The 57,671-nt window shown below is 61.9% G+C and carries 40 protein-coding genes, 1 tRNA gene, 3 rRNA genes and 3 pseudogenes (1 of these 47 only partly in view); 16 read left to right on the top strand and 31 right to left on the bottom strand.

Going from position 1 to position 57,671, the window contains the following annotated elements; genetic code table 11:
* Positions 1–145 precede the first annotated feature (145 nt).
* From BMIN_RS00425 to metG, 5 genes and pseudogenes are all read right to left on the bottom strand, one after another.
* Positions 146–2,470 (bottom strand): annotated as a pseudogene (locus BMIN_RS00425) (KUP/HAK/KT family potassium transporter); the annotation flags it as partial.
* Positions 2,471–2,633: 163 nt separating this feature from the next.
* Positions 2,634–3,593, bottom strand: coding sequence for a TatD family hydrolase (locus tag BMIN_RS00420; protein ID WP_026647604.1), 960 nt, complete (start codon positions 3,591–3,593; stop codon positions 2,634–2,636).
* A gap of 211 nt (positions 3,594–3,804) precedes the next feature.
* Positions 3,805–5,685: an ABC transporter ATP-binding protein gene (locus tag BMIN_RS00415; RefSeq protein WP_022861681.1), complete on the bottom strand. Its 1,881-nt coding sequence runs from the start codon at positions 5,683–5,685 to the stop codon at positions 3,805–3,807.
* A gap of 8 nt (positions 5,686–5,693) precedes the next feature.
* Positions 5,694–7,547 carry an ABC transporter ATP-binding protein gene (locus BMIN_RS00410; RefSeq protein ID WP_022861682.1) on the bottom strand — a complete coding sequence of 618 codons (1,854 nt, stop codon included), beginning with the start codon at positions 7,545–7,547 and terminating at the stop codon, positions 5,694–5,696.
* A gap of 537 nt (positions 7,548–8,084) precedes the next feature.
* Positions 8,085–9,953: a methionine--tRNA ligase gene (metG, locus tag BMIN_RS00405; RefSeq protein ID WP_022861683.1), complete on the bottom strand. Its 1,869-nt coding sequence runs from the start codon at positions 9,951–9,953 to the stop codon at positions 8,085–8,087.
* Positions 9,954–10,542: 589 nt separating this feature from the next.
* Here metG and BMIN_RS00400 point away from each other — a divergent pair.
* Both BMIN_RS00400 and BMIN_RS00395 read left to right on the top strand, forming a co-directional pair.
* Complete coding sequence (locus BMIN_RS00400; protein ID WP_152595232.1) at positions 10,543–11,028, top strand: hypothetical protein; 486 nt, start codon at positions 10,543–10,545, stop codon at positions 11,026–11,028.
* A gap of 146 nt (positions 11,029–11,174) precedes the next feature.
* Complete coding sequence (locus BMIN_RS00395) at positions 11,175–11,486, top strand: variant leucine-rich repeat-containing protein (protein ID WP_022861685.1); 312 nt, start codon at positions 11,175–11,177, stop codon at positions 11,484–11,486.
* Between the two features lie 95 nt (positions 11,487–11,581).
* Here BMIN_RS00395 and rsmI read toward each other — a convergent pair whose 3' ends face one another.
* Positions 11,582–12,613: a 16S rRNA (cytidine(1402)-2'-O)-methyltransferase gene (gene rsmI, locus BMIN_RS00390; protein WP_022861686.1), complete on the bottom strand. Its 1,032-nt coding sequence runs from the start codon at positions 12,611–12,613 to the stop codon at positions 11,582–11,584.
* 134 nt (positions 12,614–12,747) lie between these two features.
* Here rsmI and BMIN_RS00385 point away from each other — a divergent pair, with 134 nt between their 5' ends.
* The 4 genes from BMIN_RS00385 (at position 12,748) to BMIN_RS00370 (ending at position 16,834) form a co-directional block, all read left to right on the top strand.
* On the top strand, positions 12,748–14,283 hold the full coding sequence (locus BMIN_RS00385; RefSeq protein WP_033395734.1) for a dolichyl-phosphate-mannose--protein mannosyltransferase: 1,536 nt from the start codon (positions 12,748–12,750) through the stop codon (positions 14,281–14,283).
* 168 nt (positions 14,284–14,451) lie between these two features.
* A complete protein-coding gene (locus BMIN_RS00380) occupies positions 14,452–15,138 on the top strand; it encodes a DedA family protein (protein WP_022861688.1) in 687 nt (228 codons plus the stop codon).
* A gap of 193 nt (positions 15,139–15,331) precedes the next feature.
* Positions 15,332–15,404, top strand: a tRNA-Ala gene (locus BMIN_RS00375).
* Positions 15,405–15,976: 572 nt separating this feature from the next.
* Positions 15,977–16,834: an SDR family oxidoreductase gene (locus tag BMIN_RS00370; protein ID WP_022861689.1), complete on the top strand. Its 858-nt coding sequence runs from the start codon at positions 15,977–15,979 to the stop codon at positions 16,832–16,834.
* A gap of 134 nt (positions 16,835–16,968) precedes the next feature.
* Here the strand turns inward: BMIN_RS00370 and BMIN_RS00365 are convergent, their stop codons facing one another.
* The 13 genes from BMIN_RS00365 to BMIN_RS00300 form a co-directional block, all read right to left on the bottom strand.
* Complete coding sequence (locus BMIN_RS00365; protein ID WP_026647606.1) at positions 16,969–17,673, bottom strand: HAD family hydrolase; 705 nt, start codon at positions 17,671–17,673, stop codon at positions 16,969–16,971.
* Between the two features lie 138 nt (positions 17,674–17,811).
* Positions 17,812–18,501: an MgtC/SapB family protein gene (locus BMIN_RS00360; protein WP_022861691.1), complete on the bottom strand. Its 690-nt coding sequence runs from the start codon at positions 18,499–18,501 to the stop codon at positions 17,812–17,814.
* 519 nt (positions 18,502–19,020) lie between these two features.
* Positions 19,021–19,284, bottom strand: a complete 264-nt coding sequence (locus BMIN_RS00350) for an ATP-binding cassette domain-containing protein (RefSeq protein WP_022861693.1) — start codon at positions 19,282–19,284, stop codon at positions 19,021–19,023.
* Positions 19,281–20,642 (bottom strand): ABC transporter domain-containing protein, encoded by a 1,362-nt coding sequence (locus BMIN_RS00345; RefSeq protein WP_022861694.1) that lies wholly within the window; start codon positions 20,640–20,642, stop codon positions 19,281–19,283. The genes BMIN_RS00350 and BMIN_RS00345 overlap by 4 nt, the downstream gene beginning before the upstream one ends.
* A gap of 16 nt (positions 20,643–20,658) precedes the next feature.
* Entirely contained in the window at positions 20,659–21,399 is a 741-nt protein-coding gene (locus BMIN_RS00340) for a hypothetical protein (protein ID WP_022861695.1), read from the bottom strand.
* Between the two features lie 139 nt (positions 21,400–21,538).
* Positions 21,539–22,108: a heat shock protein transcriptional repressor HspR gene (locus BMIN_RS00335; RefSeq protein ID WP_022861696.1), complete on the bottom strand. Its 570-nt coding sequence runs from the start codon at positions 22,106–22,108 to the stop codon at positions 21,539–21,541.
* A gap of 74 nt (positions 22,109–22,182) precedes the next feature.
* Entirely contained in the window at positions 22,183–23,223 is a 1,041-nt protein-coding gene (locus tag BMIN_RS00330) for a DnaJ C-terminal domain-containing protein (RefSeq protein ID WP_022861697.1), read from the bottom strand.
* Positions 23,224–23,331: 108 nt separating this feature from the next.
* A complete protein-coding gene (gene grpE, locus BMIN_RS00325; protein WP_022861698.1) occupies positions 23,332–24,138 on the bottom strand; it encodes a nucleotide exchange factor GrpE in 807 nt (268 codons plus the stop codon).
* A 2-nt stretch (positions 24,139–24,140) separates the two neighbouring features.
* Positions 24,141–26,030, bottom strand: a complete 1,890-nt coding sequence (gene dnaK / locus BMIN_RS00320) for a molecular chaperone DnaK (protein WP_022861699.1) — start codon at positions 26,028–26,030, stop codon at positions 24,141–24,143.
* 315 nt (positions 26,031–26,345) lie between these two features.
* Positions 26,346–28,448 carry an alkaline phosphatase gene (gene phoA / locus BMIN_RS00315; RefSeq protein WP_051126454.1) on the bottom strand — a complete coding sequence of 701 codons (2,103 nt, stop codon included), beginning with the start codon at positions 28,446–28,448 and terminating at the stop codon, positions 26,346–26,348.
* 176 nt (positions 28,449–28,624) lie between these two features.
* Positions 28,625–29,275 (bottom strand): DUF624 domain-containing protein, encoded by a 651-nt coding sequence (locus tag BMIN_RS00310; RefSeq protein ID WP_022861701.1) that lies wholly within the window; start codon positions 29,273–29,275, stop codon positions 28,625–28,627.
* Between the two features lie 91 nt (positions 29,276–29,366).
* Entirely contained in the window at positions 29,367–30,203 is an 837-nt protein-coding gene (locus BMIN_RS00305) for a carbohydrate ABC transporter permease (RefSeq protein ID WP_022861702.1), read from the bottom strand.
* Positions 30,200–31,054 (bottom strand): carbohydrate ABC transporter permease, encoded by an 855-nt coding sequence (locus BMIN_RS00300; RefSeq protein WP_022861703.1) that lies wholly within the window; start codon positions 31,052–31,054, stop codon positions 30,200–30,202. The genes BMIN_RS00305 and BMIN_RS00300 overlap by 4 nt, the downstream gene beginning before the upstream one ends.
* A gap of 291 nt (positions 31,055–31,345) precedes the next feature.
* On the opposite strand from BMIN_RS00300, the gene BMIN_RS00295 reads away from it, so the two are divergent.
* Entirely contained in the window at positions 31,346–32,371 is a 1,026-nt protein-coding gene (locus tag BMIN_RS00295; RefSeq protein WP_022861704.1) for a LacI family DNA-binding transcriptional regulator, read from the top strand.
* 214 nt (positions 32,372–32,585) lie between these two features.
* Here the strand turns inward: BMIN_RS00295 and BMIN_RS00290 are convergent, their stop codons facing one another.
* On the bottom strand, positions 32,586–33,938 hold the full coding sequence (locus BMIN_RS00290) for an ABC transporter substrate-binding protein (protein ID WP_026647608.1): 1,353 nt from the start codon (positions 33,936–33,938) through the stop codon (positions 32,586–32,588).
* 375 nt (positions 33,939–34,313) lie between these two features.
* Here BMIN_RS00290 and BMIN_RS00285 point away from each other — a divergent pair, with 375 nt between their 5' ends.
* Positions 34,314–35,390: a LacI family DNA-binding transcriptional regulator gene (locus tag BMIN_RS00285; RefSeq protein ID WP_022861706.1), complete on the top strand. Its 1,077-nt coding sequence runs from the start codon at positions 34,314–34,316 to the stop codon at positions 35,388–35,390.
* Here BMIN_RS00285 and BMIN_RS00280 read toward each other — a convergent pair.
* From BMIN_RS00280 to BMIN_RS00270, 3 genes are all read right to left on the bottom strand, one after another.
* Positions 35,345–36,091 carry a TraX family protein gene (locus BMIN_RS00280; RefSeq protein WP_022861707.1) on the bottom strand — a complete coding sequence of 249 codons (747 nt, stop codon included), beginning with the start codon at positions 36,089–36,091 and terminating at the stop codon, positions 35,345–35,347. The two genes, BMIN_RS00285 and BMIN_RS00280, sit on opposite strands and share 46 nt — an antisense overlap.
* Before the next feature lie 62 nt (positions 36,092–36,153).
* Entirely contained in the window at positions 36,154–36,921 is a 768-nt protein-coding gene (locus BMIN_RS00275; protein WP_022861708.1) for an HAD family hydrolase, read from the bottom strand.
* A complete protein-coding gene (locus BMIN_RS00270; RefSeq protein ID WP_022861709.1) occupies positions 36,918–38,516 on the bottom strand; it encodes an alpha-amylase family glycosyl hydrolase in 1,599 nt (532 codons plus the stop codon). The genes BMIN_RS00275 and BMIN_RS00270 overlap by 4 nt, the downstream gene beginning before the upstream one ends.
* Positions 38,517–38,810: 294 nt before the next feature.
* On the opposite strand from BMIN_RS00270, the gene BMIN_RS00265 reads away from it, so the two are divergent.
* The 4 genes from BMIN_RS00265 to pulA all read left to right on the top strand — a co-directional run bounded on the left by BMIN_RS00265 (position 38,811) and on the right by pulA (position 44,709).
* Complete coding sequence (locus BMIN_RS00265; protein ID WP_026647610.1) at positions 38,811–40,052, top strand: extracellular solute-binding protein; 1,242 nt, start codon at positions 38,811–38,813, stop codon at positions 40,050–40,052.
* A 112-nt stretch (positions 40,053–40,164) separates the two neighbouring features.
* Complete coding sequence (locus BMIN_RS00260) at positions 40,165–41,568, top strand: carbohydrate ABC transporter permease (RefSeq protein ID WP_022861711.1); 1,404 nt, start codon at positions 40,165–40,167, stop codon at positions 41,566–41,568.
* A complete protein-coding gene (locus BMIN_RS00255; RefSeq protein ID WP_022861712.1) occupies positions 41,568–42,485 on the top strand; it encodes a sugar ABC transporter permease in 918 nt (305 codons plus the stop codon). The genes BMIN_RS00260 and BMIN_RS00255 overlap by 1 nt, the downstream gene beginning before the upstream one ends.
* 187 nt (positions 42,486–42,672) lie before the next feature.
* On the top strand, positions 42,673–44,709 hold the full coding sequence (pulA, locus tag BMIN_RS00250) for a type I pullulanase (RefSeq protein ID WP_022861713.1): 2,037 nt from the start codon (positions 42,673–42,675) through the stop codon (positions 44,707–44,709).
* 47 nt (positions 44,710–44,756) lie between these two features.
* Here pulA and BMIN_RS00245 read toward each other — a convergent pair whose 3' ends face one another.
* Positions 44,757–45,455, bottom strand: a complete 699-nt coding sequence (locus tag BMIN_RS00245) for a histidine phosphatase family protein (RefSeq protein WP_022861714.1) — start codon at positions 45,453–45,455, stop codon at positions 44,757–44,759.
* A gap of 184 nt (positions 45,456–45,639) precedes the next feature.
* Between BMIN_RS00245 and BMIN_RS00240 the strand changes: the two genes are divergently transcribed.
* Both BMIN_RS00240 and BMIN_RS00235 read left to right on the top strand, forming a co-directional pair.
* Complete coding sequence (locus BMIN_RS00240; protein ID WP_022861715.1) at positions 45,640–46,011, top strand: DUF4235 domain-containing protein; 372 nt, start codon at positions 45,640–45,642, stop codon at positions 46,009–46,011.
* A 167-nt stretch (positions 46,012–46,178) separates the two neighbouring features.
* A pseudogene (locus tag BMIN_RS00235) lies at positions 46,179–46,963 on the top strand (nitroreductase family protein).
* 86 nt (positions 46,964–47,049) lie between these two features.
* On the opposite strand, the gene BMIN_RS08795 reads toward BMIN_RS00235, so the two are convergent.
* Complete coding sequence (locus BMIN_RS08795; protein WP_081648075.1) at positions 47,050–47,310, bottom strand: hypothetical protein; 261 nt, start codon at positions 47,308–47,310, stop codon at positions 47,050–47,052.
* 36 nt (positions 47,311–47,346) lie between these two features.
* The gene (locus BMIN_RS00230) at positions 47,347–48,396 is read right to left on the bottom strand and encodes a LacI family DNA-binding transcriptional regulator (protein ID WP_022861717.1); all 1,050 of its coding nucleotides are present in this window, start codon (positions 48,394–48,396) and stop codon (positions 47,347–47,349) included.
* Between the two features lie 212 nt (positions 48,397–48,608).
* Between BMIN_RS00230 and BMIN_RS00225 the strand changes: the two are divergent.
* Positions 48,609–49,057 (top strand): annotated as a pseudogene (locus BMIN_RS00225) (fuconate dehydratase); the annotation flags it as partial.
* 149 nt (positions 49,058–49,206) lie between these two features.
* Here the strand turns inward: BMIN_RS00225 and rrf are convergent.
* From rrf to BMIN_RS00210, 3 genes are all read right to left on the bottom strand, one after another.
* Positions 49,207–49,323, bottom strand: a 5S ribosomal RNA gene (gene rrf / locus BMIN_RS00220).
* 162 nt (positions 49,324–49,485) lie between these two features.
* A 23S ribosomal RNA gene (locus BMIN_RS00215) occupies positions 49,486–52,547 on the bottom strand.
* Between the two features lie 405 nt (positions 52,548–52,952).
* Positions 52,953–54,476: ribosomal RNA gene (locus tag BMIN_RS00210) — 16S ribosomal RNA — on the bottom strand.
* The 16S, 23S and 5S rRNA genes sit together here, the layout of an rRNA operon.
* Positions 54,477–55,011: 535 nt before the next feature.
* Here BMIN_RS00210 and BMIN_RS00205 point away from each other — a divergent pair.
* Positions 55,012–55,785 carry an SIR2 family NAD-dependent protein deacylase gene (locus BMIN_RS00205; protein ID WP_026647625.1) on the top strand — a complete coding sequence of 258 codons (774 nt, stop codon included), beginning with the start codon at positions 55,012–55,014 and terminating at the stop codon, positions 55,783–55,785.
* A gap of 65 nt (positions 55,786–55,850) precedes the next feature.
* Here BMIN_RS00205 and ilvA read toward each other — a convergent pair whose 3' ends face one another.
* Both ilvA and BMIN_RS09045 read right to left on the bottom strand, forming a co-directional pair.
* On the bottom strand, positions 55,851–57,116 hold the full coding sequence (gene ilvA / locus BMIN_RS00200) for a threonine ammonia-lyase (RefSeq protein ID WP_022861776.1): 1,266 nt from the start codon (positions 57,114–57,116) through the stop codon (positions 55,851–55,853).
* Between the two features lie 140 nt (positions 57,117–57,256).
* Positions 57,257–57,671 carry the 3' portion of a trehalose-phosphatase gene (locus tag BMIN_RS09045; RefSeq protein ID WP_274518308.1) on the bottom strand. The gene runs 44 nt beyond the window's last position, so the window shows 415 of its 459 coding nt (coding positions 45–459); its start codon lies off the right edge, out of view; its stop codon occupies positions 57,257–57,259.

The raw sequence follows: 57,671 nt of genomic DNA, 5'->3' as shown, positions 1-57,671 counted from the left end.
CTCCAATGTCCCTGCGCTCTCCAGCCTCCCTGGGCTCGTCCTCCGCAGGCCGCGACCGTCCTGAGACGGATCGTTCCGGACCGGGGTGCATCTGGGGCCCTCGTCCCATGGCGTGACGCTGGAGTTGTCTGGAATCCACATCCTTGGATTCCACCGACCGCGAATGGATCGGCTCCCTGCGCAGGCGCGGGGGCCGGCGCGTCGAGACGAACAGCGGCTGAACTTCGATCAGCGGATTGTAGGGAGCCAGACCGAACCATTTCACGGGCGATCCCGCCACATGGCGGATGGTGTATTTGATCTGAAGCGACAACGCACCCCGCGCGGAGATGTTGGACTCGGGCATCAACGCCTTGTGGATCAGCACATATCGGATGGTGCCGATGCCCGGATCGGCGTCGACCTTGGGATACACGGACCCCTGGCGCGGCATTTCGCCGGCGTCGGAGAGGTCATGCATGATCTGGTGGATGTAGGCCGGGATGGACTGGGACACCTTGAATCCCAGCCGGATACGCACGCGGAAAAGATAGTTCGTTCCGAAGTTCTCCACCGAATACGCCCGGGTGAACGGCTCATCGGTCGTCTGCACGGACACCGCCCACCAGGCGCGGGCACGCTTGGGGTGATCGGCGAAGATCGAGAAGAAGATGTCGGTATCGAGCCGCGACATCTCCCAATCCGAGGTCAGGTAGACGATGTTGTCGGCGAAATAGGGGATCCGAAAGTCACTGTGTAGCTTGTCAAGGGCGGGAAGGAAGTCCTTGGGCTTCATATGCCTGCGCTGCGAGCGCTCGATCTGGGTGCCGTCGTTCCACGTGACCATGATGATGAGGATCGCCAGGGTCAGCAGCATGGTGAACCAGCCGCCATGGAGGAACTTCGTCATGGAGGCGATGAAGAACATGATCTGGATCGACAGGAACACGAGCGTGAACACGATCGCGCCCACCCGACGCCGGTGGAACCACATGTGCACGGCCAGAAGGATGGTCGTGGTGATCATGGTGATGGTCAGCGCCAGCCCGTACGCCGCGGAGATATGCTCCGAATCCTTGAATATCGCCAGAACCGTCAGGGTGGCGGCGCACAGCACCCCGTTGACCACCGGAATGTACAGCTGACCGCGGGTCCGAGCCGGGTAACGCACCTGGAGGTGGGGCATCCAATTAAGGCCCGTGGCCTCGGAGACCATCGTGAAGGCTCCGGTGATAAGGGCCTGGGATGCGATGATGCCGGCCGTCACGGACAGCGCGACCGCAAGATAGCGCACCTCCGGCCCCATCATCTGGAAGAAGGGGTTGACGCTGTCCGTTTTCGCCAGCGCCGCGTTGTCCCGGTTGCGCAGAATCCACGCGCCCTGACCGAAGTAGTTGAGGACGAGCGCGACCTTGATGAAGGGCCAGGTGAAGTAGATGTTGCCGCGTCCGACATGTCCCATATCGGAATACAGGGCCTCCGCACCCGTCGTGGACAGGAACACGGTTCCCATAAGCGCGATGCCCGCGGCGTTGTGCGGACTGAAGAGGAACCGGACGCCATACAACGGGTTGATGGCCGCGAAAACGGCCCAATCGCCGCGCAGTCCGACCAGTCCGACGATCGCGAGGAAGACGAACCAGACCATCACCACGCTGCCGAAGACCTTGCCGATGCTTTCCGTTCCACGCGACTGCACCGAGAACAGAAGGACGATGATCACCGCGGTGATCATCAGCGACAGGTTGGGGTTCTCGCTGAACAGGGGTTCGAGGACGTTGATCGTCTGCAATCCCTCGACGGCCGAGGAGATGGAGACCGCAGGGGTGAGGACGGAGTCGGCGAGGAACGCCGCTCCACCGAGCATGGCGGGAATCGTGAGCCACGCCCCATAGCGGCGGATCAGGGAATACAACGCGAAGATACCGCCCTCGCCCTTGTTGTCGATGCGCATGGCGATCAGAACATATTTGACGGTCGTGATGAGGGTGATGGACCAGAACACCAGCGACAGCATGCCCAGAACGGCATCGCGGTCGGTGTTCGCCAGACCGCCCTGGCCGGAAAGGAACGTCTGCGCGGTGTACAGCGGGGATGTTCCGATATCGCCGTAGACCACTCCCAGCGCGACGATCGCCATGCCCAGGGAGACGCGGTTGGGCCCCGACTGCACGCGCGTCCACCACCGCCCGAGGGGGCCGCGCGTCGCCGCGTCGGCGAGCTTGATGGCCTCCTCGCGCTCCACGGCCTGCTGCTTCTCAAGCTCCTCGCGCTCCTGCCTCGTCATGGTCCGGCGTGAGACCTTGGGCGCGTTCGTGAAGGTGTCCGCCCTGAGAAGCTGCTCCTTGAGCTGGGCGGGAGCCGGCGTCACGGAGTCCTTCGACCCGTCGGCCTTTGCGGGGGTGTCAGAAGTCTGCCGGATTTTCCGACGACTGTCGCCCTCCTGTGATGAACCACGATGAGACAAACCACGATTGCGTGACTTCGCCATGCAGTATCCTCCAATGACGGAGACCCTCTCCGCGTGCACGTATCGCAAGGAATTCCGGTCTTGACGGTTCCTTTACAATTCATTAAGCGGCAAGTGTATACGCCGTGACGGAATATACCAACTCTCCCATCCACCCGACCGCCGATACCGCGCTGACGGGAGCCTAGAAACCATAGACCTCACGCACGTTCCGACGCGTCGCGCGGGCGACGTCGGCGACGGACATGCCGAACACCTCGGCAAGGGCGGACAGCGTGTACGGGATCATATACGGCGCGTTCGGGCGCCCCCGGTAGGGCATGGGAGCCAGATAGGGGGCGTCGGTCTCCACCATGACGTGGTCGAGGCCGACCATTCTGGCCGACTCCCGGATCCCCTCATTCCCCTTATAGCTCAATGTCCCCGAAAGACTGAGATACCACCCCTGCTCCCTGGCGATTCTTCCCATCTCCGCATCCCCGGAATAGCTGTGGAAGACGGTGCGATCAGGACTTCCATCCGACAGAAGAGTGTCGATCACCTGAGCATGGGCGTCCCGGTCATGGATCTGCATCGGCAGATCCAGCTCCTTCGCCAGTGCGATGTGCTCACGGAACGCCTCCCGCTGGATCTCCTCGGCGGCGGCCCCGGTACGGAAAAGATCCATGCCGGTCTCCCCTATGGCCACCACGACGCCGGGATTGCCGACGCACAGGCGGCGGACCTCGTCGAAGGCCTCCTCGAACCCGAGATCATGCCACGGCTTGTAGGACACGGGAAGACCGTCAGGGCCGGGAACGCCACGGTGGCCGTGGAGGACGGCTTCGTTGGGGTGGATGGCGAGAGCCGCCCGGACGACTCCGGGATGATCGATGGCCATATCCACGGCGGTGCGCAGATGCGGGTACTCGCACCCCACGTCGATGATTCCCTCGACTCCGACGGACTGCGCCAACGCAAGCTGCTCGTCGACGGAGTAGACCGTGACGGGGGGCTGATCCCGCTCCACGGCCTCACGGCTCATCTCCCGCGAGAAGGGAACGACGGAGGCGACATGGGTGTGGTCGTCGACGACGCGCACACCCGGAGGAAGGGCCGGGGGCACAGGAGCCCAGCTACGGTCACGATGATGATGTCGACTCATGGGCATCAGTCTACGTGCGGGTGGTTACCCGATTCCCTCGGCCCGAGTCCGCCCGGGTGATGCCATCGGACGTGGCGCGTTCCACGTAGCCGCCTCCATTCCAGACTGTGTCGGCCTGCTCCGCGTTGCCGACCCGTTCCGTATTGATTGCCGACCTGTTCCGTATCGCCGGTCCGCTCCGTACCGCCGCGACCCGTCCTGCGCGGCCGACTTACTCCGCCGTACCGGCCTGTTCAGCCGTGTCGGCCCGTTCCGCGCCACCGGCCCGTTCCGTACCGCCGACCTGTTCCTTACCGTCGACCTGTTCAGCCCGGATCGCCGCGTACTGGGATTCGTAAAGGCGGTAGTAGGCCCCGCGATGACGCAGAAGCTCCTCGTGCGTGCCGCGCTCCATGATCTGCCCGTGGTCGATGAAGCAGATCTGATCCGCGTGCTCGATCGTCGAAAGGCGATGCGCGATGACGAAGGACGTCCTCCCCGTGAGAAGATGCGCGATTCCCGCCTGCAGAGCCTCCTCCGTCCGGGTGTCGATGCTGCTCGTCGCCTCGTCGAGGATGAGAATGCGCGGATCCGCCAGCAGAACCCTCGCGAACGAGATGAGCTGGCGCTGGCCCGCCGACAGCGTCGATCCACGCTCCTCGACGACGGTGTCGTACCCGTCGGGCAGCTCCATGATGAAGTCATGCGCATGGACCGCCTTGGCCGCCTCCACGATGTCGTCGTCGCTGGCGTCGAGCCGTCCATAGCGGATGTTCTCCTTGACGTTCCCCGAGAAGATGAACGTGTCCTGCAGCATCACGCCCATCTGCCGTCGCAGGGACGCGAGCGTGACGTCGCGCACGTCATAGCCGTCGACAAGCACCGACCCCTCGGCGACGTCATAGAACCTCGAGAGCAGGGCGACGATCGTCGTCTTCCCCGCCCCCGTGGGACCGACGAGCGCCACCGTCTGCCCCGGCTCCACATGGAGGTCTACGAGGTTGAGGATGTTGCGGCCCTGCGGCTCGTAGCGGAACACCACGTCGTTGAAGTCGACTCTGCCGCGGATCGCGGGAAGGTCGGGGGCATCCGGGGCGTCGACTATCTCGGGCCGGACGTCGAGCGTCTCGAAGATCCGCTCAAGATAGGCGGAGCACGTTATGAGCTGGTTATAGAAGTTGCCCATGTCGATGACGGGGTTCCAGAAGTTGTTCGCGTAGCCCACGAAGGCGATGAGGACGCCCGTGCTGACGGACACCCCGCCCACGCCCATCACGCCGACGTAGTACAGAAGAGCGATGGTCATGGTGGAGATGATCTGCACGCCGGGCCACATGAGGGACTGGATGTGGACGGCCCGCATCCACGCGGAGCGGACCTCGCCCTGCTGCTCCTGGAAGGTCTTGAACTGCGCCCGCTCCTGGGCGAAGGTCTGGGTGGTCTTGACGCCGGCGATCGACTCATGGATGTAGGCGTTGAGATTGCTCTGCTTATTCGACAGACGCTGGTACGCCTTGCGCTGGAAGGTCTGCAGCACCCTCACCCACACGATCAGCACCGGGAAGAGCAGCAGGCTCCATAGCGTCATGCGCCAGTCGAGCACGAACATCACCACCAGCGTGATGACGAAGGTGAACACGTCGGATATCACGTTGATCAGACCGGAGGAGAGGGTGTCCGACAGGGTGTTCACGTAGTTGACCACCCTGATGAGGATCTTTCCATGAGGTCGCGAGTCGAAATAGCTGAACGGCAGCGTCTGGATATGCGTGAACAGGTCCCGGCGCATGTCCTTGAGCATCATCTGCCCCACCCGGGTGATCTCGACGGTCCGGTAGCGCAGGCCCAGCTCGTAGACGACGATGAGCGCGGCCAGAACCACGCACAGGATCGACAGCTGGCGCATGTCCTTGTGGGGTATGGCGCTGTCGATCATGATCTTCGTGACGTAGGGGACGGCCACCAGAATGCAGCTCATGAGAACGACCACGACGAGGATCTTGGCCACACGGACCTTGTAGGGTCCCAGATAGGGGGCGACCCGCCTGAGATCCTTCGCGTTGATCCGCTCCTCAAGCTCCTCGTCCTCGCGATATGTGTTGCGTTGCGCCATGTGATCCCCTAACGTCCGAATCCCTGGGGCTGCCCGGACTCCAGTCCGAGCTGCTTGCGATAGATCTGCCAGTACCGTCCGTGCGCGGACACCAGCTGCGTGTGCGTGCCGCGCTCCACTATCCGCCCATGCTCGATGACAAGGATCAGATCCGCATCCTTGACCGAGGAGATGCGGTGGGCGATGGTGATGATCGTCTTGGATCCCTCCATCTCGCGAAGATGCCGCTGTATCTCGGCCTCCGTCTCCATGTCCACCGCCGACGTCGTATCGTCCATGACCAGGATGGCCGGGTCGTCGGCGAGCGCGCGCGCCAGGCTCAGGCGCTGCTTCTGCCCGCCGGACAGCCCCACCCCGCGCTCACCCACGACGGTGTCGTACCCTTCGGGAAGGGACTGGATGAACCCGTCCGCACCCGCAATGCGCGCCATGCGACGAATGTAGCGGTCGTCGTGGCCGTGGCTCGCGCCGAAGCCGATGTTGCCGCCGATGGTGTCGGAGAACAGGAAGGTGTCCTGCGCGACGATGCACACCTGGCTGCGCAATGTGGTCAGAGGCCAGTCGCGCACGTCGATGCCGTCGATGAGGACATGTCCGACGGTCGGATCGTAGAAACGGGATATCAGGCTCACCAGCGTGGACTTCCCCGATCCCGTCTCCCCGAGGATGCCCAGCTTCGATCCCGCCGGCACGAAGAAGTCGACGTCCTTGAGGACGGGGACGTTGGGCTCGTCGGGGAACGCGAAGCTGACATGGTCGAAGCGGATCTCCCCGCTCATATGGTCGGCGACCCGCACGCGACGCTCGTCACCGGTGACCTTGGCCTGGATGACGGCCGCGTGATGGACCTCCTTGTCGGCGTCGGGACGCTCGACGATGCGGGAGCGGGAGGTGAGCAGACGACGGATCTTCACGCAGCTGGCGTTGAACCGCTGCCAGTCGTTGATGAGCCAGCCGAACTGCCGCACCGGGCCGTCGAGCATCCATAGGAAGCTGCTGAAGCTCACGAGGTTGCCCAGCGTCATCATGCCGTGGATGACCAGAAATCCGCCGAATCCCAAGGTGATGAGCTGCAGCGAGAAGCCGAGGCCATCCAGCCAGGGCATATACCGTCTGCTGTTGTAGGCCAGAGCCATGTTACGGTCCATGTAGTCGTCGTTGAAGCCGTCGAACTTCTCGGTCTCGTACGGTTCACGGACGAAGGCCTTGACCACGCGGTTGCCTTCGATGTTCTCCTCGACCATGGAATTGAGCCCGGCGAGGGAGTTGCGGACGGCCAGGAACAGGGGGCGCGCATGACGCGCGAGCTGTCGGGTGAGCAGGAACAGCGGAGGGATCACGCAGGCGAGCGCGAGCGCGAGCCGCCAATCGATCCACGACATGACGCACAACGCCCCGATGACCATGACGATGGCGTCGGCCATCTGATAGGTGACCCAGCTGAGGAAGTGACGTATGGCGTCGGTGTCCGACGTCATACGGCTCATGATGTCGCCCGTGCGCGTGTGGTTGAAATAGGTGAAGTCGAGTTCGTGGAGCTTCTCGTACTCGTCGCTGACCAGACGGTAGATCGAGTTCTGTCCGAAACGCTCCATCCACATCTGATAGCCGTATCGGGACAGCACCCTCACCAGCGTGAGAACCACCATCAGCACGCACAGGCGGACGAGGCGGTCGGTGTGCCCCTGCGTGATGACCTGGTCGACGATCATTCCCGCGAGCAGAGGTATGGTCAGCGCCATGGCGTCGTTCACCAGGAACAGGACGAAGGCCCCGCCTATTTTGGGCAGGTCGGGCCGGCAGTAGGGCAGCACCCAGGTCAGGTTCCCGGATTTGACGTTTCTCGTGGGGTCGACGTACATCGGTCGCGTCCTCGCATTCCATCATTGGACTCTGGCATGGCCGTCGTCGTGCACGGCCAATCCTCCCCGCACGATGGCAGGGCGCCACCGCCGCAGACCAACTACCTTGGCAGGCGGGGACGACGGGAATGGACGAAATCGCCCCTCGGCGAGTCGTCCTCGATGCCGGTCCGTGGAAAGACGTGGAAAGACACCGATGAGGTCGCGGACGGGGGGCCGGGATGGGGAGTCGCGGACGGGGGCCGCGACCGCGACCTCAACCACCTCAGGACGGGACCGCTCCGATCCGACACACAACGATCCGACACGCAACGCCCTGCCACGCAACGTGCCGGGACGTCGCACGCCGGAGCAAAAGGAAAACCCGGCGGGGGAAACCGCCGGGTTGGAGAAGAGAGAAGAAGGGTTCAGTTATGGGGTCCGGTCGGGGAACCTCGTCAGTGGCTTTCGCTGCTGACATCTCCGATATAACCAGCCGATCCTTGGAGAAAAGCTATGACATCCTGAAAGTATCCTGTAAATTTCGCGGATTGTCATTCATTCGGCCGAATGCAGCCGCGCTTTGGCCTCCTCGAAACGCCTTCTCTCGTCCTCCTTGCGTTTGGACAGCTCCTCTTCGAACCGGGCAAGCTCCTCCTCGACGGCCTCGGGAGGTATCTTCGCGAAGATCGGGGACGGCTTTGGAACCGGAGCGCCCGTCTCAAGCGGTTCGCTCGCCCATGGATGAAGGGTGCGTCCCAGCTCGTAGTCCCCGGTGATGATCGGATAGCGGAAGCCCGGCTTGTCGAGATCCTCGACCTCCTCAAGTCGTGGCAGCGGCGAGAAGACGCCGACCCCTCCCAGGGCCTCCCAGACCTTCTGCGCGGAATGGGGGAGGAAGGGCGCCAGAAGATGGTTCGCGTCGGACACCGCCTGCGCCGCGACATGGAGCACGGTCCCCAGACGAACCTGATCGTCCTTGATCTTCCATGGTTCGACCGCCGAGATATATTTGTTGATGTCCCCGACAACCCTCATCGCCTCGACGAGCGCGGCCTTCTGATGGTGGCGCTCGATCAGCCCTCCCACGACGTCGAAGGCCGCTGCGGTCTGCTCGAGCAGCGCACGATCCTCGGTCGTCATGGAATCCTCGTCAAGGACGGGGATCTCCCCGAAGTTGCGGTTGATGAGATTGGCGACCCGGTTGACCAGATTGCCCCAGCTGGCCGCCAGCTCCTCGTTGTTGTGACGCACGAATTCGGACCATGTGAAGTCGGAGTCCGAGCTCTCCGGCCCGGCGATGGAGATGTAATAGCGCACGGCGTCCACCGGATAGCGCGCGAGGATGTCCTTGACGTAGATGACGATGCCGCGTGACGAGCTGAACTTCTTGCCCTCCATCGTCATGAACTCGGAGGCCACGACCTGCTCGGGAAGGTTCAGCGGTCCGAGCTTGCCCGTGGACCCGCCTTTGGACCCCCGCCCGTTGTAGGCGATGATCTCGGATGGCCAGATCTGCGAATGGAAGGTGATGTTGTCCTTGCCCATGAAGTAGTAGCCCGGGGTCTGCGGATCATTCCACCATTCGCGCCATGCCTCGGGATTCCCGCTACGTCGGGCCCATTCTATGGACGCCGACAGGTATCCGATGACGGCATCGAACCATACGTACAACTTCTTGTTGGGGTTGTCGATCCACCCCTCGACCGGCACGGGGATGCCCCAGTCGATGTCGCGGGTGATGGCGCGCGGACGGACCTCGCGGAACAGGCCGAGCGAGAAGTTGATGACGTTGGTGCGCCAGTCCTCACGCGTTTTCAACCATGCCAGATTGGCGTCGGCGAGCGCCGGAAGATCAAGGAAGAAATGCTCGGTCTCCTCGAATCGCGGGGTCTCTCCATTGATCTTGCTGACCGGATTGATCAGCTCGTCGGGATCGAGTTCATTACCGCAGTTGTCGCACTGGTCGCCACGGGCCCCCTCGGCGCCGCAGATCGGACAGGTCCCCTCGATGTACCTGTCGGGGAGGGTGCGCCCGGTCGAGGGGGAGATCGCGACCTTCTGCGTGCCCTTATAGATGTATCCGTTGCTCAGACATCGGGTGAACAGCTCCTGGACGACCTTCTCATGATTGCCGGTGGTGGTGCGCGTGAAAAGGTCATAGCTCAGACCCAGATCGCACAGGTCCTTGGCGATCACGCGATTGTAGCGGTCGGCGAGCTGCTGCGCGCTCATACCCTCCTTCTCGGCCTCCACGAGGATGGGCGTTCCATGCTCGTCCGTTCCGGAGACCATGAGGACCTTGTTGCCCTTCATACGTTCGTAGCGGGCGTACACGTCCGATGGCACTCCGAAGCCGGCGACGTGTCCGATATGGCGGGGTCCATTGGCATAAGGCCATGCGACGTTCACGAGAATATGACTCATAACCCTTGATTATTAGCCCCGTTCGGGACAGCGCCGTCGGCGCGGCGACCGGACGGGGGTCTCGACTAGGGCTGGGCGGATGCCCGCGCCGGTCCGACGTCCCGTGAAGGGTGCCCGTTGCGGAAGGAGCACCAAGGACTCTCCATGGCATTCATCCACAAATCCCCATCGCGTCAACCGGGCATGACGCCGGACTCCTCGATGTCCTAGCCTCACCTCCATGACCACTTCCGACCTCCCGTGCCACCCTTCGCAATCGCACGCAATCGGCCATCCCGAGAACCGCCCGCCCAACCGAGTCACGGATCATGCCGCCAACCGGCACCATCCCCACAGTCATGAGACGAATCGGACGGGCCCGCGGCCATCGCGCCCGGACGGGGTGAGGATTCTGGGGCACGCCGCGTCCCGTCAGGCCACGGCTGGTCAAACCATGGCCCGTCCAACCACGGCCGGACAAGCTGCGGCCGGACGAACCGCGTCCAGACAAACTGCGGCATCGCGCGAACACAGGGGTGTTCCCCTTCTGCTGCCCGTCACGAATCTTCCCGGACCTTTGAGCATGCGTCATCTATCCTCCCGCGGAATCATGAGATCTCTGGATGCGGCGACCGTCTACCACCTCGATCAGGTCCGGACCGTCGCAGGCAGGGGAATGCTCGCGTCCATCATGATTCCGCTCGGCACAAGCGCCTGCATGACCCTGGCGGCATGGATCTGGATGGGAGGCGATCTTCCCCAGACCATCGACCTGCTGACCGACGCGCATTTCCGCGCTCCCATACATGGCCGGCGGGTGAGGGCGTTCAACCGCAACGCGCCCGAGGGACACCGGACCACGGTGTCCGGCCGGACCGTCACCACCCCCACACGGACGGCATGCGACATCGCTCTTCTTCCGGACGATGAGTTCGAGGACATCGGGGGTCTCCCGCAGGTCGGAAGGCTTATCGAGGATTATGACGTTCCCATAGAGGACTGCCTGCGCATACTCGACGACAACCGCTACTGGCCGAATACGCGGACGGCGCGCCGACGACTGGAAGGCCTCCGCGCGAGCGCATCATCCTCATGACCGCCCGGCAGCGGCGGACCGCTCGGCGACGGCACGGATTGCATGGTCCATGGCCGCTTCGCCGCCCAGGACCCCTTACGGCACCAGCCCCCGGAAGGCGGCACGCAGAGTCCTCCACGACGTCTCCGTCACGGCGTCTGGAGAGAATGCCCGAAACCACCACGATGCCGGGGAGAGGCATGCCCGTGCTCGATCCCCCCAGGCCTCCCCTCGTCGCCACACCTGCGATGGCATGCTCAGACGGCACGGACACGGAGATTCTATGGTCCATCGCAAGGGATCATCCCGACCTACGCCGATGGATCGTCGCCAATCCCCGGGCGGACGCCCACCTTCTGGAATTCATCGCACAGGCGGGAGGCCCCGGCGTCACGCGCGCCATCACCGCGCTGCTCGACTCCCTTGAAAGCGACGTGCCGCTCGACCACGGACAAACCCCACGCAGCCACGGGCGATAGGTCATGCCCACGCGATGCCGGCGCCGTCCCGCGCAACAGGTCGTCACCATCCGTGCAGAACCATCACCGGGCAGAACCGTCACCGGGCAGAACCGTCACCCACGCTGAGCCATCACGGCGGCATACACCTGCCGGCGACTCGCCAAAGAGCCGTCAGGCAGGGGATGCTCAGCCACCACCCGGGCGATCGCGTCCTTGACCCGGATCCCCTCATCGGATGACATCGCGATGGCCAGACGCGCCATGTCATCGACGCCCAGAATCGACTCGGACGCCTCCATCATCTCCTCCTGAGAGGCGCCTGCCACCACCAGAACCATCTCCCCCCGCGGTGGATCGTCATGGACGGATCGAACGATACGGCTCACACTTCCCCGTCGAATCTCCTCGTAATCCTTCGTCAGCTCCCGGCACAGGGCCATCGGACGGTCAGGACCGAACGCCTGCGCGATGTCGTCCATGGACTCCCCGATCCGATGGGGCGTCTCATAGAACACCATCGTGCGTACCTCGGCGCGCAGCGAGCGCAAACGCCGGACCCGTTCCCCATGCCTGCGCGGCAGGAATCCCTCATAGCAGAAACGGTCCGTCGGGAGCCCCGACAACGCCAGGGCATCGAGAACGGCACTGGGACCGGGAGCGCATGTCAGGGGAAGCCCGCGGTCGATGGCGCCATGCGCTATGGCCGTCCCGGGATCGTTGATCAACGGCATGCCCGCATCAGACACGACCAGAACGGTCGCGCCGCGCTCGACCTCATCGAGCAGCCCGGAACTCAAGGATTTTTCGTTGTGGTCATGGTAGGCCACGACCCTGCCCGAAACATGGACGCCCAGCCGGCGGGCGAGATCATACAGCCGTCGGGTGTCCTCCGCCGCCACGATGTCGGCATGTCCGAGCAGATCCACCAATCGCGCCGAAGCGTCCGCCACATTGCCGATGGGCGTCGCAGCGAGGACCACGCGGCCGACGTCATCCCCACCTCCCGATCCGGGTCCCGCCTCTGACCGCGGAGCCGCCTCTGACTGCGGAGCCGCCTCTGACCAAGGTTCATCCTTCGACTGAACGGCGGAGGGGGCGGAATCAACTTGAGGGCTTTGCGAAGCAACACGAGACGAGGATGTCATACCTATCAGTATCCCCTACTGTTGGTGTTGTGCCAGCGCTAACCAGCAACTCCCCCGGGAAGGGACGCCCCTCCACAAAGAGCACGACCTCGACGCGACGAAGGTCCCTGCTCTCATGGACGCTCACTCTTCTGATGGCCGTCCTCGGCGGAGCCCTGCGCTTTCTCAGGCTGGGACAGCCGCAGGCCGTCGTCTTCGACGAGACCTACTACGTCAAGGACGCCTGGACCATGCTGATGACGGGCGAGGCACGCGACTGGCCCGAGAACGTGATCGTGAACGGAACCAGCACCCCCGTCAACACCGCGTTCGCCTCGGGAGACACCGACCACTGGCTGGCCAGCGCCGAATACGTGGTCCATCCTCCTCTCGGCAAATGGCTGATCGCGGTGGGGCTCAAGCTTTTCGGCGGTGCCGGGAACACATTCGCGTGGAGGGCAAGCGTCGCGATTGCCGGAACCATCGCCATCATCCTCATGATCCGGGTGGCCCTGCGACTGTTCCACAATCTTCCCATCGCGCTTGCGGCGGGCTTCCTCATGTCGATCGACGGCGTGGGAATCGTCATGAGTCGCACCGGCCTTCTCGACAACTTCATCATGGCGTTCGCGCTGGGAGCGTTCCTTCTGCTCCTCATCCACCGCGATTGGGCGCGACGGCGGATCGCGGAACGGTTCGCCATCGATTCGACTCTCAGATCCGCGCGATGGATCGTCAGGACGCGGCACGGATCCACGCGACTGATGCTCGACGCCCATGGCCCGATGGTCGCGTTCTCGTGGTGGAGAGCGGGGGCGGCCATCCTTCTGGGAATGGCCACGGGAGTGAAATGGTCCGGAGCCTACTTCTTCGCGGCCTTCTGCGTCATCAGCGTGCTGTGGGACGCCTGGGAGCGCCGGCAGGCGGGCTACCGCTTCTGGCTCGCCTCGGGAATCATCCGCGACGGCATCCCGGCCGCGCTGTACATGGTCCCCCTTTATGGCTTGACCTACCTCGCCGACTGGGCGAACTGGTTCATTCACCCCGATTCGTATATGCATGACTGGGCCGCGAACCATCCGGGCGAGGGCGTGTCCTGGCTGCCCCAAGGGCTGAGGTCCTTCGTCGAATACCACGTCGAGATGTGGCATTTCCATACGACGCTGGACGTGCCGCACGCCTACCGCGCCAATCCCCTGACCTGGCCGCTGCAGGTGCGTCCCACCAGCTTCTACTGGGAATGGCTCGACGGACATCCGGGATTGTGCTCGCTGGACACCTCCCAGCGCTGCGTCGCGGCGGTCACGTCGCTCGGCAATCCGCTGATCTGGTGGCTGGGATCGGCCTGCGTCATCGCGGGCGTCGTCATCGCCATCCTTCGGCGGGGCGATTGGCGAATCTGGGCCGTCCTCATCGGATTCATCGCAGGCTGGCTCCCATGGGCGCAGTATCTCAACAGAACGACTTTCACCTTCTACTGCATCGTCATTCTGCCGTGGATCATCCTCGCGATCTGCTACGTCGCCGACGCCATACGGTCACGGGCGAGCACCCTGGCGTGGCGGTTGACGTTCATCTCCACCCTGGCCGTCATCACGCTGGTATCCGCGTTCTTCTATCCGATCTGGACCGCCATGCCCGTGCCGTACGACTTCTGGCTCAGCCACATGTGGTTCGATTCGTGGATCTAGGATCGTCAGCCACGCTCACGACGCCCGCGTCAGTGTCCATCCTCCGTCGATGATGCCGGAGAAAGCTCGGACCTCTCTCCGGCGTATGGTCGAGTATGGTTGAGCTGATGCTCCCCATCCGCAGCATCCACAACTCGTCACGTACCACGTACCACGGCAGGGAAGGTCATGCGCATCATCGATTTCCTCATCGGACTCCTGAAGGATCCACGGACGGCCATCGCCACATGGATCACCATGGGGGTGGCCCCCACTCTGGGCTTCATCTTCCTCATCGTCTTCGTCGAGACGGGAGTCGTGTTCTTCCCGTTCCTGCCCGGCGACTCGCTGCTGTTCGCCGCGGGGTTCTTCGCCGCGCCCGACGCGACGACGGGCGTCTCCGCGCTGCCCCTGACCGCACTGCTGCCGGTGGTATGGATCGCGCCGATCGTGGGGGATCAGTGCAACTACGTTATCGGACGCTTCTTCGGCAGACGAATCATCGATTCGGGCAGGGTAAAGGCCATGACACCCGAACGCATCGCGAAGACGGAGGCGATGATCGACAGGTGGGGTCCCCTGGCGGTTTTCCTCGGCAGATTCTTCCCCTTCATCCGCACCTTCATGCCTTTCATCTCGGGTATCTCCGGGATGCGGTGGCGTCGTTTCACGCCGTTCTCAGTCCTCGGCGGGCTGACATGGTCGACGCTGTTCACGCTGCTGGGATATTTCTTCGGAGGGATCCCCGCCGTGCAGAACAATTTCGAACTCGTCATCCTCGCCATCCTGCTGATCTCGCTGACGCCGACCTTCATCGGGCTGTGGAAGGCGCGCTCATCGTCAAAACCCTCGCACACGGAATCCGCCTCGGAATAGAGGGCGCGCAGGGGGTCTCGGGCACGGAGACGTCAATACCGACGTAAAAGACGACAATCGGGGAATCCGGGCACGGACACCGGCTGACGTAAGCGTCGTTGCCCTCCGTGCGCCCGACGCCATTCCTGCCACACGGAGATTGCGCTTGGCGACGGGTTGTATTACAGTATCGAGAGTTGCCCGCATGGGCAATGGGGCTGTAGCTCAGTTGGTAGAGCGCTTCGTTCGCATCGAAGAGGTCGTGGTTTCGATTACCATCAGCTCCACGCGTGATCTTCGGGAGGGTTTCCCGGAGGCCTCTTTTCATGCCGGAACCCGAGTTTTCCACGCCCTCACCGGTCTATTCCCGCCATTGCGTCACACGGACGGTTCCATCGGGAACCACCGGTTTAACACCCATACTTGCCATGTCTTTTGACCTGTCGCGTGAAATGGGGGCCCTGTTCGCACGCGGCCACGGACATGCAAGCGCAGCGAGGACAGTCCATGCCAGTGCAGCTCCGTTTTCCTTAACTTCTTGGGTACACGCATATCACTTGGGTACACGCATATCACAATTGGCCCGAGTCCCGCGACCGGCATACGTAACGGACATACGTTCGAGCACGTCGATGGTCGCCGTTCATCGACGATTTACCGACGATCCGATGGTTTTCACGGGTTTCACGTGAAACAGTGGTCCTCGCCACGATTCCCATCCTTCTCGCGCGTTCCATCGCATACGGTCTCGTCATACCCGATAAAAGTCCACACCCGATGAAAGCCACAAGCTGCCTTCCCACAAGGTCTCCGCAAACCCTCTAAGATGTGGATGCAGGCTTCATGGAAGGAGCATGATATGACGGTTCTCGTCACCGGAGCAACCGGCGGGTTCGGCGGATATGCCATCGACGCGCTGGAGTCACTCATTCCCTCGGATGAGATCATCGGTCTGGCACGCAGCAAGGAGAAGGCGGAACGTCTCACGGCGCGAGGAGTCGCCATCCGCATCGGGGACTATTCGGATTCCGATTCCCTGGAAGCGGCCTTCGATGGCATCGACCGTCTCCTCTTCGTCTCGGGCGCGCCCGGAGCCCCCGGCGAGCGCGAACGCCAGCACGAGAACGTCGTCAAAGCGGCGAAGAAGGCGGGCGTGACCTTCATCGCCTACACCAGCTTCGCTCAGGCGACAGCCGTGGACAACATGCTGTCGGCCGACCACGTCGCCACGGAGAGGCGCATCGAGGAGTCCGGGATCAGCCACACCTTCCTACGGAACAACTGGTATCTCGAAAACGAACTGACACTCATCGACGTGGCCAAGCGCACCGGAACCCTGCCATACGCCGCAGGAGACGCGACGATCGGGTGGGCGCTGAAAAGCGAGTATGCCCGTGCCGCCGCCATCGTCGTCAGTGGTACGGTTCGCACACCAAAGATCCTCGAACTGTCAGGAGCCGCACGATCATACGCAGATCTCGCCGCTGCTCTGGGACGCATTCTGGGTGCGCCCATCAAACCCCTGCCGCTCACAACGGAGGATTTCATCCGTACGCTCGAGGCCACGGGACTCCCCCAGAGCGCAGCCTCCGGACTCGCCGGCGTGCAAAAGCTCATCGCCCACGGCGACCTCGAAGTTCTCTCCAACGATTTCGAGAAGACGCTGGGTCATCCATTGACGCCACTCGACGAAGCGTTGCGCGCCATCCTCAAATAAGTGAGTCCATATAGAACATATACATATAAATTCCCTCTAGAATCCGCATAGAATCCGCGTAAAAGTCCATATACATATGGGAGTCCGCATGACGAACATCGGCCGTGAACGTCGGACCACACCCATCAGCGACGTCATCGGCGGCACAGTCGATGACGGATCAGCGCCTCGCAGGATTCCGCGGTCACACCGTCATACCCATCCCATGAGGCGAATTGCGGCCCATGGGAAGTGTCGATCTGCGTGTACTTCGTCTGCGCCACGGTGGTGGCGCCCGATGCGACCGCCGACGCCAGCCCCGTCGGAGAATCCTCCACGGCAAGGAGTCTGGCCATAGCGTCCGCATCGGCGCTTCCATCAACCCCCACGATCCGGGCGGCGGCAAGATACGGAGCAGGATCGGGCTTCTTCGCCACTTCATCATCGCCGCACACGTACCCCGCGAAGCTGCCCGCCGGCGCATGGGCTATGAGATTCACGGCCATATCCCTCGGAGAGGTCGTGACGAGGACCGAGGGGATTCCCGCGGCCGACAACGATTCAAGAACGGCGAGGACGCCATCGATCCAGGGGACCCGCTCGAACTCGCGTCGGGCCACATGAGCGATCATCCTCCGGCCTATCTCGTCCGCGTCCAAACGCGTTCCACGCTCGATCATCTTCCGGGCGACCTCGGGAACCGGTGTGCCCGAGCACTGCCACGCCATCTCCTTGTCCCAGTCACCTCCGGCATCCCTGGCGATGATCAGTTCGGACTCATGCCAGTAGGGCTCGGAATCAATCAGCGTGCCGTCCATATCCCACAACACCGCGGTCAAAGCACAAAAGCGATCGGTCATGTCCATCCTTCAGCCGGATTCTCCGTGATGCCACCCCAGATTAGCCCAAAGCACGGAGCTCGGCATCCTGCGGTCTCCGCAAACCCGCGGCGTCGGAATCATACATCGCGATGATCACTTACGACGCCCCTTCTACCGTCAGTCATCACGATCGAGCAGGTCGATGCCGCGTACGCCGTCCGTCTCGGCCACGGCGGTGATGAAGGCTTGCAGATCACCCTTCCCACTGACGCGGACGTCCACGCCGGCACCGTCCCAATCGTTCCGATGGATGTCGCGTGTAGAGACGATGCGCGCGTCGAAGCCCTGGCTGTCGGCAAGAAGCAGCGTCTGGCGCAGAGCGCCCTTGCCGTCCTCATACGTCAGACGCAGAAGATGATCCTGATCGCGCCGCAGGATCAGCGATGTCAGAGGAGCCACGGCGAAGACGGCGAGGAAGTACAACGCCACGACAAGCGCCGCCGCGCCGATCATCCCCGCTCCGCAGGCCACGCCCACGGCCGCGACCATCCAGATGGCGCTGGCGGTCGTCAGACCGCGCACGGTGTCGTTATTGAAGAAGATCACGCCGGCGCCGAGGAAGCCGATGCCGACGACCACCTGAGAGGCGATGCGCGAGGCGTCCCACGTCACGCCGGACCCCATCAGCGCAGGTATGCCCCGGATGGAGATCAGCGTGAACAAACAGCTGGCAAGGCCCACGAGGATATGTGTGCGAATCCCCGCATCCTTGCGTCGCGCCTCACGTTCGAATCCGACCAGCCCGGTAAGCACCAAAGCCGCGGTGATATCGACCAGTTCGGCCGGCGTCACCATCCATGCCGTCATGAGCACCCCCTCGCTCTCCTGCCTTAAGAATAAGGCGCCTTAGACGTCTTAGGAATTAGGCGGGCAAAAGGCGGACGTCCGTGCGCCGGCGTCCCATCAGCCCAGCGCGGCCCAGCACGGCACAGCACGGCACAGCACGGCACAGCGCAGCCCGGCACGACGAAGCGTCGACGCATTATCTCATCTAGAACCTTGGCGTCAGCTCTCCCGTAGCCGTCCAACTAAGCGAACTGCAGTCCATCGGAGATGTCGGTGCACATGAGGCGGGTCGGAGGCGAGCGTCGTGGCGCCCGAAGCGGCCGACGGTGGAGGCGAAATTCCAGGCCGGTGGAGGCGAAGTCCGAGATCTGCGTGTTCCCGATATCGAGGACGTCGGACGGACGAAGACATGGGGTGAATTCGAGGTCGACAGCGTCGTCGTGATCTTGGTGGTGCAGCCGAATGTTAACCACGGATTAGGTCATCCCCGGGGACAGGCCGGCACACAAACGGCCGGTGATGCGATGCCGGGATCCCTCTCTACAGCGCCAGCTCCGCGTCGCCCGGGCTTCTCAGCCCGACCGAGTCCGGATCGTGCAGGGCGATGACGACGAAGGGGGCGGCCTTGCGCAGCAGGTCCATGACGATGCCCGCACGACGCGCATCGAGCCCGGCGGTGGGCTCGTCGACGAGCAGCACGTCGGGACGGGAAAGGATTCCGCGGGCGATGCGCAGACGCGTCTCCTCACCTCCGGACAGCGGGCGTCCCCCGACCCCCACGGACGTCTCGGGCGTGGCCATCATGTTCGGACTGCGCCATCCGCCGTCCCACCGACCCCCACGGACGTCTCGGGCGTGGCGTCGGACAGCTCGAGTCGACGCAGCAGATCCTCCATCGCGACGTCCTCGAGCGTCGGGTCGGCGATGCGCAGATTGTCGGCCACCGTCCCCGCGAACACATGGTCGTCGACGGCGACGCGGCGCACGACCAGGCCGGTTCCGACGGCGATTCCGCGCTCCAGAGCGCGCAGCATGGTCGTCTTCCCCGCACCGGAACGACCGGTGACGAACAGCACGGATCCGCGGTCGAGGAGGATCCTCTCCCGTCGCGCCAAGCGCAGGGCGGCGGATGGAACATCCACCGTCAGGGCGAGCGCCTCCGCCGGATGGCCGGGGGTGTCCGCGGAGACCGGGGAGACGTCAACGGGAATGGACAGGGACGGATCCGCATCCGCGAGCGCAGAGCCGGTACCCCCGGCTCCTCGGGCATCCGTACCGTCAGGCGACTCCAGACGACGACGCGCCCGGATCAGACGCCGCTCATGTCTGACGGCCGGCGCGACGGCCGTCCAACTTCCCGAGAGCCCTGCGAGCATAAGCAGCACGAGGCACAGACTGGAGGAATCGGCCGCATCGGCCGCCGAAGACGCCACACCGGCGGCAGCCAGGGCCACCGCCCAGATACAGGCGATGACGGGAGTCATCATATCCGCGGCGTCACGCCGTTCGCGCACGCCGAGCCGATCGATGGACTTCCCGACTTCCCGGGACACCGTCCGCGTCGCACCCACGGACGCCATGTCGTCCCGCGACCCGGCGACGGCCGCGACCAGACGGCGGACGGCCGCACGATCGACGTCCAGCTCGGCGGCGCCGGAGCCGGACAAAGCCCCGACGTCGGAGCTGGCAAGGGACCCGCCCAGCACGATCCCGGCCGCCAGAGACGACACCGTCCACGACATGGCGACGGCCGCCGCGCTGAGCACCACGGCGGAGAGAATCGGAGCCGTGACGCGGATATGCCGCATGGACCGTTCGTCCACGTCGCTGACGGCACGGTCGAGGAACGCTCCGGAAGCCATCCGTGCATGGGTCATGCGCTCGAGCAGACGGGAACGACTCTCCCCCTGCTTGAGGAGAGCGCCTTTGTGCTGAAGCACGCGACTGATGTAGTCGGCGGCGATGCGCCCGACCGCGAAGGCACGCACGGCCCCGCTGGCAGAAAGATACGAGAAGGTGCTGCCGGCGGTGATTCCGGCCACCGCACAGGCGGCGATGAACCAGCCGGAAACGGTGAGCAGCCCCACCGAGCAGAAGGCCGCGAGCACCGCGCAGACGATGCCGGACAACGTCAGTAGGACGAGTCTGGTCCTGTCGCTCATGACGGATCGACCTCCTTCACGGATGACGGTGCCGTCGAATGCGATGGCGCGTTCGACGATCTCTGCGACGACTCCGAATCCGTGCCGATCTCCGCTCTGCGCAGCACATGGTCGGGGCCGATGGCGAACACCTGATCAGCGCAGGATCGGGCCGCACACCGCAAAGCGCGGCAAGCGTTCCGAGTTCGTCCTCGGTCAGAAGAAGATCCGAATCCTCGATGACGCAGGTCCGGACCCCGGCCTCGGAGGACTGACGCTGCAGATCCGTGGCGTCCATCAGGGAGCACACGATGTTCACCCCGCAGCGTGCGGCCAGGACCAGAAGCCTGTCTAGGCCCGCGGTGGCGTGCCAATCATAGGCGACGAGCAGAATGGTGTCCCCCGCGGCGCCGCGCATGAGATCGGGAAGGACGCGGGCGAGGCCGGCGGAATCCACCGTTCCCCGGCTGAGGGATTCGACGATGGCATGGGTTCTGTCGTCCAGGCTCGCATCCAGGCGAAGACCGTCCAGCACCAGCGCCAGAACCTGTCTCTCGCTTAACCTGCGACTGGGAAGAACGATGCGATGGACCTTCCGCGAACGATGCACACGGTCATACCATTGCTCGGAAAGCTCTCTTTTCCCCAGCCAGAACAGTCCGCACAGGACGGTGATGGGGGCGACGCCGATCCGCGCCATAAGTCGTTCGCGTATGGGAGGACCGTAGATTCCGCGACTATGCCTGGCGACCAGTCTCTCGTTCCCGCCGTCGGCCATTTCTCTCCATCCGCCTCATGAGAATTTCCCTCGAACAAGAAAAAGTCATGGATGCCACTCGGCATCGTTACCGTTATACCTCAGACCTTGAACGGAATTCGCGATTCCGGCCGAAGGAAGCCCGGAGACCCCGAAGACGTCAGGGGCATGCCTTCCATACCACCAGAGCGGCGGACCCGGCCGTGGAGCATTCCTGCCCCACGATCATCAACGACCGTTCCGCATAGCTTTCCGTTCTCTCGCGGATCTCACGTCTGAGACCGATGCTCGTCTCCCCATGCACCTCGACGATCTCGCCCTCGGGGGTGGATGCGAACACGGTGGACTGCGGCCCCTGACGCATGCGCCGTATCTGTCTGCGCAGCTGCCGGTTCTCCTCCGCCAGATCAAGGATTCGCAGGATCCCGGCGAGATTGACGGAATCCTCCTGACTGAGACGCTGGGCGTCGCACAGACGGCTGACGTCGCGAAGCGAGTAGCGCCGGGCGCCGCCCTGGGTGCGTCTCGGAACGACGATTCCCAGACGATCGTACTGACGCAGGGTCTGAGGATGGACACCCGCTATGGCCGCGACCTGTCCGACGGCGAACACGGGAAGGCTGATGTCGAATCCGGCGTCATCCAGCTGATCGAGGTCCCCGTCCCCCCGAATGAGCGATACGGCACCCTCAAGATAGGCGTGCCTGATCCGGCCATCGACATGCATCATGGTTCCGCCTTCCGTCTCTTCCGTCTCTTCCGACTATTCCGATCACCGTCATCGTGACGGGGATCACGCGCACCTCATTCCCGCCCCGGAGTACGTTCCGCCTCGACCTCGGAGGCGAAGTCCCCGCTGGCCGCATCAAACTCCCTGACGGCCTTCTTCTGGGCGCCATCCAGTTTGCCGGGCAGCACGATGCGGATGCGACCGATCAGATCGCCGTCCCCCTCGCGCGAGCGCACCCCATGCCCTTTCGCCCGGACCTCATCGCCGCTGGAGGAACCCGCGGGAACCTTCATGACGACGTCGGAGCCATCGATGTCGCTGACGGCGACCTTTGCCCCCAACGCCGCCTGCGCGACCGTCACGGGAAGATCAACGACCAGGTCCCTGCCCTCCAGCGTGAACCGCTTGCTGGGCCTGACACGGATGGACAGATAGAGATCTCCCCGGGGTCCTCCATCGCGTCCCTCCTGTCCCTTGCCGGCGATGCGGATTCTCTGCCCGTCGCGGACTCCGGCGGGAACATGCGTTTTGAACGAGCTTCCCCCCACGCTCAACGACACCGTCGCCCCCTTCACGGCCTGACGGAACGTCAGCGTGATCGAGGACCGACGGTCCTCGCCCTTCCGGGGACGCGCGGACTCGCCCATGGGGCCCGAATGCCCGCCGAATCCCGAGCCGCCAGGAGCCCCGCTGCCGAACATGGAGAATATGTCGCTCATGCTGGGCTGCCCCGCGCCATTGGTCGAGAAGCGTATGCGGCTTCCTCCCGGCCCGCCCTGGGCCGTGGCGCCGGAGCCACCGAACATGGATCCGAAGATGTCCTGAAAACCGGACGCATCGAATCCCCCCTGCCCGGACCCTCCGGAGAAACGCGCCCCTCCCATGCCGAACTGCCTGATCGCATCGTACTTGCGACGCTGCTCGGCGTTGTTGAGGACGTCATACGCTTCGGAGATGTCCTTGAATTTCTCCTCGGCCTCCTTGGTCTTGTTGAGGTCGGGATGATATCGGCGAGCAAGTTTGCGGTACGCCTTGGTGATGTCCGCGGCGCTGGCGTCCTTGGAGACGCCAAGGACCTTGTAGAAGTCCTTGCTCAGCCATTCGTTCTCAGCCATGCTGTCTCCTTACGAACAAAGTGGTGATAACGGGAACGGCCCGCGGGGCGCAAGCCGGGCGGACCGTTCATACGACGTCCTGATGACGCCCGAATCAGCGGTCGGCTCTCACGATTTCGGCGAGGCCACGACCACGCGCGCAGCACGGATGACGCGATCGCCGATGCGGTACCCCGCCTCCACGACGGCGTCGACCGTCTCCTTGGTCGCAGTGTCGTCGGGCCGATGGAGCACGGCCTCGTGACGGGTGGGATCGAACTCCTCGCCCTTCTCGCCGAACTTCTCGACCCCGAACCGCTCGAAGGCCTTGTCGATCTTCGCGCTGACGGCCTTGAAGGAATCATCCATCTCGCTGTGCTCACGAATGCGATCGATGTCGTCCAGCGCGGGCAGAAGTGCGGTCAGCACGTCGATGATGCCATGCTGACGGAATCTCTCCTGCTCCTTGGCGGAACGATTGCGGAAGTTGACGAACTCCGCGCGCTCCCGCTGAAGAGCCTCAAGATAGTCGGCAGCCTCCTTTTTGGCCTGTCCCAGAGGCGTCAGTGAGGAATCGTCCGCGGAATCGGAATCCTCCGCGGAACCCGCGTCGTCGCTCCCGTCCTTCGACGGGGTCGGAGCCGCTCCGGACCCCGCAGAGGGTTCGGAACCGGATGCGCCCTTCGCCGCATCCACACCGTCCTTCACATCCTTCACGCCCGAATCCGGCCGCGCCGAGGCGGAGTCCGGCTGCGCGGAAGAAGAGCCCTCCGCATCCCGATCGTCGCCGGCATGAACCTCCGACCCGGAGGTGCCATCGGCCCGACCGGAACCATCGGCCGAAGCCGATGGTTCGGACGCGGGGGAGGAATCCGGACCGAGGGAGTCGAAGTCCGGGATGTCCTTGAGATAGTCATCCTTGTCGAACTGGGACATGATCACTCGTTGCTCTTGCTGTTGTCGTCATCGTCCACGACTTCGGCGTCCACGACGTCATCATCGGCTTTGCCCTGGGCTCCGGCGTCCCCGGTTCCCGCGGCGCCGGTGGCGGCTCCCGCGGCGGCCGCATCGCCCTGCTGGGCATACAGCGCCTGTCCGATCTTCTGGGCCGAGGTCATGAGCTCGTTCTGGGCGTCCTTGATCTTCTCGATATCCTCGCCCTTGAGCGCCTCCTTCAGCGCCTCGACCTTCTCGGTGACCTCCTTGGACACGTCCTCGGAGACCTTGTCCTTGTTGTCGTTGACGAGCTTCTCGGTCTGATAGGCGAACGCCTCGGCCTGATTGCGGGTCTCGGCGTCCTCACGGCGCTTCTTGTCCTCGCCTTCGTGAGCCTCGGCCTCCTTGACCATGCGATCGATCTCGTCCTTGGGCAGACCCGAGCCACCGGTGATGGTCATCGACTGCTCCTTGCCCGTTCCCTTGTCCTTGGCGGACACGTGCACGATGCCGTTGGCGTCGATGTCGAAGGTCACCTCGATCTGCGGAACCCCACGGGGCGCCGGCGCGATTCCGGTGAGTTCGAATGTCCCCAGGGGCTTGTTGTCACGGGCGAACTCACGCTCGCCTTGATAGACCTGGATCAGCACGGAGGGCTGATTGTCCTCGGCGGTGGAGAAGACCTCGGAGCGCTTGGTCGGAATGGCCGTGTTGCGGTCGATGAGCTTGGTCATGATGCCGCCCTTGGTCTCGATTCCCAGAGACAACGGGGTCACGTCGATGAGGAGGACGTCCTTGCGGTCGCCCTTGATGACGCCGGACTGGACCGCGGCGCCGACGGCGACCACCTCGTCCGGGTTGACGGACTGGTTGGCCTCCTTGCCGCCCGTCAGCTCCTTGACGAGCTCCTTGACGGCGGGCATGCGGGTCGATCCGCCCACGAGGACGACGTGGTCGATGTCGGACACGCTGATTCCGGCGTCCGACAGCACGTTGTTGAACGGCGTGCGGCAGCGTCCCAGCAGGTCGGAGGTCATCTCCTCGAAATGGGCGCGCGTAAGGGTCTCATCGAGATGGACCGGGGTCCCGTCGGGGGTCATGGCCAGATACTGCATCGAAATCGACGTGGACGTCGAACTCGACAGCTCCTTCTTGGCCTGCTCCGCGGCCTCCTTCAGACGCTGCAGAGCGATCTTGTCCTTCGCCAGATCGACGCCGTACTTGTTCTTGACCTCACCGACAAGCCAGTCGATGACCTTCTGATCCCAGTCGTCGCCGCCCAGACGGTTGTCGCCGTTGGTGGCCTGGACCTGGATCGTTGAGAAGCCGTCGTCATCCTTGCCGATCTCCAGCAGGGACACATCGAATGTGCCGCCGCCAAGATCGAAGACGAGGATGCGCTCGTCCTCCTTGCCCTTCTCCAGCCCATAGGCCAGAGCCGCGGCGGTGGGCTCATTGATGATGCGCAGGACGTTGAGTCCGGCTATCTTGCCCGCATCCTTGGTGGCCTGGCGCTGAGCGTCGTTGAAGTACGCCGGGCAGGTGATGACGGCGTCGGTGACCGGCTCTCCCAGATACGCCTCGGCGTCCCTCTTGAGCTTCATGAGGATCTGCGCGGAGATCTCCTGGGGGGTCCACTTCTTGCCGTCGATGTCAACGGTCCAATCGGTGCCCATGTGGCGCTTGACCGAGCTGATGGTGCGGTCGACGTTGGTCACCGCCTGACGCTTGGCCACTTCGCCGACGAGGATCTCGCCGGATTTGCTGAACGCGACCACCGATGGCGTGGTGCGCGCGCCCTCGGCGTTGACGATAACCGTCGGCTGCCCGCCCTCCAGCGTGGCGATGCAGGAATTCGTGGTGCCCAGATCGATGCCTACTGCACGTCCCATAAGGTGTTCTCCTTTGTTGTCATTCGTTTGTCTTCCGGTGTGCGCTCTCGGATTCGGTCGAAGCCGCCGTCTTCACGGTTCTTCGTCCTCGTCGAGCACTCGCCCGCCGTGGTCCCGAAACTTGAGCCTACATCACTCAACTTTGAATGGCCACTTCTTATTCCCACATCGACGAAAAAAGCCACAACGTCTTCACGACTCCGCAGACGACAGGCGAGCACCGCAGACGACAGGGCCGGTCGATGGATGAAACCCATCGACCGGCCCCGGAGCGGCCCCTATCCGCGAAATCCGCGAATCACCGGCGAAACGGACTCAGCGACGGAACATTCCCCGCCTGGCCGCGAAGACCACGCCCGCGACAATGGCCAGCATGGCGACGCCCGTCACCAGTGCCATCACTGCCGACCCGGTGCTGCCCAGCAGACCGGCGGCATTCTTCTGATCGGCGACCGACGCCACGGCGACCTCACGGTTCCCGGACTGATCCTCCCCGGACTTGTCGGCCCCGGGTTTGACCTGACCATCCTGCGAGGAGGCGTCGAATGCCGCCGACTCCGTCCGTCCGGACTGCTTCCCCGACACGGTCAGCGTGTACGATGTCCCCGTGTCGACGGAGCCGAGGTCGATCGGTGTGGTCTGGCCGGTGCGCACCCGCACGCCACTGACGCCGTCGATGGACGCCGCACGGCTGGTCGTCTCCGACGAGGCCACGACCTTTCCTGCACCGTCCTTCAGCGAGTAGGACAGGACGGCGTCCCCGTCAAATCCCGTGACGCTGGCCGTGGCCTTGTCGCTATCGTCAATCGTCACCGAAACCTTGCTCGAATCCGACAGCGCCTTCTGCTCCGACGTATCGGCGGCCAGCCCCAACGCTTTGGCTATGGTGTAGAAATTATCCGTCTGGTCGGTCAGACCCGTCACCCTTCTCGCGCCGGGTCCGGAGGCCGCGATCCGCAGCTGGGTTCCCGTGTGCTCCATGCCTCCCGCCGTGTATCCGACGCTGGAATCATCGGCGCCCGCATCGGTTGACGTCGCGGTTCCGTAGGACACCACGATCGTCGAGCCATCGACCGGGGACTTGAGAATGGTGCTCAGCGCGTAGGCCGGGGCATCGGACACGATCTGGCTGGTGTGGGCGTGGTCCGCCGTGACGATAATCAGCGTGTCGTCCAACTGCCCCGAGGCCTTAAGCGATGCCACGGTGGCGGAGATGGCCTTGTCGAGATCGTCGGTCTCGCCGATCTGACCACACGCATTGGCCGCATGGTCCTGCTTGTCGATGGACGCGCCCTCGATCTGAAGGAAGAATCCGGAGGTATTCGAGGACTTGTCGCTCACCTGGGCGGAGAGCAGATCTACGGCTTTGGTCGCCATGTCAGCGAGCGACGCCGAGTTACCCGACGAGTTCTTGTTCCCCAGCCATGCGGAGTTCGTCGAGCAGGTGACGGCTCCGCGGGCCTCAGTGGCCTTCTGGCTCAACGCGGGAGTCATGTTGTACTGGGTGGGCATGTTGCCGTCCGACAGCAGCGCCAGAACCGGCTTGCCCTTCTTGTAGCTCAGATTCGAGAAGGCGTCGACGTCGTTCGACGCGGTCTGGAAGCCGCGCGCCGCGGCCTGCTCCCATAGCGTCTTCCCGGCATACTCCCCCGCCTGCGCGGTCTGCTTGAAGTACTTGGATCCTCCTCCGATGGTGACATCAGCGCGAGTGTCCAGCAGCTGCTCGGAGATGGAGCCGATGCCCCCGTTCTCCTTGAGCTGGGCTGCGTCGCAGTTTTTGGCGGCGTTGTTCATCGTTCCGTCGGTCTTGCCTTGAGGGCCATAGCAGGACCGCTGGGTCGAATGCGATTCGAGGACCGCGGGCGTGGCGTCCTGTATCTCCGCGGTGGTGACGTTGCCCGTCGCCAGACCGTTGGCCTTGGCCAGTTCGATGAGGTTCATCTGCGGATTCTGGGAGACGTCCACGGACACGGCGTTGTTGTAGGTCTTCGTTCCCGTGGCCCAACCGGAACCAGAGGCGGCGGAGTCGGTGACGGGCGTCACGACTCCACGGTTTGAGCTGTTGCTGCCCAGTGAATACGTGGTGTACTGGCCGGTTCCGGTCTCACCGTCCGCACTGAGGGCATCGGGCTGCCCTATAGCATCGAGTCCGTCGAAGGAGCCGGACGCCCCCTTGAGATAGTCGCGGGCCACGGTGATCTCGGAATCCCCCATGCCGTCGCCGATGAACAGGATGACGTTCTTCGCCTTCGACGACACTCCCGTCTGCGCGATGCGCTGAGCCGCGCCATGGGAGGACAGATCGTCGGCGGTCTTCCCCTCCTGCGCGAAGGCCATGCCGGGGAACGTCGCGATCATGCCCATGGCGAGCGCCGATGCGCCCCACATGGTTAACCTCTGATGTCTTCTCACTGTCATTGTCCTTTCCGGTCACGGACACGTGCACCCTCTGACGTGGCGCATCACCCATCAAGGGCTTTCATCCGGCCGACTCCCACGCTAGGGAGGGACGATAACGCGCGTATCGACGCGAAGCGACGACGACGGTAATTCTCAGTGAACAGTCAGGACGCCGGAACTCAAGGCGCCGGAACTCAGGGCATCGGAGCCCGATCCGATCCGTCATCGTCGCCCGATTCCTCGGACGCGGCGACAAGCGGGCGGAACACTCGCTCGATGATGGGGGTATGGAGCATGATCAGCATCCCATAACCCAAAAGCCCCAGAAGGAAAAGCCCCTCGGGCATGTATATCCATGATCCGACGACGATGGCCGCATAGACCGCATCGATGGCTATCAGAAGAAGCGTCGCGCCTATATGGGAGACCCCCACGACGTAGGCGTTCGCCATGGTGCGCCCCACGGAGTTCTCAAAGCGCGCCTGAAAGGCCCACACCCATTCGAAGCCGATCAGCCACACGATGGCGAGCGCGAACTTCGGAACCAGCATCATCGTCTGCGGCATGAAGAACACAGCATAGACCTCGACCAGCAGCGCCGCCGCGAAAATGCCCCATAACGCCGTCGCCTTGCCTAGATTCTCCCGGAAAGCGCGCCAGTAGTTCTTCCCAAGATGCCCCTGTCCTATCAGCGATTTTCTGATGGCGTCATGCCCGGCGGTCGCGGCCGCGCCGATCGTGACAAGGGGTATGCTGCTCACGGCCATGAGGACGCTCACCACGATCGCGTCGACGATGCTGCCGAGGCTGCGCATGAAGGCGGAATCAGGAGACAGAAAGGACACGTGCTCTCCTCATCTCATCGATAATCGGATGCGCGCGGGTCATGCGAGACGACCCGCGCGCATCCACTATGGCCGGCGTGCATCCGGCGGCTCAGCCCTTGACCGCGCCCGCCATGACCCCCTTGATGATGTACTTCTGGCATACAAGGTAGAAGATCACGATCGGAATGATGGCCAGAACCAGACAGCCCATCATCGCACCGATGTCAACTGATCCGTAACCGCCCTTGAGATACTGCACGGCAATCGATATCGTCTTGTACTTGCCCAGATCAAGAGTCAGATAGGGAAGAAGGTAGTCGTTCCAAATCCACATTGTCTCAAGAATCGCCACGGAGATCACGGATGGCCGCATGATCGGCATCACTATCTGGAAGAAGATCCTCGGCACGCTTGCGCCGTCGATCATGGCGGATTCCTCGAGCTCCTGGGGAATCCCCTTGATGACGCCGGTGAAGATGAACACGGCGAGCCCCGCACCGAATCCCAGATAGATGATCCATAGTCCCCACGGCGTGTTCAGACTCAGCATGTCGGACAGTTTCGACAGAGTGAACATCACCATCTGGAAGGGCACGATCATGTTGAAAAGGAACAGCAGATAGAGGATCCTGGCCGGCCAGTTGTTGACACGGACGATCCACCACGCGCACATGGATGTGCACAGAAGAATCAAGGCCACCGAGCCGACGGTGATAACGACCGTCCAGACGAAGCTGGACAGGAATCCCGTCAGCTCGATGCCACGGGTGTAGTTCTCCAGTCCGACCCAGGACTCCTTGTTGGGCAGGGAGAAGGGATTCGCCGATATATAGACCTTCTGCTTGAAGGAATTGATAAGGACCAGCACGATGGGGAAGACCCACGCCAGTGAGATAACCGTGAACAGCAGCGTCCACAATCCGGGATGCTTGACTTTCTCGCTCATGCCAACACCTCCTTGCTGGTGGTGAGTTTGTTCTGGATCAGCGAGATGGTGGCCACGATGATGAAGAAGACCACGGCCTTCGCCTGCCCGACCCCTTCAAACCCAATGCGGCCGTAGAACGTGCGGAATATATTCATGGCAAGCAGCTCCGACTTGTAGGAGGGCGCACCGCCCGTGAGCGCAAGGTTCTGATCGAAGAGTTTGAACCCGTTGGTGACCGTGAGGAAAGTGCACACGGTGATCGACGGCATCATCAGAGGGATGGTGACACGGAAAAGCGTCTGACCTCCACTCGCACCGTCCACTGCGGCCGCCTCCAGCACATCGGTCGGGAGGCTCTGCAGTCCAGCTATGTAGATGATCATCATGTATCCTATCTGCTGCCAGGACACGAGAAGAACCATTCCCCAGAATCCATAGACCCCGGAGAACGTGATGGACCTGCCCCAGTGCGCCAGGAACCCATTGAGCAGCAGCATCCACACATAGCCCAGAATGATCCCTCCGATGAGATTGGGCATGAAGAACACCGACCGGAAAACCGTGGCGCCGCGAATGGCTTTTGTCAGCATGTAGGCTATCGCGAAGCCGATGACATTGATGATCAGGGTTGTGATGATGGTGAAGGCCACGGTGTACCACAATGCATGAACGAAAGTGGAATCCGCGAACACATACTTGTAATTGCGCAATCCCACGAATTTGGCGTCCGTCACGGTGCTGAACTTGCAGAAGCTCAGATACACACCCATCACGAAGGGCACCAGAAACCCGATGAGGAATGCGGCGAAGGTGGGAAGAGCAAAAAGCGCCCACCATCGACGTACGGATTTACCCGCCATAGAAATCATATCGCGCCCACTTTCTCCTCCTCGAGTTTGGCTACGCAGAAACACGAGTCCATAACGTCCGCATCGCATCCAGACCGTCGGGCCCGAGCTTCATCGTCTTTTAGATTAGCACCTTGAGAGCAAAAATCAAACGTTGTCATTTATGCGGACAATTCACATGAATCAGTTTCCCGAAAATGCCGAGCATAATGTAAAATAGATATGGAAACATTGACGTTTCTCCATCAGTGACGATTTCTGCAAACGTTGTAGTTTTAATGGTCCACCGTTGATTCCTCTAAGGAGATTATTGTGGGAGCCAATATTCAGGATGTCGCCCGTCTGGCCAACGTATCGGTCTCCACAGTATCGAGGTCGTTCACCCACCCCGAGATGGTGTCGGCGTCAACGTGCCAGAAGGTGCTTCGAATCGCCGAGGAGGTGAACTTCTCAATATCCCGTTCCGCAACGGCGCTGAAATCCGGAAAATCCCTCCGGGTGGCGCTTCTGATGAGCGACCATATACGACGATGGTTCAGCGCCTCCATCATCGAGGGCCTGAACCAGTCGCTGCATCCGCGAGGTTACGACCTATCGATCTTCCAAATTTCGAGCATCGAGGAACGACGCGATTTCTTCAGCATGCTGCCCGTTCGCCGCAACGCCGACGCGGTGATCGTCGTCTCCTTCGGCGTGGATTCCAACGAGATCGAGCGGCTTGGGGACGCGGGAGTGCCCATCGTCGGCATCAACTGCGTGACGCCGAGGGAAACGGGATTCACCGCAGCGATCAACATCGACGACAGGCAGGGGGCGTCATTGGTTGCGCGCCATCTCATTGGTCTGGGACACAGTTCCATTGCCTACGTGCGGACGGCACGCGCCGTGTCGCTTCATTTCAGTGTGCAGCAGCGTTACGAGGCCTTCATGACGTCATGCGAGAATGCGGGTATACGGGCGTCGGCCATCGTGGCCGATGATGGTCCCGATAGCATCGCGGGAGTACTCAGCCATCTGATGGCCGATCCGACACCGCCGACGGCGGTGGCATGCCAGGAAGACGACATCGCGATCCCCCTGCTTTTTCAGCTTCTCAGAAGCGGCATGCGGGTACCTGCGGAACTGTCGGTCACCGGATACGACGATGGATCCTACGCGTATGACATCGGCCTGACGACGATCCGGCAGGATCCCTTCCTCCTTGCGACCAAAGCGGGCAAGAAGACGCTGGATCTCATCGAGACGGGGACCACGTCCGAGCCATTCGAGGTCGTCCCCGCCCAATTGATGCTTCGCGCAAGCACCGGTCCTGCGCCCCTAAGTCCCCGAACCGATTGAGTCGGGCCGATCATCCGAAACGATCGGTCGGGAGTGCCCCGTTCCAAGACGTTCATGCCTTGAATGGATCGTCGGTGGACCCCGGAACCCGTCCCTCTTCGCCCTGCATCGACGCCCTGTGATCATGCAAAGGCAGTGGATCACACAAAACCAGCCTCGGTCACCGGTCATTGGACGCGGCAGCCGAGGCTGACTGAATCGGACTATGAGGTCCTCACGACTGGTGAGCGGCGCTGTACTCCGTTGCCCAGCCATCGACGAAGGCCTTCTTGACGGCGCTCCAGTCGCCGGTGCCCTGAGCGTATTCAAGAAGAGCGTTCCCCAGATTGTTCTTCCACTGCTCGGACGGCATCATGGTGAAGTTCCAGCTGACCTGGGTCTTGCCGGACTTCTGGTCCGCGACGGCGGCCTCGGTGAGAGGATTGTCGCTCTTCTCATCGCTGAAGGTCTTGAAGGGAGTGGTGAAGCCCATGGTCTGGCTCAGCATATCCTTCCCCGTCTTCGAGGTGATAACCCACTTGAGGAAGGCCTCCGTGGCCTTCTGGTCGGCCTCCGAAGCCTTCGAGTTCACGCACCAGTAGTTCTCAGACCCGGTCGCGAGCCCTTCGTTCTCCTCGTCGGGCCCACCGATATAGATCGGCATCATGCCGACCTGATCGGCCTTCATCCCGGCCTTCTGCAGATCGCTCCAAGCCCAGGTTCCGTTCTGATAGAACACGGCCTGCCCCAAAGCGAACTCCGACGTGGCGTCGTCTCCGGTCTTTGAGCTCAGCTGCTTGGGATCGGTTGTGGAGTCCTTAAGATACAAGTCAAAGATCTGCTTGTACTCAGGAAGGTACGTCCCCTTGATCGTGGCCGGCTGCTTCGTGATGTTGTCTTCCTTGAACTCATAGTAGAGAGGAAGATTGGCGAGGTGCGTCTTGAAGCGCCAGTCGGAGCTTGAGTCGAAGCCGGCGGACGTGAAGGCTCCCTTGACGCCAAGCTCGCTCTCGCGCGACTGGATGTCGTTGGCGACGGCCTTGAGCTTTGCGAAGGAGTTGATCTCGTCCACGGAAGTCGCCTTCGCTCCGGAGAGCTTGAAGTACTTGTTCAGAAGATCCTTGTTGTAGATCAGTCCGTAGGTCTCCATGACATACGGAACCCCGACGACCTTGTCGCCATCCTTGAGGGCGACGCTCTGGTTCTGAAGCTCCTTGTAGATGTCGGTTCCGGAAAGATCGGCGGTGTAGTCCTTCCAGTTCGCGTACCCGACGGGACCGTTCACCTGGAACAGGGTGGGCGCGTTCGATTTGGCCATCTCACTCTTGAGCTGCTGCTCATACGTGTCCGAAGCCGCCGTCTCGACGGTGACCTTGACACCGGTCTTCTTGGTGTACGCCGTCGCCAGCTTCTTCCAATCATTGGCGACTTCCGGCTTGAAGTTCAGGTAGTACACCTTCCCCTTGCCATCGCTGGAGTCACTCGAGGACCCACAGGCCGCCAACGCGCCAACGGACATGGCAGCAACGGCTACCATGGCAATGGCTGACTTTACTCTGCGATTCATCGTTGAACCTTTCTCTTCCACGAGGTCTCTTCCATAAGGTCGGATTCTTCAACATGCGTGCGGTCAATATCCTCGCGGCCTCACCGAACCCAACATGATTATTATGCTCCTTGATCGTCGATTTTGCAAACGATGGCACAGGTCAGCACGGTGGCCGAGCATCACGGGAGGTCCGCCGCAGCTCCACCATTCGGACTCGTGGCGGCATTGCACTTCCCCAAGCCCGATCAGCGTCGACGACCCCGGCGCACGCCGATGAAACGACCGGCGACCGACATGCTGTTCGCGGAAAGAACACACGGTTGGGTTTGACAACGTGTGCAGCATGTTTCTATAGAAGCGGAGCCTTCATCCGTCGCAGGATCCTGGCAGCAGTTCACTGAGGAGCACCATAGTATGAAGAAGACCGGCATCCGAGACGTTGCCAAGGCATCGGGAGTATCCATATCCACCGTCTCGCGTGCCTTCACCCGGCCCGATCTCGTTTCGGAGAAGACCCGCCGCAAGATACTGAAAACCGCCGACTCCCTTGACTTCAACATCTCACGATCGGCCACGGCGCTCAAATCCGGACAGACATACCGGGTGGCCCTGCTGATGAACGAGGAGATCACCAGCTGGTTCAACACCCAGGTCTTCGCCGGCATCGACAGCGTCATGCACAAGGCGGGATACGACGTGGACCTCTTCGAACACATCGACACCGCGAAGAACCGCAGCGACTTCTTCACCACCCTCCCCGTACGTTGCAACGTCGACGCCGTGTTCGTGGCCTCGTTCGCCGTGGACCCGCACGAGGCCAAACGGCTACGGCGGATCCACGTTCCCATCGTCGGAATCAACACCCCGACCACCGCCAACTCCGACGCCTCGATCAGCATCGACGACGAACAGGGCATGTACGTCGCCACCCGTCATCTCATCGAGCTCGGACGGCATAATCTGGCCTACGCATGTTCGGACCCCGTGACGTCGATCAATTCCAGCATCGATGCACGCACCACGGGATTCGTCCGCGCCTGCCGGGAGGCGGCGACGACGCGGGACCTCGACTGGAGGATAGTCAGCGTCCCGCGAGGGAAGGCCTTCGCGGACAGCGCGCTCGAGGCCCTGCTGACGCTGGAAGACTTCCCCGACGGCATCTGCTGCCAGATCGATATGATGGCCATCCCGCTCATGATCAAGCTCGCCGGACGCGGACACACATGCCCCCGGGACTATTCGCTTGTCGGCTTCGACGACAGCCCCTACGCCGACACGGTCAACCTCACCACCATGCGTCAGGATCCCTATCTCATGGGGATGAAGGCCGCGTCAAAAGCCCTGTCGCTGATCAACGGGCACGCTCCGGACCATGCCCACGAGACCGTGACCCCGGAACTCATCCTCCGCGGATCGGACGCCCCACGCGAAACGACCGACGCGATTCAGACCGATGCGAGACCCACGCAGGCCAACATCATCACGGGATAGAACGCGTAGAACGCCCATCGCGTCCACGGATGGGAATAGCCCAGCTCATCGTTGCGCAAATGCAGAACGACCACTCCGATGGCGGGAAAGACAAAGGCCATCGCGCCAATCAGCCCGGCTGCGAACATCATGGTGTTCTCGCGTGCCCGCAGAAGCCGGAACACCAGAACGAAGGCGATGAGAAGAAGCCCCACGTTCACCATCTTCTGACGCACCCCTATGCGAAGCACCAGAACCCACAGAAGGGCCGACACCGCCGCCAGCACGATGACGGCGCGACGCGCGCCACCGGAGAAGCGCTTCGCCCAGTCCATCACCATCAGCATCAGCAGGGCGAACACCAGACCGAACACGGGATTCTGCGACGACCAATCCACCATCCTGCCCGACGTGGAGAGGTCATAGGGAATCTCGCTGACGACCGCCAGCGCCGTCAGACGAAGCGCGTACATGCCGACGTTGGACGTATGCTCATACCCCTGCACCAACAGCCACGCGAAAATCGGGATGGCGATCCAGGATACGATCTCGCAGAGGACCAGAACAGTCATCCCCGCCAAACCCGCACCCGCGTCCATTCCCAGAGCCCTCTCCAGGACGGTGCTGCCCAGGGACGAGACGGTAAGCAGCACGTCACCGATCACTTTGAGCCGAAAAGAGGACAGGCCACGAGTGGCCGTCTGGTGATCATTAATCGACATCTTCCACCTTCTCGCCGTCCCATCGCCGCACCCCGACAAACCGCTCGCGATGGAACCGTCACCTATCCGAGGACGAATCGCTCGACCGCCCGATAATCCGCTCCCGACACCGACAACGCCGCGGCGGAGCACACCACGTCGTCGGATCCGGGAGAGATCTCCGTGTGCATATAGACTCCTTCGATCCCGCATCGCGCGGCGCCAAGAATATCCGAGGTCCGATCGTTTCCGATCATGACGACCCTCTCGGGAGCCACACTCTCCAGTTCCAGGGCCCTACCGAAGAAACGGGGGTCGGGCTTGCGCACACCCTCCTCGCTGGATATCAGTATCCGATCAAGCCGTGACGTCAGGCCGAGCTCGGCCAGTTCCGGCCGGGTGTATCCGGACTGGGCGTTGCTCACCAGAACCGCTCGACGTCCGGAGCCGCGAATCCGCGCGAGCATATCCAGAGCGCCGGGGTAGAGGCGCAGCAGCGACGTGCTTGCGCGCCGGACGCTCCAAGCCGCGCCCCGAGCCAGCTCATCCGGATCCCCCACGGCTCCGCATGAGGAAAGGATCTCGCGGTACACCCCCAGCACATCCGGCTCCACATAACGATCGGCGGCCGGATCGTCTCCGCCGAGGGCGGCGATCCGCTCGTCACGGAGTCGGACGAACCATCGACGGAACTCCTGGGCCTCGTGCGCGACGCCACCGTGATCCCGGACGAAACGACCGAGGCCCATCCACGCCGCATCACTCTCCTCGTCCGTTCGAATATCGACCAGGGTCCCGTAAAGGTCGAAGAACACGACGTCAAAGGCCCTCCGCGCCGCGGCACCACTCATAGAGCAATCACCGCGAAGCTCTGGGCACCCATGCGCACCCGGCCGGACCCGACGTCCACCGTCCCCTCCGAAAGAAGAGCGCGGGGCGCCTCCGCATGCCCGGGAAGTTCGAACGACTCCTCATCCAGACCGGGATTGAGCGCGACCAGCAGATGCTCGTCACCATTGCGCGAATCACGCCCATAGGCGAAAAGACGACCGTCACCGGGAGCCGCGACGGGGGAGAAACCCGCGTTCGATCTCAAAGCCGCATGCTCCGAGCGCAGCCGCAGAAGATCCATGATCCAATGAACCATGGAGCCGTCATCCGCCAACTGGCCCTCCACCGTGGGCGCATCGGGAGAAGGATCGACCGGAAGGTACAGCGAGTCCTTGTCCGCCGTCGAGAAGCCGGCGTTCGGCTCCGCGTTCCATTGCATCGGGGTGCGGCTTCCGGTGCGGGCATAGCCGCCCTCGACCGTCGGGACCTCCCGATACCGCATGCCGATCTCATCGCCGTAATAGAGGAAGGGGACTCCGGGCATCGTCAGAAGCATGCCGTATCCCACGCGGCGCTCGCGGTCGGTCAACCGTGGAGCCATTCGGGGGGTGTCATGGTTGCAGGTGATGAAGCAGAACGACCCCTGCTCATGGGTCTTCTCGTACTGAGGGAGATACTGGTCCAGGAACGGACGGATGCTCGACCCTCCATGAGCCGAGAAGTAGCTGCGGTCTTCCGCGATGTTCAATGGCCCATCGACGTTGCGTGCCAGGAGGTTATAGCCATTGGGCACGCCGTTCCATCTCCAGTCGAGGTAGAAGTCCATGTCGAATCCCGCCGCCAACGCCTGCTCGGGGGTTCCCCATTCGGATGCGAAGGCCGAATCGGGGAATTCCGCCTTCACCGTCCCCAGCATCTCCTGCCAGGCGCGGATGGTCTCCGGCTTGTCGTCTCCATCGTTCTTGACAAGGGAATTCGCCATATCCACACGGAATCCGTCGCATCCCTTCCGAAGCCAGAAGCGCATGACCTCGACCATCGCGTCGCGCGTTCCCTTGGCGGCACGCGAATCCGTGGAACTCTGCCAATCCCTATCACGCGAGGCGAACCCGTAGTTCAACGCCGGCTGGCATTTGAAGAAATTCAGGATATACGTGGCGTCCCGTTCGCTCTCCCCTCCGATGAACGGCATGGAATAGCCTTCGAAAGCATTGGACGTCCATATGTAGCGATCGCTGTACTCGTTGCGCTTCGCCTGCTGGCTACGCCGGAACCACGGATGCTCCTCGCTGGTATGCCCCGGGACCAGATCGAGAAGGACGTGCATGCCCCTTCCGTGAGCCTCGTCGAACAGCCTCACAAGATCCTCGTTCGTGCCATAGCGTGGAGCCACGGCGAGATAATCGCGGACGTCGTAGCCGGCATCCTTGAAGGGGGAGTCAAAGCACGGGTTGATCCACAACGCGGTGCATCCAAGGTCACGGACGTAGTCCAGCCTCTCGATGATCCCCTGGATGTCGCCGATCCCATCACCGTTGGAATCGTAGAAAGTCTGGGGGTATATCTCATAGAACACAGCGGAATCCAACCACGCGGGACGAGGAACAACGGCCATGGGTATCCATCCTTTCCATTTCGTCCGATGGGCGGCATGCGGCCATCGGCACGAGCTAGGGTATCAGCATGTGCTTACGCATGGATGGGGGTGACGTCGAAACCCCCGGAGAGTCATTTTGCAAACGTATGCATTTCATGTATATACTGAACGTTGTTCAGGGGTGTGCGGGCATCATCCACGCCATGGATGGGTACGGGAATCGGCGACCTGCCGACGCACGCAGCCTTCGCTCCCCATAGAGAGAACAGTCGCTTCACCGACGAGGCGAGGCGCAGTTAGAGGAGGTCAAGGATGACAAACATGAAGAAGATCCTGGGCGCGGGGACCGCCTTGGCGTTGCTGCTCGGCGTCGCCGCATGCGGCTCCGGATCAGGAAGCGGCACGGCCAGCACCACAACGAAGAAGACCAACGTCACTCTTACGGTGTGGGGGCCGCAGGAGGATCAGACCGATTCCAATTCATGGCTGCCCAAGATGGAGGCCGCGTTCGCGAAGGCCCACCCTGAGTACACTCTGACGTGGAAGAACTCCGTCGTCGCCGAGGGCGACGCCGCCACCACCGTCAAGCAGGACCCCACCGCCGCCGCGGACGTCTATATGTTCGCCAACGACCAGCTGGGAACTCTTATCGACGCGAAGGCCATCGGACAGCTCAGCACCGATGCCGTCAAGCAGGTCAAAAAGCAGAACGACAAGTCCATGGTGACCTCCGTCACCGGCACCGACGGCAACCTGTACGGCGTTCCCTACACCGGCAACACATGGTTCATGTACTATAACAAGTCCAAGTTCTCGTCCAAGGACATCAAGTCGCTGAACACCATGCTCACGAAGGGCAAGGTCTCCTTCAACGTGAGCAACTCCTGGTACCTCCCCGCGTTCTACGTCGGAGCGGGCGCCACCATCTTCGGCAAGAACGGGACCGACGACTCCGCCGGAATCAAGCTTGGCGACAACGCCACCGAGGTCACGAAGTTCCTTGTCAGCATGGTGAACAACTCGAACTTCGTCGCCGATGACGACAACGGCGCGGGACTTGCCGCGCTGCAGAACGGCACAGCCGACGTCCTCTTCTCGGGAACCTGGAACGCCGCCGATGTCAAGAAGGCGCTCGGCGACAACTACGGCGCCGCACAGCTCCCGGAGTTCACGACCGAGGATGGCAACAGCTACCAGATGAAGGCGTTCTCCGGCTCCAAGGCCGCCGCCTACAACCCCAACGCCAAGAGCCCGAAGGCCGCGGCCCAGTTCGCGGCGTTCCTCGGATCCACCGAGGCGCAGAAGGCCCACTTCGAGATGCGCTCCATCGTTCCGACCGACAAGTCCCTGGCCAGCTCGGTCACCGACGATCCCGCCGCTGTCGCGCAGATGGACACCATCGCGAACACCTCCACCCTGCAGTCCACGGTTGCGGACATGGCCAACTTCTGGGATCCCTGCGCCACCTTCGGCAAGGCGATTGCCAACAAGCAGGTCACCGCCGAGAACGCCGCGGCGAAGACCGCCGCATGGCAGTCCTCCTACAATAAGTAATTGAGCCATTAAGCCCAAGGAAGGGCGCCGTCGCCCGTTGCCCATCAAGCACGGGAAGCGGCGCCCTTCCTTTCAGCCTCCATCCATCCACACCTCGGAAAGGTCATACGCCATGACAACCGCGACAAGGGCGGCTTCGCATCAGGCTCGAAAGCACGGGAAGACCTCCGGCGGACTGACACCGTCACCATATTCGGCGGGAACGGCCCTTCGCAACGGAGACATCATCACGCGTCTCTCCCTCATCGTCTTCGGGCTGGGCAACATCATCCGCAAACAGTTCATCAAAGGCCTCATCCTTCTCGCCCTCGAAGCAGGCGTCATCGCCTACTTCTTCGTGTCCCTGTGGCCGTATCTGGGCAAGCTCCACACCTTGGGAACCGTCGCCCAGACCAAGGTCCAGGACGCCGATGGCTTCTGGACATACAAGGCGGGAGACAACTCCGTCCAGATCCTTCTGTACGGGGTCATGGCGCTTTTTGTCATCGCGCTTTTCGTCCTCATCGCCGTCGCATCCGTCAAAAGCGCATACAAGGCTCAGGTGGCCCTCAGCAACGGGGAACGCCCCACGACGTTCCGCCAGGATCTGCACGCGCTGGCCGACTCCAGAGCCCACATCTCACTGATGTTCCTCCCGACGCTCGGGATCGTCGCCTTCACCATCCTCCCGCTGGTCTTCATGATCTCCATGGCCTTCACCAGCTACGACAAGAACCACGTCGTGCTCTTCGACTGGGTCGGCCTGCAGAACTTCAAAACGGTTTTCGGCAGCAGCGGCGACGTCAACGCCCAGCTGTTCCTTTCCGTGCTGGTCTGGACTCTGGTATGGGCGTTCTTCGCGACGTTCCTCAACTTCTTCTTCGGCATGTTCATGGCGATGATCATCAACCGCAAAACCACGCATGGAAAAGCCTTCTGGCGCGCATGCTTCTCGATGTCCATCGCGGTTCCGCAGTTCGTCTCGCTGCTCGTCATGCGTACGATGCTGCAGCCCACAGGCGCCATCAACCGTCTTCTGCTCAATGCGGGAATCATCGATCAGGGACTCCCCTGGCTGACCAACGCCACATGGGCGAGAGTCACGGTCATCGTCATCAACCTGTGGATCGGCATCCCCTACACCATCATGCAGATCACCGGTATTCTGCAGAACGTCCCCGCTGACCTGTACGAGGCGGCGGAGCTGGACGGCGCGAATTGGTGGCAGCGCTTCGTCAACGTGACGATGCCGTACATCTTCTTCGTCATGACGCCATACCTGATTACGACCTTCACCGCGAACGTTAACAACTTCAACGTGATCTACCTGCTGTCCGGCGGGGATCCGACCCCGGTGGGCGCGTCCGCAGGAAAGACCGATCTTCTGATCACCTGGCTGTACAAGCTCACGGTCGACAAATCCAACTATAACCTCGGCGCCGTCATCGGCATCATGACCTTCATCGTCTTGGCCGTGATCTCGCTGATCACCTATAGACGCTCGGGTTCATACAAGAACGAGGAGGGATTCCGCTGATGAGAAAGGACACCAAGGAGCAGACCATGACTTCCACCGCACCCCAACAGGGCAATGGCTTCATGCACGACCAGCGCAAACGCCGCATTTTCGGCGACGTGGTTACCCACGTCTTCCTCGCGGTGATGGCCGTGATCTGGCTTCTCCCGATCGTCTGGGTGCTGCTGGAAAGCTTCAACGAGAACACCGCACCCTACCAGACCACCTTCTTCCCCCGTAAGTACACCTTCGCGAACTACGTCCAGCTGTTCACCGATCGCAACGTCATGAACTTCCCCAGGATGTTCGCCAACACGATGATCATCGCGATCTTCGTGTGCCTCATCCAGCTGTTCTTCGTCCTCTCCGTCGCGTTCTGCATGTCCCGGCTGCGCTTCCGCGGCCGCAAGGCGTTCATGAACATCGCGCTTGTCCTCGGAATGTTCCCCGGAATCATGGCCGTCATCGCAATCTACTTCATCCTCAAGGCCTTCGGACTGACCTCCGGCGGATGGGTGATTCTCGCCCTGATCATCGTGTACTCCGCGGGATCCGGCGCCGGATTCTACGTAATGAAAGGCTACATGGACACCATCCCGATGTCCTTGGACGAGGCCGCGTATCTTGACGGCTGCACGACCTGGCAGGTGTTCACGAAGATAACCATCCCCATCTGCCGACCGATGATCGTCTATCAGGCGATCGTGGGATTCCTCACCCCGTGGCTCGACTTCGTCATGGCGAAGGCCATCGCCCGCACGCAGGACAACTTCACCGTCGCGTTGGGACTGTGGCAGATGCTTCAGAAGGAATACATCAACGACTGGTACGCGCGTTTCGCGGCCGGAGCCGTGTGCGTCTCCATCCCGATCGCCATCCTGTTCATTGTGATGCAGCGCTTCTATCAGGAATCGATGTCGGGTTCCGTCAAGGGATAACGCCTCCCATTCAATGAATCGATGCCGGGCGGAACGGTTGCCATCGCTCCGCCCGGCATTCTTGTAACCACCTTTGCGCCAACCCAACGCGCCATTCATCCGCTCATCCACGATCACGCCTGAAAACGGATTCCATAGCCCCGCCACAAGCGGCGGAATCCATATCACACGCCCACAAGGACTCACCATGCATTCTTCCGACATTTCCTCATCATCACTGCCATATTATGACGGGCCGCTTGGTGCGATTCCGCAGGGCGACGGAGCGACCTTCACCACATGGGCCCCGACCGCGGAGGCGGTCTCCGTGAGGCTCTTCACCACATCGGATCCGAACGAAAAAGCCATCGCCACGCTGCCTTTGAAGCAGACACGGGACGGGGCATGGTCCATCACGCAGGAGGGAGTCGGAGAAGGATGCTATTACGACTATCTCGTACGATTCCCCGATGGAGTCATCCACCGCACCAGCGATCCATGGGGTACGGCCAGTGGGGTCAACGGCGAGCGCAGCATGGTTCTCGACTCGTCCACGGCCACGACAACGCCCGATGGATGGGATCAGGACGTCTCCCCTCAGATCCCTTTGAGTGCGACGGTGATCTGGGAAACCCACATCGGAGATTTCAGCGTCGATCCCGACAGCGGCATCGACGCGGACCATCGCGGCCGGTACCTCGCCTTCACCGACGAATCATCCCATTGTGAATCCGCACGCGCGGCGGACGGACTTGACCCGTCGGCAATGGACACGGACGACGACTTTCCCACGGGGATGAGCTATCTGAAAAGCCTGGGCGTAACGCACGTCCAGATCATGCCCTTCTACGATTATGGCTCCGTGGATGAGCGTACGGGAGACTCCTACAACTGGGGGTACGATCCCATCGCCTACAACGTTCCCGAGGGTTCATACTCGAGCGACCCCTATGACGGGCATGTGCGGATCCGCGAATGCCGGGCGATGATCCAGGCTCTGCATTCCGCGGGATTCCGGGTGGTGATGGACGTCGTGTACAACCACATGTACCGTGCCGACAACGCCTTCGAGCGCATGGTCCCCGGATACTTCTGTCGACGCGCCGCGGATGGGAGCCTGTCGAACGGTTCGGGCTGCGGCAACGACATGGCGAGCGAGCATCCTATGTTCCGGCGGTTCATCATCGATTCGCTTGTTCACTGGGTCAAGGACTACCACATCGATGGTTTCCGCTTCGACCTGATGGGTCTTATCGATGTGGACACGCTTAACCAGGCCCGCAAACGACTGGACGCGCTCGATGGCGGCCACGACATCCTCATGTATGGAGAGCCCTGGTCGGCTGGCGACACCGAGGTCGGGCGCGGCGTTCTCCTCGGCAGGCACGGGTCGACCCAGCATCTCGACACCCGCATCGGCTGGTTCTGCGATGGGACGCGAGACAGCATCAAAGGTAGCGTGACGGACGATCTCGACCAAGGGTATGTGAACGGACGTGCGGATAAGTTCGCCACGCAGGTCTTCCACGCGCTGAACGGCTGGCGCGGGACGCGGCGAGAACCCGCGTCCGTGGCGCAGCTGATCCAATACGTATCAGCCCACGACGATCTGACTTTATGGGACAAACTATGTCTAAGCATGCGCGAGGGGCATCCGACCATCGCCGATTATGACGCGGAACGCGATGTCGATGACATCCTCGAGGCCAACACCATGGCCGCCGGACTGATTCTGATGGCCGCCGGACTGCCATTCATGCTGTCCGGAGAGGAATTCGCCCGGACCAAATACGGCTGCGACAACTCCTTCCAGTCCAGCGCCCAGCTCAATATGCTGAATTGGGCGCAGGCACGGAGGATGTCCGGTCTTACGGGATGGTATCGCACGCTTATCGCCATCAGGCGGACGCATCCGGAGATATTCGACGGAACACGCGAACGAGTGGCCTCCCCCTCCCCCGTCATCGCAGCGACAACGGGCTCGATCCTCATATCGGCAAACCCCACAGATGACGACGTCGTCCTCCGGCCCGAAGTCCCGTTTGAGGCCGTCCCCGGAGAGGCCGTCCCCGCGACATATGACTCATCCGTCGACGATTCCACGGCCTGGCGCCTTCTGGCGGACTCCCGCACGGTTCTTGCGCAGACGCGAGGCGGGCGCGAGGAATCTCAGCCGGGACGCGTCGCCGTCGAAGCCCTGCCCATATCCCCCGCGCACTCCTTCCGTATATGGGAGGCGCGCTGACGTCGAGTCCATGGCCCGAGGGAGTCACCCAGGGGTCACACGGGAAGTCACACGTTCCACCGTTCGATGACACGGTCGCCCTTGTATAGTCCGAGGATTCCATAGTGCGCGGTCTCCAGCCGCAGCCGCCGCGCCAAGGACGCGTCGGCATCCAGCCAACGGGTCGTAAGAATCCTCAGAACATGCGCATGCGCCACCAACACCACATCACGGCCATCCAGAATCCAAGGTAGCGCACGATCCACAACCCTTTGGGCCCGCTGAGCGACCTCCTCCAAGGCTTCGCCCCGACCGTTGCGAACATGGACCACGGAGCCATCGCCCAGCGTCTCATCCCATTCTCCGCTCATCTTCTCGGGAAGGGCAACGACACCGTCACGCCACAGTTCCCATTCGCGTCCGATGGCGTCGGCGACCATTCTCCGTGTCCGTCCCTCCGCTCTGCCGTAGTCCCATTCGGTGATGTCCGGAACGACCTCGACGTCATCGAACCCTGCCAGCCGCGCGGTCTGACGTGCCCTGAGCAAAGGACTGACAAGGACCACGGGGGCTTCTGAGGATCTCGCGAGGACGCCACGGAGACGTTCGCCCACAGCACGGGCCTGTTCACAACCCGCTTCCGTGAGAGGAAGATCGGTGCGTCCGGTGTGCTGGCCGGACACGCTCCATTCGGTCTGGCCATGTCTGACAATGATCAGACGGCCCGCCTGCTGGGCACCCTTACCCGTTATGAGATTGTCGCTCATAGATTCTCATGGTAGCCCACTCGAATGGTGATCCCATCCGTTCGCGGCGACGACCGTAGTGGGGTCGGGTCGGGTCTGAGCCGCCTGTCGTCGGAGACCCCACCCGTTCGCGGCGACGACAGAGGACGAGGCGGCCATCCGTCGCATCCACACGTCCCCGGACCGCGTTCGGTAGTATGAGGGTATGGATGAGTTCCACAACGAGAACGGTCTGGGCGTCACGGCCGACTCGATTATCGAGCAGCTGGACACGGTTAACGAGAAGGTGAACGCGATGCGCAAGGCACGAATGGACGATCCGGATTCGCTCACCGAGAAGCTGCTCAAGGCATTGGCGCCCACCGTGGCGGGGGCTGCGGCCGGCAAGCTGTTCTCCCTCGTCTGGAACAGAGCGCATCCGACGCGAGGGGCCAACGACGAGGGGCGATCGGACGCACTGCTTCCGACTCTGGCCTTCTCGGCATTGTCCGCGGCCTTCGTCGCCATCGTCTCGGAGGTTTCCGTCCGCGGCTCGCAGGCATGGGTCCGGCGCCGCCATCGCCGCTCCGGACTCTAGTCGGGGAACCGGCCCTGATGCCTTCGACGCCGCGTCCTGTTCGCCCTGAACCAGGACACTGAACCAGGACACGCCGGGCAGGAACGACCGCGCGGACGTCGATGGAACGATGGCGCCATATGCGTAAATTCTCATAACGACAACACAACGGTGGCACACTGTTGTCCATGAGCGAATCATCGTCAACACCGGATATCATCACGACTCTTCTCACCCGCCGGTCCATCCGCAAGTTCACCGCCGAACCCGTGGCTCCCGAAATCGTCGATGTTCTCGAGCAGGCGGCACAGAGGCGCCATCAAGCCAGTATCTCAATGACTGGTCGGCGATACGCGTGGAGGATTCGGATCTGAAGCATCGTGTGGCCGAGATTGGACGCCAGCATTACATCGCCGAGGCGCCACTGCTATACGTGTTCGTCATCGACGAGCGGCGCAACGCGATGATCGCCCGCAGACGCGGCATCGGGATCGAGGATGGGTCCTTCACGCTGACCACAAGCTACAGGTTCACCCAGGCGCAGAACGACGCCACTCTTGCTCTGCATGCCATGGACACCGCCGCGAACGCCTTTGGTCTGGGAACGGTTGTTCTGGGCTCCATCCTCAATGACGTCGCGGGCCTTATAGAGGCTTTGCGACTGCCACGCTACACGTATCCCGTTCTCGGTCTTGCCATAGGGCACGCCGATCAGCGGCCGGCGTTGAAGCCGCGCCTCCCCCGCGAGGCTCAGTTCTTCACCGACCATTATCCGCAGGATGACGAGACACTGCTGGATGGATACATCGACGACTTCGACGACGCCGTGCATCACTACTACGATCTGCGAAACGCCGATCGTCCGGTGGACGCCCTCAGCCAACAGATCGCGACCGCCGCGGTGTCGACCGACGTGCTCGGCAAAGGAGTCTCACAGCCCGCGAAAGACCAGGGATTCTCGCTTGATCGGTAGAGTTCCGCCGCATCGGGCGGAATAACCCTCCGGGGGAAACGCCTCCGAGGCGATGGGAGGGGCTCCCGACCGCGGGGCCTCTCCCATCAACGTCGTCGCGGCTTGTATCCGCGCTTGCGACTACCAGTTCCCGGCCGTCGCGCGTGATTCCTTCGACCGCCCCGGGGGAGGCGCGAATCCGGATCGCAATGCGTCAGATGCCAGGTTCCGCAGAAGTCGCAGTGATACGTCCACAGCTCGATCCCCCGTTCGATACGGCTGCGCTCCGCCGCCCGTTGAGCCTGCCCACGGTCGTGGTACATGATTTTCCCGCTGGACTCGCAGCGACGAGGCTCAAAGTAGTGCATGACCACACCCCGCAACACGTCGTCGCCGTCCCGCCATCAGTTCCCGCCATCCTTTGAGGGGTCGTCCAGAGGAGATGAATCTTGCGGGGGAAGCGTGCTCTCCCGCACGACCAGACTCGTGGGCAGAACGACGTGCCTCTCGACGGCCTCGCCGTTCCTGACGGACATGATCATGTCCACGGCTTTCCTCGCCACAAGATCGAAGGGCTGGTTGACCGTCGTCAACGCCGGCATGAGGTACTGGGCGGGATAGACGTCGTCGAATCCCACGATGGACAGCTGCGTCCCCAGAGTGATGCGTCGCTCACGCGCCGCCCGATACACATTGACGGCGGTGAGATCGTTGCAGGCGAAGATCGCAGTCGGCCGATCCGCAAGGTCGAGAAGACGACATGCGGCCTCATAGCCCTTCTCCGGGAGATAGTCCCCCGCTCTGACGAGATCAGGATCCATCTGGATTCCCGCCTTCATCAATGCGGCCATGTACCCCCCATACCGCGCGACAGCCGATTGCGTCCCCATGGGCCCCGTGATCACGCCGATGCGTCGATGCCCGAGGGAGAGAAGATACTCGGTGGCCCGAAAGCCTCCGGTCCAGTTGTCGATGGCGATCCCCATCTCGTCCTCGCCTATCGTCGTGACGGGATCGACGATGACGATCGGGATGTTCCGTGATCGCAACAGGGATTCCTCGTCGTCGGTCATGTCGGACATCTGCACGATGACGCCGAGCGGATTGCGGTCGATTATTCCGCGAAAGCACTCGTCGCGACGCTTCCCGGAGTCGGTCTGCGTCACCGTCAGCGCACATCCGCGCTCAAGCGCCCAGTGGGACGCGTGCCTGATCATTTCGATCGTTCCGTTGCTCTCGATGTATTCGACGACGAGTTCAATGGTCTGCGAGATTTTGGTGCTGACCAATGGGCGCGAGTATCCGTAATCGGCAAGGACGGTCTCGACCGCGCGGCGCGTCTCCTCCGAAACCCCGGATCGTCCGTTAATCACTTTGGAGACCGTTGACGCGGACACTCCCGCGAGCCTTGCGAACTCGCTGACACGCGGTTTACGCTTCGACGCATCACTCATTATGGTGTCCTTTCCGATATCGCCATGGTAGCGGGGACGCAGTATCGGACGGGGCACCTCATCACCGTCTTCCCGCGAAACTCTGGGGGACGAGGAATGGCAGGACAAAGAAGGAATAGTGGGACAAAGAAATTTTCCTTCCCGACTATACGTTTTTCAAAAACCGACGTGCATTGTGTGATGTACATCACATCACGGCAAAGGAGCCTGACATGAGTCCCATAACGACGGTACGCATCTATGATTTTCGTTTTCCCACCTCCCAGACCCTTTCGGGATCGGACGCCATGAACAAGGATCCCGACTACTCGACGGCCTATGCGGAAATATCGACCGACGCCGACGATGGAATCCGCGGATCGGGATTCGTCTTTACCATCGGTCGGGGGAACGATGTGGTATGCAAGGCCATAAAGTCCATGTCCCACGTCCTGATCGGGCGCAACGTCGAGGAGCTTCTCGACAACATGAAAATCGCCTGGTACCTCCTCGTGCATGATTCGCAACTGCGCTGGCTGGGCCCCGAGAAAGGCGTCGAGCACATGGCCATAGGCGCTGTGGGACATCAAAGCCAAGCGTGCGGGCAAGCCGCTGTGGCGTGCTCAGCGACATGGAGCCAGAGGAGCTCGTAGGCACCCTTGACTTCCGTTATATGCCGGAACACCCGGACGCCACGGACGTGTTCGGCGCACATCTCGACGCCGCCTACCCACTCGCCGCCTACCCACTTGTGTGTTTGGGTGTTCGTTCGTGTTCCGGGCATGGAAGGACCCCGGGAGCCCGAAGGCTCGACCGGGGTCCGATCACGTGATGCGGCGGCGCGCTACTCTCCCACACCCTATCGAGTGCAGTACCATCGCCGTGCCAGGCCTTAGCTTCCGGGTTCGGAATGGAGCCGGGCGTCTCACCTGGGCCATGGCCGCCGCAAATCTCAACTATCACCCCACGCGCGGGCATGGGATGGCCCGTGGTGGTCCGGGAACCGGACGGTGGACGCGTGCGCAGCCTCGAGGATCGTCCCGTGACCATCATGCTCCCTGTCGAACGGGAACAGACGCCGGGATCCCCACGCCCCATCAGCGATGGGGAGTGTGATTGCCTCTCGACCATTAGTACCGGTCAGCTCCACCCCTCGCGGGGCTTCCACGTCCGGCCTATCGACCATGTGTTCTGCATGGGGTCTCCAGGGGCTCGATGGCCCCACGGAATCCTAATCTTGGAGCAGGCTTCCCGCTTAGATGCTTTCAGCGGTTATCCCTTCCGAACGTGGCCAACCGGCGGTGCCACTGGCGTGACAACCGGCATACCAGAGGTTCGTCCACCCAGGTCCTCTCGTACTATGGGCAGGTCTCCTCAAGATTCCAACGAGCGCAGAGGATAGAGACCAAACTGTCTCACGACGTTCTGAACCCAGCTCGCGTGCCGCTTTAATCGGCGAACAGCCGAACCCTTGGGACCTGCTCCAGCCCCAGGATGCGACGAGCCGACATCGAGGTGCCAAACCATCCCGTCGATATGGACTCTTGGGGATGATCAGCCTGTTATCCCCGGGGTACCTTTTATCCGTTGAGCGATGCCGCGTCCGTACGCCGGCACCGGATCACTATTCCCGACTTTCGTCCCTGCTCGACCCGTCGGTCTCACAGTCAAGCTCCCTTGTGCAATTACACTCAACACCCGATTGCCAACCGGGCTGAGGGAACCTTTGGGCGCCTCCGTTACTCTTTGGGAGGCAACCGCCCCAGTTAAACTACCCGCCAGGCACTGTCCCTGATGGGGATGACCCATCGAGGTTAGACATCAAATGAGAACAGAGCGGTATTTCACCTTTCGACTCCGCACGGGCTGGCGCCCATGCCTCGCAGTCTCCCGCCTATGCTACACAATCCGCACCTAATGACAATACCAAGGTATAGTAAAGGTCCCGGGGTCTTTTCGTCCTTCTGCGCTTAACGAGCATCTTTACTCGTACTGCAATTTCGCCGAGCTCCTGGTCGAGACAGTGGGGAAGTCGTTACGCCATTCGTGCAGGTCGGAACTTACCCGACAAGGAATTTCGCTACCTTAGGATGGTTATAGTTACCACCGCCGTTTACCGGGGCTTGAATTCACCGCTTCGCCGAAGCTGACGGATCCTCTTAACCTTCCGGCACCGGGCAGGCGTCAGTGCATATACAGCGACTTTCGTCTTCGCATGCACCTGTGTTTTTGGTAAACAGTCGCTACCCCCTGGTCTGTGCCACCCCCACGGGCTGAGCGCGCGAGGCGCCTCACCCACGGGGGTCTCCCTTATGCCGAAGGCACGGGAGCAATTTGCCGAGTTCCTTGACCAGGATTCGCTCGATCGCTTTGGTATTCTCTACCTGACCACCTGTGTCGGTTTGGGGTACGGGCGGCTGGCGCCCTCGCACCGAAGCTTTTCTCGGCAGCCAGGATCACCGGATTCGGCCCCAACGGGCCCCATCGTCACGCCTCGGCCACGAGCCCCGCGGATTTGCCTACGGGACGGCCTGCGCGCTTGACCACGGAAAACCACCTCCGCGGCCGGCTACCTGTCTGCGTCACTCCTGTGCTGTCCTACTGACGGCGGGGATCCCAACGGCACCCGTCCGCACGCCCCGAAGGACGCGCTCGCGGGAACCGGAGGTTAGCACCACCGATTCGGACTGGGCGGTCGCCAGCCGGTAGGAGACTATCAACTCCTTCATCCATTCGACTACGCCTGTCGGCCTCGCCTTAGGACCCGACTAACCCGGGGACGATGAACGTGGCCCCGGAACCCTTGGTCATCCAGCGGACGGGATCTTCACCCGTCTTTCGCTACTCATGTCTGCATTCTCGCTTCCAAACGGTCCACGGCCGGCTTGCGCCGCCGCTTCGCCCCGCATGGAACGCTCTCCTACCCAGCATCCCCCAAGGGGACGCTGCCGCGTCTTCGGTGGCGTGCTTGAGCCCCGCTACATTGTCGGCGCGGAACCACTAGACCAGTGAGCTGTTACGCACTCTTTCAAGGATGGCTGCTTCTGAGCCAACCTCCTGGCTGTCTATGCGACTCCACATCCTTTCCCACTTAGCACGCGCTTAGGGACCTTAGACGACGATCTGGGCTGTTTCCCTTTCGACGACGGAGCTTATCCCCCGCCGACTCACTGCCGCGGTACACCTCTCAGGTATTCGGAGTTTGGTTGCTGTCGGTACCCGATAAGGGCCCTCAAGCATCCAGTAGCTCTACCCCCTGGAGGCAATGACGCGACGCTGCACCTAAATGCATTTCGGAGAGAACCAGCTATCACGGAATTTGATTGGCCTTTCACCCCTAACCCCAAGTCATCCCCTCAGTTTTCAACCTAAGTGGGTTCGGTCCTCCACGCGGTCTTACCCGCGCTTCAACCTGCTCAGGGCTAGATCATCCCGCTTCGGGTCCAGGGCATGCGACTGAAAACGCCTTTTAAGACTCGCTTTCGCTACGGATCCCCCTCAAGGGTTAACCTCGCCACACACCACTGACTCGCAGACTCATTTTTCGATAGGCACGCCGTCACCCCGAAGGGCTCCGACGGTTCGTAAGCGCACGGTTTCAGAAACTATTTCACTCCCCTCCCGGGGTTCTTTTCACCTTTCCCTCACGGTACTCGTTCGCTATCGGTCAGACAGGAATATTTAGGCTTATCCAACGGTCTGGACGGATTCACACGGGATTCCACGAGTCCCGTGCTACTTGGGAGACGCGATCGGAAGACGACGCACGTTCGGCTACGGGGCCATCACCCTCTGCGGCCAGGCATTCAATCCTGCTCGCCTAACACGTCGTTTTATCACTCCCGCCAGCCCCGTCAGAGGCTGGACACACGCTCCCACTACACCCGACGCGCAACGCCTGACGGCTTATGCACGCGCCCGGTTTGGCCTGATCCGCTTTCGCTCGCCACTACTCACGGAATATCCTTTCCTGCAGGTACTGAGATGTTTCACTTCCCTGCGTACCCCCCGCACAAGGCGGTGACGGCCCATGACGGCCGCCGGGTCTCCCCATTCAGAAATCCTCGGATCAAAGCCCGCTTGGCGGCTCCCCGAGGCTTATCGCAGCCTGCAACGTCTTTCATCGGTCCTGTCTGCCAAGGCATCCACCATACGCCCTTGCAAGCAAACACACGCCAACGCGCACGCCAACCGCAAGGACCCATCGACATCTGAACTCCCAGACGACAAATCATCACACAAATGATCACAAAACGATCCGCACGACCCCACACGGGGGCCATGCATTCGAAACTACAAAAGCAAGTACAAAAATACTTGCTCGCGTCCACTATCCAGTTCTCAAACCACCACGCACGACCCACGAACCACGACCCCACCAGGAGGCCACGGCCACGGGCCGGCACGAACCCCACCCATCCACGAGGGACGGGGGTGGCGGTCCGGGAGCCCAAAAGCGCGTCCCATACCACAAAGCCAACGACCGCATTCCACACCAGCAGTCCACCACCAGCCGGACCAACCGGCCAGACGATGGACGACACCGGCCGCTAGACAGCGGCCTGAATTCTCCGTAGAAAGGAGGTGATCCAGCCGCACCTTCCGGTACGGCTACCTTGTTACGACTTAGTCCCAATCACGAGTCTCACCTTAGACGGCTCCCCCTCTTGCGAGTTAGGCCACCGGCTTCGGGTGCTACCCACTTTCATGACTTGACGGGCGGTGTGTACAAGGCCCGGGAACGCATTCACCGCGACGTTGCTGATTCGCGATTACTAGCGACTCCGCCTTCATGGAGTCGGGTTGCAGACTCCAATCCGAACTGAGACCGGTTTTCAGGGATCCGCTCCATGTCGCCATGTCGCATCCCGTTGTACCGGCCATTGTAGCATGCGTGAAGCCCTGGACGTAAGGGGCATGATGATCTGACGTCATCCCCACCTTCCTCCGAGTTAACCCCGGCGGTCCCTCGTGAGTTCCCGGCATGACCCGCTGGCAACACGAGGCGAGGGTTGCGCTCGTTGCGGGACTTAACCCAACATCTCACGACACGAGCTGACGACGACCATGCACCACCTGTGAACCGGCCCCGAAGGGAGGCCCCGTCTCCGGGACCGTCCGGCACATGTCAAGCCCAGGTAAGGTTCTTCGCGTTGCATCGAATTAATCCGCATGCTCCGCCGCTTGTGCGGGCCCCCGTCAATTTCTTTGAGTTTTAGCCTTGCGGCCGTACTCCCCAGGCGGGATGCTTAACGCGTTAGCTCCGACACGGAACCCGTGGAATGGGCCCCACATCCAGCATCCACCGTTTACGGCGTGGACTACCAGGGTATCTAATCCTGTTCGCTCCCCACGCTTTCGCTCCTCAGCGTCAGTAACAGCCCAGAGACCTGCCTTCGCCATTGGTGTTCTTCCCGATATCTACACATTCCACCGTTACACCGGGAATTCCAGTCTCCCCTACTGCACTCCAGCCTGCCCGTACCCGGCGCAGATCCACCGTTAAGCGATGGACTTTCACACCAGACGCGACAAACCGCCTACGAGCTCTTTACGCCCAATAATTCCGGATAACGCTTGCACCCTACGTATTACCGCGGCTGCTGGCACGTAGTTAGCCGGTGCTTATTCGAAAGGTACACTCACTCTCGCTTGCTCCCAATCAAAAGCGGTTTACAACCCGAAGGCCTTCATCCCGCACGCGGCGTCGCTGCATCAGGCTTTCGCCCATTGTGCAATATTCCCCACTGCTGCCTCCCGTAGGAGTCTGGGCCGTATCTCAGTCCCAATGTGGCCGGTCGCCCTCTCAGGCCGGCTACCCGTCGAAGCCTTGGTGGGCCGTTACCCCACCAACAAGCTGATAGGACGCGACCCCATCCCATTCCAGTAACCCTTTCCCACAATCCCATGAGGTCATGTGGAGCATCCGGCATTACCACCCGTTTCCAGGAGCTATTCCGGAGAATGGGGCAGGTTGGTCACGCATTACTCACCCGTTCGCCACTCTCACGGCCAAGCAAGCTTGGCCGATCCCGTTCGACTTGCATGTGTTAAGCACGCCGCCAGCGTTCATCCTGAGCCAGAATCGAACCCTCCATAGAAAAACCATGAAGATCTTCAAAAGACCCTCATATATATTCATTGACGGGACCGTTGATAAGGACAACGGTCCACACAAAACCCCGGTGGCGTTCAAGGCCCCTCGGCCACCCCGCGAACGGGGCCGACACCGGACTGGCAATCAATCATTGACTATAAAAAGTAGTACAAAACACGCTCTTGAGTTCTCAAACCACCACCACTCCGACCCGGCCGCCGGCCCCTCCGGGACCAGCCACCGCCGTCGGGCAGCAATGGATAAACTTACACGAGGCACGCCCCGCACGCAAACCGGACGCGCGCGCACGCCCCGCAAACCGCGCCAGCACGCGCCTCCCACGGCGTGTCGCACAACCACCACCACAACAACCACAACAGACCAAAGAGGTGGGAACACCCGATAGGGGGAAGAAAGATTCCGGTTATTCCGACCTCTCGAAGTCCGGGAATCGTGGACGCCCAGTGGAGGGAAAGCAGATTGCCCCATCGGTGCTTTCGGTTCTTTCATCACCACTCACCACGTGCTATGCCTGAAGCATGAGCACTCACATCGCCGTTCTGACCGGAGCCGGAATATCGACATCAGCGGGAATCCCGGACTTCCGTGGACCACAAGGGGTATGGACCAAGCATCCCGAACAGATGAGCGTCTATGACATCGACGCATTCCTGAGCGACCAGCAGGCGCGCGAATACTCGTGGAGATGGCAGAAGGAGTCACCCGTCTGGAACGCCGAGCCCGGCGACGCCCACAAGGCTCTGGTGCGCCTCGAGAAAGCGGGGATGCTTTCCTTGCTGGCCACGCAGAACTTCGACGCACTGCACGAGAAGGCCGGGAACTCGCCCGACCTGATCGTTAATCTGCACGGAACGATCGGCACGTCACACTGCATGCGATGCCATGCCGAATACCGGACCTCGCAGATCATGGACAACCTCGACAGGGAACCCGATCCGCATTGCCACCGGCATCTTCCCTACAGGGCCGGGGAGATCTGCAATGGTCTTATCAAAACCGACGTGGTCTATTTTGGCGAGGCGCTTCCCGACGGCGCGATGGAGAAGTCCATGCGCGCGGTTGTCAAATCGGATGCGCTCTGGGTAATAGGCTCGACTCTGGAGGTCTTCCCCGCCGCGTCGCTGGTTCCCATCGCGGCACAGGCCGGAGTCCCCATCACGATTATGACCATGGGGCGAACCCAATATGACCGTCTGGCGTCACGACTCATCCGAGACGACATCGCCACGGCCCTTCCCGAACTGGTCGACGAAACCATATCGGCAGCGGCGGCAGCGGCGCCGGAACGCTAGAGTCCTCGCCCAGAGTCCTCGCGTAGCCTCCTCCACGAGACTCTTCTAGTAGATGCGCTCAGGTTCTAGTAGATGCGCTCAGGCTCGAGCCCGGCCTCACGAAGAGCCTGCAGAACCCTCTCGATATGATCGGGTCCATTCGTCTCGACCGTCACACCCAACGCTACGCCGTTGATGAAATGGCCGGAGGCCTTGAACTGATCATGGTCGAGCGCGATCACATTGGCCCTCTCCCTCGCCAGCAGCGTCGCCACCTTGACCAGCTGTCCGGGAACATCCGGAAGCTCAACCTCGAAATTCATGATCCGGCCGCGGGCGATCATGCCCTTCTGAATGACCGCGCCGATCGTGACGGTATCGATGTTGCCGCCCGACAGAATGGGGACGATGACGTGCTTCCCCTGAGCCGATGCGAATGCGCGCGAGCGCAGGTCAAGATGCTCCAGAGCCGCCAAGGAAACCGCCCCCGCACCCTCGACGACCAACTTGTGCTTCTCCAGCATCAGCAGAATCATCTCGTTGATGTCGCGTTCGGTGACCGTGACCAGATCATCAAGGAACTCATTGAGCAACGCGAACGGCAGGTCGCCGGGACGCTTGACGGCCACTCCTTCGGCGGACGTCATGACCTGTTCGGCCGCGACGACGTGCCCTGCCTCGAAGGACTCGCGGTACGCCGGAGATCCTTCGGGAATGGCTCCGATCACGCGCACCTGGGGTCGGAAAGTCTTGATAGCCAACGCGACACCGGCTCCCAGACCGCCGCCGCCCAGAGGAACAACGACATCCGTGACGTCAGGGACGTCCTCAAGAATCTCCAGACCGACCGTTCCCTGGCCGCAGATGACCTCGTAGTCATCGAACGGAGGAACGTACACCATGCCCTGCTCGGCGCTGAGCCTACCGGCGTATTCCGCCGACTCGTCAAAGACGTCGCCATGAAGAACGACCTGCGCGCCGTAGGCCTTCGTGGCATCCACCTTCAGCGGGGGTGTGATCTGAGGCATGACGATCGTGGCGTTCGCGCCACGCTCACGCGCCGCATACGCAACGCCCTGAGCATGGTTTCCCGCCGACGCCGTGACGATTCCGCGTGCGATCTCCTCATCGGACAGCGACGCGATCTTGTTGTAGGCTCCGCGAATCTTGAACGATCCCGTTACCTGAAGATTCTCCGGTTTGAGCCGGATGTCATGCCCGGTCAGATCCGACAGGGAGCGGGAAGGGATGATCGGCGTACGCCGGGCCGTGCCATGAAGTCTGTCGGCCGCTCGCCGCAATTCCATGGGATGGTCACGCCGAAGCGCGCGAAGAACGTCAGTCTGATCCATAGCGCCTCATTCTATGCAGCCAACGAGCATGGCAACGGACTGCGTCCATAAAATTCATATGCCAACACGCCGAGGCCTACGGCATCCGCTCGCCGTGACGCCGCCGGCCGTCGCGCGACGGCCGCCGATCGCGTATGGCATCATAGGACGCCCGCGTCGGCATCCATGAGTCGCGAGGCCTGCGACTCGGCGATGAGACACTCCAGCAGCCTGTGCAATGCCGCCGGTTCAGTCAGACGGTACCGTGCAGCCGTCTGACCCATTCCGATCTTGATCGTCCACGCGTCATCCGGGGCTACGGCGAACATCGTCTCATCGGTGGTGTCATCGCCGACCATCATGATCACGCCATAAGCGCTCATATCGACCAACGACGACACCGCATTGCCCTTACTCACGGAAACCGGACAGACCTCGACGACTTTGGAGTTCTCCATGGTCATCAGACCCAATCCGCCGCACTGCTGCCGCAGCTGCGTAAGAAGCTCGTCGCGGACGGTGGCTGCAAGCCGCTGATCGCTGCCCCGATAATGCCACGCCAAGGCGTCGGATTTC

This window comes from Bifidobacterium minimum, from assembly GCF_000741645.1.
Lineage (GTDB): Bacteria > Actinomycetota > Actinomycetes > Actinomycetales > Bifidobacteriaceae > Bifidobacterium > Bifidobacterium minimum.
Note: the sequence above shows the minus strand (reverse complement) of the source record. Positions and strands in the feature narration are given on the sequence as shown.

What these genes read in the sequence shown, in the direction of transcription:
- BMIN_RS00420 (WP_026647604.1), bottom strand. Translation starts at nt 3,593, where the DNA reads ATGAGTCGACATCATCATCGTGACCGTAGCTGGGCTCCTGTGCCCCCG.
- BMIN_RS00415 (WP_022861681.1), bottom strand. Translation starts at nt 5,685, where the DNA reads ATGGCGCAACGCAACACATATCGCGAGGACGAGGAGCTTGAGGAGCGG.
- BMIN_RS00410 (WP_022861682.1), bottom strand. Translation starts at nt 7,547, where the DNA reads ATGTACGTCGACCCCACGAGAAACGTCAAATCCGGGAACCTGACCTGG.
- metG (WP_022861683.1), bottom strand. Translation starts at nt 9,953, where the DNA reads ATGAGTCATATTCTCGTGAACGTCGCATGGCCTTATGCCAATGGACCC.
- BMIN_RS00400 (WP_152595232.1), top strand. Translation starts at nt 10,543, where the DNA reads ATGAGATCTCTGGATGCGGCGACCGTCTACCACCTCGATCAGGTCCGG.
- BMIN_RS00395 (WP_022861685.1), top strand. Translation starts at nt 11,175, where the DNA reads ATGCCCGAAACCACCACGATGCCGGGGAGAGGCATGCCCGTGCTCGAT.
- rsmI (WP_022861686.1), bottom strand. Translation starts at nt 12,613, where the DNA reads ATGACATCCTCGTCTCGTGTTGCTTCGCAAAGCCCTCAAGTTGATTCC.
- BMIN_RS00385 (WP_033395734.1), top strand. Translation starts at nt 12,748, where the DNA reads ATGGCCGTCCTCGGCGGAGCCCTGCGCTTTCTCAGGCTGGGACAGCCG.
- BMIN_RS00380 (WP_022861688.1), top strand. Translation starts at nt 14,452, where the DNA reads ATGCGCATCATCGATTTCCTCATCGGACTCCTGAAGGATCCACGGACG.
- BMIN_RS00370 (WP_022861689.1), top strand. Translation starts at nt 15,977, where the DNA reads ATGACGGTTCTCGTCACCGGAGCAACCGGCGGGTTCGGCGGATATGCC.
- BMIN_RS00365 (WP_026647606.1), bottom strand. Translation starts at nt 17,673, where the DNA reads ATGACCGATCGCTTTTGTGCTTTGACCGCGGTGTTGTGGGATATGGAC.
- BMIN_RS00360 (WP_022861691.1), bottom strand. Translation starts at nt 18,501, where the DNA reads ATGACGGCATGGATGGTGACGCCGGCCGAACTGGTCGATATCACCGCG.
- BMIN_RS00350 (WP_022861693.1), bottom strand. Translation starts at nt 19,284, where the DNA reads ATGATGGCCACGCCCGAGACGTCCGTGGGGGTCGGGGGACGCCCGCTG.
- BMIN_RS00345 (WP_022861694.1), bottom strand. Translation starts at nt 20,642, where the DNA reads ATGAGCGACAGGACCAGACTCGTCCTACTGACGTTGTCCGGCATCGTC.
- BMIN_RS00340 (WP_022861695.1), bottom strand. Translation starts at nt 21,399, where the DNA reads ATGGCCGACGGCGGGAACGAGAGACTGGTCGCCAGGCATAGTCGCGGA.
- BMIN_RS00335 (WP_022861696.1), bottom strand. Translation starts at nt 22,108, where the DNA reads ATGATGCATGTCGATGGCCGGATCAGGCACGCCTATCTTGAGGGTGCC.
- BMIN_RS00330 (WP_022861697.1), bottom strand. Translation starts at nt 23,223, where the DNA reads ATGGCTGAGAACGAATGGCTGAGCAAGGACTTCTACAAGGTCCTTGGC.
- grpE (WP_022861698.1), bottom strand. Translation starts at nt 24,138, where the DNA reads ATGTCCCAGTTCGACAAGGATGACTATCTCAAGGACATCCCGGACTTC.
- dnaK (WP_022861699.1), bottom strand. Translation starts at nt 26,030, where the DNA reads ATGGGACGTGCAGTAGGCATCGATCTGGGCACCACGAATTCCTGCATC.
- phoA (WP_051126454.1), bottom strand. Translation starts at nt 28,448, where the DNA reads ATGACAGTGAGAAGACATCAGAGGTTAACCATGTGGGGCGCATCGGCG.
- BMIN_RS00305 (WP_022861702.1), bottom strand. Translation starts at nt 30,203, where the DNA reads ATGAGCGAGAAAGTCAAGCATCCCGGATTGTGGACGCTGCTGTTCACG.
- BMIN_RS00300 (WP_022861703.1), bottom strand. Translation starts at nt 31,054, where the DNA reads ATGATTTCTATGGCGGGTAAATCCGTACGTCGATGGTGGGCGCTTTTT.
- BMIN_RS00285 (WP_022861706.1), top strand. Translation starts at nt 34,314, where the DNA reads ATGAAGAAGACCGGCATCCGAGACGTTGCCAAGGCATCGGGAGTATCC.
- BMIN_RS00280 (WP_022861707.1), bottom strand. Translation starts at nt 36,091, where the DNA reads ATGTCGATTAATGATCACCAGACGGCCACTCGTGGCCTGTCCTCTTTT.
- BMIN_RS00275 (WP_022861708.1), bottom strand. Translation starts at nt 36,921, where the DNA reads ATGAGTGGTGCCGCGGCGCGGAGGGCCTTTGACGTCGTGTTCTTCGAC.
- BMIN_RS00270 (WP_022861709.1), bottom strand. Translation starts at nt 38,516, where the DNA reads ATGGCCGTTGTTCCTCGTCCCGCGTGGTTGGATTCCGCTGTGTTCTAT.
- BMIN_RS00265 (WP_026647610.1), top strand. Translation starts at nt 38,811, where the DNA reads ATGACAAACATGAAGAAGATCCTGGGCGCGGGGACCGCCTTGGCGTTG.
- BMIN_RS00260 (WP_022861711.1), top strand. Translation starts at nt 40,165, where the DNA reads ATGACAACCGCGACAAGGGCGGCTTCGCATCAGGCTCGAAAGCACGGG.
- BMIN_RS00255 (WP_022861712.1), top strand. Translation starts at nt 41,568, where the DNA reads ATGAGAAAGGACACCAAGGAGCAGACCATGACTTCCACCGCACCCCAA.
- pulA (WP_022861713.1), top strand. Translation starts at nt 42,673, where the DNA reads ATGCATTCTTCCGACATTTCCTCATCATCACTGCCATATTATGACGGG.
- BMIN_RS00245 (WP_022861714.1), bottom strand. Translation starts at nt 45,455, where the DNA reads ATGAGCGACAATCTCATAACGGGTAAGGGTGCCCAGCAGGCGGGCCGT.
- BMIN_RS00240 (WP_022861715.1), top strand. Translation starts at nt 45,640, where the DNA reads ATGGATGAGTTCCACAACGAGAACGGTCTGGGCGTCACGGCCGACTCG.
- BMIN_RS08795 (WP_081648075.1), bottom strand. Translation starts at nt 47,310, where the DNA reads ATGCACTACTTTGAGCCTCGTCGCTGCGAGTCCAGCGGGAAAATCATG.
- BMIN_RS00230 (WP_022861717.1), bottom strand. Translation starts at nt 48,396, where the DNA reads ATGAGTGATGCGTCGAAGCGTAAACCGCGTGTCAGCGAGTTCGCAAGG.
- BMIN_RS00205 (WP_026647625.1), top strand. Translation starts at nt 55,012, where the DNA reads ATGAGCACTCACATCGCCGTTCTGACCGGAGCCGGAATATCGACATCA.
- ilvA (WP_022861776.1), bottom strand. Translation starts at nt 57,116, where the DNA reads ATGGATCAGACTGACGTTCTTCGCGCGCTTCGGCGTGACCATCCCATG.